The sequence below is a fragment of the Hydrogenophaga sp. GW101-3F08 genome (assembly GCF_059424585.1).
Window position 1 is genome coordinate 388,597 of the sequence record NZ_JBWKZP010000002.1, and the last position, 54,998, is coordinate 443,594.

Annotated in this window: 54 protein-coding genes and 1 tRNA gene (2 of these 55 only partly in view); 34 read left to right on the forward strand and 21 right to left on the reverse strand. The window is 67.4% G+C overall.

Going from position 1 to position 54,998, the window contains the following annotated elements:
- On the reverse strand, positions 1–554 hold the beginning of the coding sequence (pyrG, locus tag AC07YZ_RS07450) for a CTP synthase (protein ID WP_494794292.1). It extends 1,144 nt beyond the left edge of the window; 554 of the gene's 1,698 nt are visible here — the first part of the coding sequence; it begins with the start codon at positions 552–554; its stop codon lies beyond the left edge, outside the window.
- Positions 555–664: 110 nt separating this feature from the next.
- On the reverse strand, positions 665–1,225 hold the full coding sequence (locus tag AC07YZ_RS07455; protein ID WP_494794293.1) for a hypothetical protein: 561 nt from the start codon (positions 1,223–1,225) through the stop codon (positions 665–667).
- Positions 1,226–1,367: 142 nt separating this feature from the next.
- Here AC07YZ_RS07455 and coaBC point away from each other — a divergent pair, with 142 nt between their 5' ends.
- The 11 genes from coaBC to AC07YZ_RS07510 all read left to right on the forward strand — a co-directional run bounded on the left by coaBC (position 1,368) and on the right by AC07YZ_RS07510 (position 14,354).
- Positions 1,368–2,606 carry a bifunctional phosphopantothenoylcysteine decarboxylase/phosphopantothenate--cysteine ligase CoaBC gene (gene coaBC, locus AC07YZ_RS07460; protein WP_494794294.1) on the forward strand — a complete coding sequence of 413 codons (1,239 nt, stop codon included), beginning with the start codon at positions 1,368–1,370 and terminating at the stop codon, positions 2,604–2,606.
- Positions 2,607–2,710: 104 nt separating this feature from the next.
- Positions 2,711–3,748, forward strand: coding sequence for an MBL fold metallo-hydrolase (locus AC07YZ_RS07465; protein WP_494794295.1), 1,038 nt, complete (start codon positions 2,711–2,713; stop codon positions 3,746–3,748).
- A 413-nt stretch (positions 3,749–4,161) separates the two neighbouring features.
- A complete protein-coding gene (gene fdnG, locus AC07YZ_RS07470; RefSeq protein ID WP_226493794.1) occupies positions 4,162–7,257 on the forward strand; it encodes a formate dehydrogenase-N subunit alpha in 3,096 nt (1,031 codons plus the stop codon).
- 2 nt (positions 7,258–7,259) lie between these two features.
- Positions 7,260–8,132, forward strand: a complete 873-nt coding sequence (gene fdxH / locus AC07YZ_RS07475; RefSeq protein ID WP_494794296.1) for a formate dehydrogenase subunit beta — start codon at positions 7,260–7,262, stop codon at positions 8,130–8,132.
- Positions 8,132–8,755 carry a formate dehydrogenase subunit gamma gene (locus tag AC07YZ_RS07480; RefSeq protein WP_494794297.1) on the forward strand — a complete coding sequence of 208 codons (624 nt, stop codon included), beginning with the start codon at positions 8,132–8,134 and terminating at the stop codon, positions 8,753–8,755. Before fdxH ends, AC07YZ_RS07480 begins: the two co-directional genes overlap by 1 nt.
- Positions 8,756–8,815: 60 nt before the next feature.
- A complete protein-coding gene (gene fdhE / locus AC07YZ_RS07485) occupies positions 8,816–9,862 on the forward strand; it encodes a formate dehydrogenase accessory protein FdhE (protein ID WP_226493791.1) in 1,047 nt (348 codons plus the stop codon).
- Complete coding sequence (gene selA, locus AC07YZ_RS07490; RefSeq protein ID WP_494794298.1) at positions 9,862–11,316, forward strand: L-seryl-tRNA(Sec) selenium transferase; 1,455 nt, start codon at positions 9,862–9,864, stop codon at positions 11,314–11,316. The genes fdhE and selA overlap by 1 nt, the downstream gene beginning before the upstream one ends.
- Entirely contained in the window at positions 11,313–13,223 is a 1,911-nt protein-coding gene (gene selB / locus AC07YZ_RS07495; RefSeq protein WP_494794299.1) for a selenocysteine-specific translation elongation factor, read from the forward strand. The genes selA and selB overlap by 4 nt, the downstream gene beginning before the upstream one ends.
- A 46-nt stretch (positions 13,224–13,269) precedes the next feature.
- Positions 13,270–13,362: transfer RNA gene (locus AC07YZ_RS07500), tRNA-Sec, on the forward strand.
- A 165-nt stretch (positions 13,363–13,527) separates the two neighbouring features.
- The gene (locus tag AC07YZ_RS07505; RefSeq protein WP_494794300.1) at positions 13,528–13,956 is read left to right on the forward strand and encodes a glycine cleavage system protein H; all 429 of its coding nucleotides are present in this window, start codon (positions 13,528–13,530) and stop codon (positions 13,954–13,956) included.
- 2 nt (positions 13,957–13,958) lie between these two features.
- Positions 13,959–14,354, forward strand: coding sequence for a DsrE family protein (locus AC07YZ_RS07510; RefSeq protein ID WP_226493787.1), 396 nt, complete (start codon positions 13,959–13,961; stop codon positions 14,352–14,354).
- Between the two features lie 63 nt (positions 14,355–14,417).
- On the opposite strand, the gene AC07YZ_RS07515 is transcribed toward AC07YZ_RS07510, so the two are convergent.
- Positions 14,418–15,545, reverse strand: coding sequence for a substrate-binding domain-containing protein (locus tag AC07YZ_RS07515; RefSeq protein ID WP_226493786.1), 1,128 nt, complete (start codon positions 15,543–15,545; stop codon positions 14,418–14,420).
- A 120-nt stretch (positions 15,546–15,665) separates the two neighbouring features.
- On the opposite strand from AC07YZ_RS07515, the gene AC07YZ_RS07520 reads away from it, so the two are divergent.
- From AC07YZ_RS07520 to AC07YZ_RS07530, 3 genes are read left to right on the forward strand one after another with little or no spacing between them, the layout of a single operon-like run.
- Positions 15,666–16,394, forward strand: a complete 729-nt coding sequence (locus tag AC07YZ_RS07520; RefSeq protein ID WP_226493785.1) for an ABC transporter permease — start codon at positions 15,666–15,668, stop codon at positions 16,392–16,394.
- Positions 16,391–17,173: an ABC transporter ATP-binding protein gene (locus tag AC07YZ_RS07525; RefSeq protein WP_494794301.1), complete on the forward strand. Its 783-nt coding sequence runs from the start codon at positions 16,391–16,393 to the stop codon at positions 17,171–17,173. Before AC07YZ_RS07520 ends, AC07YZ_RS07525 begins: the two co-directional genes overlap by 4 nt.
- Before the next feature lie 32 nt (positions 17,174–17,205).
- Positions 17,206–18,021: an ABC transporter substrate-binding protein gene (locus AC07YZ_RS07530; RefSeq protein WP_494794563.1), complete on the forward strand. Its 816-nt coding sequence runs from the start codon at positions 17,206–17,208 to the stop codon at positions 18,019–18,021.
- Between the two features lie 2 nt (positions 18,022–18,023).
- Here AC07YZ_RS07530 and AC07YZ_RS07535 read toward each other — a convergent pair whose 3' ends face one another.
- Positions 18,024–18,767, reverse strand: coding sequence for an AraC family transcriptional regulator (locus AC07YZ_RS07535; protein ID WP_494794302.1), 744 nt, complete (start codon positions 18,765–18,767; stop codon positions 18,024–18,026).
- Between the two features lie 126 nt (positions 18,768–18,893).
- Between AC07YZ_RS07535 and AC07YZ_RS07540 the strand changes: the two genes are divergently transcribed.
- From AC07YZ_RS07540 to AC07YZ_RS07550, 3 genes are read left to right on the forward strand one after another with little or no spacing between them, the layout of a single operon-like run.
- On the forward strand, positions 18,894–19,832 hold the full coding sequence (locus AC07YZ_RS07540) for a dihydrodipicolinate synthase family protein (RefSeq protein ID WP_494794303.1): 939 nt from the start codon (positions 18,894–18,896) through the stop codon (positions 19,830–19,832).
- Positions 19,833–19,840: 8 nt separating this feature from the next.
- Positions 19,841–20,788 carry a 4-hydroxyproline epimerase gene (locus AC07YZ_RS07545; RefSeq protein WP_494794564.1) on the forward strand — a complete coding sequence of 316 codons (948 nt, stop codon included), beginning with the start codon at positions 19,841–19,843 and terminating at the stop codon, positions 20,786–20,788.
- 13 nt (positions 20,789–20,801) lie between these two features.
- Complete coding sequence (locus AC07YZ_RS07550; RefSeq protein ID WP_494794304.1) at positions 20,802–22,067, forward strand: NAD(P)/FAD-dependent oxidoreductase; 1,266 nt, start codon at positions 20,802–20,804, stop codon at positions 22,065–22,067.
- A gap of 3 nt (positions 22,068–22,070) precedes the next feature.
- On the opposite strand, the gene modC is transcribed toward AC07YZ_RS07550, so the two are convergent.
- The 3 genes from modC to modA are packed head-to-tail and all read right to left on the reverse strand — an operon-like array spanning position 22,071 to position 24,643.
- Positions 22,071–23,192 carry a molybdenum ABC transporter ATP-binding protein gene (modC, locus tag AC07YZ_RS07555; RefSeq protein ID WP_494794305.1) on the reverse strand — a complete coding sequence of 374 codons (1,122 nt, stop codon included), beginning with the start codon at positions 23,190–23,192 and terminating at the stop codon, positions 22,071–22,073.
- Positions 23,189–23,872 carry a molybdate ABC transporter permease subunit gene (gene modB / locus AC07YZ_RS07560; RefSeq protein WP_494794306.1) on the reverse strand — a complete coding sequence of 228 codons (684 nt, stop codon included), beginning with the start codon at positions 23,870–23,872 and terminating at the stop codon, positions 23,189–23,191. The genes modC and modB overlap by 4 nt, the downstream gene beginning before the upstream one ends.
- Positions 23,873–23,887: 15 nt before the next feature.
- Complete coding sequence (gene modA / locus AC07YZ_RS07565) at positions 23,888–24,643, reverse strand: molybdate ABC transporter substrate-binding protein (protein ID WP_494794307.1); 756 nt, start codon at positions 24,641–24,643, stop codon at positions 23,888–23,890.
- 307 nt (positions 24,644–24,950) lie between these two features.
- Here modA and AC07YZ_RS07570 point away from each other — a divergent pair, with 307 nt between their 5' ends.
- The 4 genes from AC07YZ_RS07570 to AC07YZ_RS07585 all read left to right on the forward strand — a co-directional run bounded on the left by AC07YZ_RS07570 (position 24,951) and on the right by AC07YZ_RS07585 (position 30,662).
- The gene (locus AC07YZ_RS07570; RefSeq protein WP_494794308.1) at positions 24,951–27,287 is read left to right on the forward strand and encodes a hypothetical protein; all 2,337 of its coding nucleotides are present in this window, start codon (positions 24,951–24,953) and stop codon (positions 27,285–27,287) included.
- Positions 27,288–27,511: 224 nt separating this feature from the next.
- Positions 27,512–28,291: a TOBE domain-containing protein gene (locus AC07YZ_RS07575; RefSeq protein WP_494794309.1), complete on the forward strand. Its 780-nt coding sequence runs from the start codon at positions 27,512–27,514 to the stop codon at positions 28,289–28,291.
- A gap of 281 nt (positions 28,292–28,572) precedes the next feature.
- A complete protein-coding gene (exaC, locus tag AC07YZ_RS07580) occupies positions 28,573–30,093 on the forward strand; it encodes an acetaldehyde dehydrogenase ExaC (RefSeq protein WP_068167173.1) in 1,521 nt (506 codons plus the stop codon).
- A 173-nt stretch (positions 30,094–30,266) separates the two neighbouring features.
- On the forward strand, positions 30,267–30,662 hold the full coding sequence (locus AC07YZ_RS07585) for a DUF779 domain-containing protein (RefSeq protein ID WP_494794310.1): 396 nt from the start codon (positions 30,267–30,269) through the stop codon (positions 30,660–30,662).
- Between the two features lie 113 nt (positions 30,663–30,775).
- Here AC07YZ_RS07585 and AC07YZ_RS07590 read toward each other — a convergent pair whose 3' ends face one another.
- Entirely contained in the window at positions 30,776–31,516 is a 741-nt protein-coding gene (locus AC07YZ_RS07590) for an ATP-binding cassette domain-containing protein (RefSeq protein ID WP_494794311.1), read from the reverse strand.
- Between the two features lie 25 nt (positions 31,517–31,541).
- A complete protein-coding gene (locus AC07YZ_RS07595) occupies positions 31,542–32,576 on the reverse strand; it encodes a Bug family tripartite tricarboxylate transporter substrate binding protein (protein ID WP_494794312.1) in 1,035 nt (344 codons plus the stop codon).
- A gap of 177 nt (positions 32,577–32,753) precedes the next feature.
- Here AC07YZ_RS07595 and AC07YZ_RS07600 point away from each other — a divergent pair, with 177 nt between their 5' ends.
- The 7 genes from AC07YZ_RS07600 (at position 32,754) to AC07YZ_RS07630 (ending at position 40,245) form a co-directional block, all read left to right on the forward strand.
- The gene (locus AC07YZ_RS07600) at positions 32,754–33,761 is read left to right on the forward strand and encodes a PQQ-dependent catabolism-associated beta-propeller protein (protein ID WP_494794313.1); all 1,008 of its coding nucleotides are present in this window, start codon (positions 32,754–32,756) and stop codon (positions 33,759–33,761) included.
- A gap of 197 nt (positions 33,762–33,958) precedes the next feature.
- Positions 33,959–35,101: an ABC transporter substrate-binding protein gene (locus AC07YZ_RS07605; protein ID WP_494794314.1), complete on the forward strand. Its 1,143-nt coding sequence runs from the start codon at positions 33,959–33,961 to the stop codon at positions 35,099–35,101.
- A gap of 2 nt (positions 35,102–35,103) precedes the next feature.
- The gene (locus AC07YZ_RS07610) at positions 35,104–35,928 is read left to right on the forward strand and encodes an ABC transporter permease (protein WP_494794565.1); all 825 of its coding nucleotides are present in this window, start codon (positions 35,104–35,106) and stop codon (positions 35,926–35,928) included.
- On the forward strand, positions 35,925–36,716 hold the full coding sequence (locus AC07YZ_RS07615; RefSeq protein ID WP_494794315.1) for a quinoprotein dehydrogenase-associated SoxYZ-like carrier: 792 nt from the start codon (positions 35,925–35,927) through the stop codon (positions 36,714–36,716). Before AC07YZ_RS07610 ends, AC07YZ_RS07615 begins: the two co-directional genes overlap by 4 nt.
- An 80-nt stretch (positions 36,717–36,796) precedes the next feature.
- Positions 36,797–37,702, forward strand: coding sequence for a quinoprotein relay system zinc metallohydrolase 1 (locus AC07YZ_RS07620; RefSeq protein ID WP_494794316.1), 906 nt, complete (start codon positions 36,797–36,799; stop codon positions 37,700–37,702).
- Positions 37,703–38,069: 367 nt separating this feature from the next.
- Positions 38,070–39,761, forward strand: coding sequence for a PQQ-dependent methanol/ethanol family dehydrogenase (locus tag AC07YZ_RS07625; protein ID WP_226494782.1), 1,692 nt, complete (start codon positions 38,070–38,072; stop codon positions 39,759–39,761).
- Between the two features lie 160 nt (positions 39,762–39,921).
- Positions 39,922–40,245, forward strand: coding sequence for a c-type cytochrome (locus tag AC07YZ_RS07630; protein ID WP_226493764.1), 324 nt, complete (start codon positions 39,922–39,924; stop codon positions 40,243–40,245).
- A 56-nt stretch (positions 40,246–40,301) separates the two neighbouring features.
- On the opposite strand, the gene AC07YZ_RS07635 is transcribed toward AC07YZ_RS07630, so the two are convergent.
- Positions 40,302–40,976 (reverse strand): DUF5666 domain-containing protein, encoded by a 675-nt coding sequence (locus AC07YZ_RS07635; protein WP_494794317.1) that lies wholly within the window; start codon positions 40,974–40,976, stop codon positions 40,302–40,304.
- A gap of 274 nt (positions 40,977–41,250) precedes the next feature.
- Here AC07YZ_RS07635 and AC07YZ_RS07640 point away from each other — a divergent pair, with 274 nt between their 5' ends.
- From AC07YZ_RS07640 to AC07YZ_RS07650, 3 genes are all read left to right on the forward strand, one after another.
- Positions 41,251–41,862: a hypothetical protein gene (locus tag AC07YZ_RS07640; protein WP_226493762.1), complete on the forward strand. Its 612-nt coding sequence runs from the start codon at positions 41,251–41,253 to the stop codon at positions 41,860–41,862.
- Positions 41,863–42,069: 207 nt separating this feature from the next.
- Positions 42,070–42,342, forward strand: coding sequence for a helix-turn-helix domain-containing protein (locus AC07YZ_RS07645; protein WP_494794318.1), 273 nt, complete (start codon positions 42,070–42,072; stop codon positions 42,340–42,342).
- Positions 42,342–43,154: a HipA domain-containing protein gene (locus tag AC07YZ_RS07650; RefSeq protein ID WP_494794319.1), complete on the forward strand. Its 813-nt coding sequence runs from the start codon at positions 42,342–42,344 to the stop codon at positions 43,152–43,154. The genes AC07YZ_RS07645 and AC07YZ_RS07650 overlap by 1 nt, the downstream gene beginning before the upstream one ends.
- 105 nt (positions 43,155–43,259) lie before the next feature.
- On the opposite strand, the gene AC07YZ_RS07655 is transcribed toward AC07YZ_RS07650, so the two are convergent.
- From AC07YZ_RS07655 to pqqA, 9 genes are all read right to left on the reverse strand, one after another.
- Positions 43,260–44,048, reverse strand: a complete 789-nt coding sequence (locus tag AC07YZ_RS07655) for a hypothetical protein (protein WP_494794320.1) — start codon at positions 44,046–44,048, stop codon at positions 43,260–43,262.
- The gene (locus AC07YZ_RS07660; protein ID WP_226465780.1) at positions 44,045–44,569 is read right to left on the reverse strand and encodes a hypothetical protein; all 525 of its coding nucleotides are present in this window, start codon (positions 44,567–44,569) and stop codon (positions 44,045–44,047) included. The genes AC07YZ_RS07655 and AC07YZ_RS07660 overlap by 4 nt, the downstream gene beginning before the upstream one ends.
- Positions 44,570–44,586: 17 nt before the next feature.
- Positions 44,587–45,198, reverse strand: coding sequence for a hypothetical protein (locus tag AC07YZ_RS07665; RefSeq protein ID WP_494794321.1), 612 nt, complete (start codon positions 45,196–45,198; stop codon positions 44,587–44,589).
- The gene (locus AC07YZ_RS07670; RefSeq protein WP_494794322.1) at positions 45,173–45,961 is read right to left on the reverse strand and encodes a hypothetical protein; all 789 of its coding nucleotides are present in this window, start codon (positions 45,959–45,961) and stop codon (positions 45,173–45,175) included. The genes AC07YZ_RS07665 and AC07YZ_RS07670 overlap by 26 nt, the downstream gene beginning before the upstream one ends.
- 40 nt (positions 45,962–46,001) lie before the next feature.
- Positions 46,002–47,141: a pyrroloquinoline quinone biosynthesis protein PqqE gene (gene pqqE, locus AC07YZ_RS07675; RefSeq protein ID WP_494794323.1), complete on the reverse strand. Its 1,140-nt coding sequence runs from the start codon at positions 47,139–47,141 to the stop codon at positions 46,002–46,004.
- Positions 47,125–47,388 (reverse strand): pyrroloquinoline quinone biosynthesis peptide chaperone PqqD, encoded by a 264-nt coding sequence (gene pqqD / locus AC07YZ_RS07680; protein WP_226493754.1) that lies wholly within the window; start codon positions 47,386–47,388, stop codon positions 47,125–47,127. Before pqqD ends, pqqE begins: the two co-directional genes overlap by 17 nt.
- A gap of 148 nt (positions 47,389–47,536) precedes the next feature.
- Complete coding sequence (pqqC, locus tag AC07YZ_RS07685) at positions 47,537–48,268, reverse strand: pyrroloquinoline-quinone synthase PqqC (RefSeq protein ID WP_494794324.1); 732 nt, start codon at positions 48,266–48,268, stop codon at positions 47,537–47,539.
- A gap of 10 nt (positions 48,269–48,278) precedes the next feature.
- Positions 48,279–49,196 (reverse strand): pyrroloquinoline quinone biosynthesis protein PqqB, encoded by a 918-nt coding sequence (gene pqqB / locus AC07YZ_RS07690; protein WP_494794325.1) that lies wholly within the window; start codon positions 49,194–49,196, stop codon positions 48,279–48,281.
- Between the two features lie 79 nt (positions 49,197–49,275).
- The gene (gene pqqA / locus AC07YZ_RS07695) at positions 49,276–49,350 is read right to left on the reverse strand and encodes a pyrroloquinoline quinone precursor peptide PqqA (protein ID WP_068167214.1); all 75 of its coding nucleotides are present in this window, start codon (positions 49,348–49,350) and stop codon (positions 49,276–49,278) included.
- A 78-nt stretch (positions 49,351–49,428) separates the two neighbouring features.
- Between pqqA and AC07YZ_RS07700 the strand changes: the two genes are divergently transcribed.
- Entirely contained in the window at positions 49,429–50,613 is a 1,185-nt protein-coding gene (locus tag AC07YZ_RS07700; RefSeq protein WP_494794326.1) for an alpha/beta fold hydrolase, read from the forward strand.
- A 61-nt stretch (positions 50,614–50,674) separates the two neighbouring features.
- On the forward strand, positions 50,675–51,742 hold the full coding sequence (locus tag AC07YZ_RS07705) for an MBL fold metallo-hydrolase (protein WP_494794327.1): 1,068 nt from the start codon (positions 50,675–50,677) through the stop codon (positions 51,740–51,742).
- Between the two features lie 9 nt (positions 51,743–51,751).
- On the opposite strand, the gene AC07YZ_RS07710 is transcribed toward AC07YZ_RS07705, so the two are convergent.
- Entirely contained in the window at positions 51,752–53,800 is a 2,049-nt protein-coding gene (locus tag AC07YZ_RS07710; protein ID WP_226493749.1) for a sigma-54-dependent Fis family transcriptional regulator, read from the reverse strand.
- Positions 53,801–54,239: 439 nt separating this feature from the next.
- Here AC07YZ_RS07710 and pedF point away from each other — a divergent pair, with 439 nt between their 5' ends.
- A complete protein-coding gene (gene pedF, locus AC07YZ_RS07715) occupies positions 54,240–54,737 on the forward strand; it encodes a cytochrome c-550 PedF (RefSeq protein ID WP_494794328.1) in 498 nt (165 codons plus the stop codon).
- Here the strand turns inward: pedF and AC07YZ_RS07720 are convergent.
- Positions 54,710–54,998, reverse strand: the 3' portion of a protein-coding gene (locus tag AC07YZ_RS07720; protein WP_494794329.1) for a DUF8200 family protein. 173 nt of this gene lie beyond the right edge of the window; the window shows 289 of its 462 coding nt (coding positions 174–462); its start codon lies beyond the right edge, outside the window; the stop codon is at positions 54,710–54,712. The two genes, pedF and AC07YZ_RS07720, sit on opposite strands and share 28 nt — an antisense overlap.

Below are 54,998 nucleotides of genomic sequence, written 5' to 3' on the forward strand. Positions count from 1 at the left end.
AAGGCCGAGTTGTTCGGGCCCATGCGCAGGCTCATCTGGCGCACCGCTTCGAGGAAGGGCAGGGACTCGATGTCGCCCACCGTGCCGCCGATTTCCACGATGGCCACGTCCACGGGGTCGGGCGTGAACGATTTCGGATCAACGCCCTGCGGGGCCACAAGGCCGGCGCCGCGCTTGATGAATTCCTGGATTTCGTTGGTGACGTGCGGGATCACCTGCACGGTCTTGCCGAGGTAGTCCCCGCGGCGTTCTTTTTCCAGCACCGACTGGTAGATCTTGCCGGTGGTGAAGTTGTTGGTCTTCTTCATGCGCGTTTCGATGAAACGCTCGTAGTGACCCAGGTCCAGATCGGTTTCGGCGCCGTCGTCGGTGACGAAGACCTCGCCGTGCTGGAAGGGCGACATGGTGCCCGGGTCCACGTTGATGTACGGGTCGAGCTTGATGAGGGTGACTTTGAGGCCGCGCGATTCAAGAATCGCAGCCAGTGACGCAGAAGCAATGCCCTTGCCTAAGGAGGACACCACACCGCCGGTGACGAACACAAATTTGGTCATGTCTCGGGCGAGCCGTTCGCTCGCAGGAGGTGGAAATGGGGATTATAAAGGCCACCCCCTGGCACCGGGTCGGTCCGGACCCGACGCCCTGGAACCGGTCGCGGGCGGGTTCAGTTGTTGCCGCGCACGCGCAGCAGGAAGTTGCGCTCGAGCTTGCCGCTGCCGCCCACCACCTGGGCCGTGACCGTGATCAGGAAGTCCTCGTCGGTCGCCCCGGTGTTGTCGTAACACTCGGGATAGCCCTTGCAGGTCTGGGTGATCAGGCCCGTGGTGGTGTCCAGTTGCAGGTTCTTGGCCATCTCGGCCACCGCTTCGGCCGAAGCACTGATGGCGTCGATCTTCATCGCATAGTTCAGGCTCGTGCCCGCGGGCACGCTGGCCGAGGTGTCGATGGCCCAGAGCGAATGGGTCTTGGTGCTGGGGTTGTAGGCCGGATTCTTCAGGCCGAAATCGGCCTCGGTGCCCTGGTAGAAGGTGCCGTTGGGTTTGAGCTTGTCGAGCGGGAAGAAGCCATCGCTGTCGGCGAACCAGAGGTTGTTCAAGGCGCCGCCGGTGGGCACGGTGTCGTTGTCGGGGGTGTCCGATCCGCCGCCACAGGCGACCAGCGCGCCCAGCAAGGCGCCCACGATGACGCCCTTGGCCAGGGTGCGTGATTTGAATGGGATGTTCATGGGTGTTTGAGGCTGCGGGAAGTGGGCTGTGGCGGCATTATGTCCGCTGGGAGCCCCCCGCGCGCGCCATTGACCATACGGGGGCCGCCCATGGGTCACGCCCCTCACGCCGTCGTCGCGGTTGAACTGCTACATTGCGCGCATGAACGACCTAGCCGGAAAACACATCGTCCTCGGCCTCTCGGGCGGCATTGCCTGCTACAAGGCGGCCGAGCTCTGTCGCTCGCTCATCAAGGAGGGGGCCACCGTGCAGGTCGTGATGACCGAAGCGGCCGCGCAGTTCATCACCCCGGTGACGATGCAGGCGCTGTCGGGCCGGCCGGTGTTCAGCTCGCAGTGGGATGCGCGCGCCTCGGGCGGTGTGGACAACAACATGCCGCACATCAACCTCAGCCGCGAGGCCGATGCGATCCTGGTGGCGCCGGCCAGTGCCGACTTCATGGCCAAACTGCTGCACGGCCGCGCCGACGAACTGCTCAGCCTGATGTGTCTGGCCCGTCCGCGCGACCAGGTGCCGCTGATCCTGGCGCCCGCCATGAACCGCGAAATGTGGTCCCACCCCGCCACGCAGCGCAACGTGACCCAGTTGCGCGCCGACGGCACGACCGTGCTCGACGTGGGCGTGGGCGACCAGGCCTGCGGCGAGACCGGAGACGGTCGCATGCTGGAGCCCGACGAGTTGTTGTACGAGCTGGTGCGGTTCTTCTCCCCCAAGCCCCTGGCGGGCCAGCAGGTGCTGGTGAGCGCCGGGCCCACGTTCGAGGCCATCGACCCGGTGCGCGGCCTGACCAACCTCTCCAGCGGCAAGATGGGTTTCGCCATCGCGCGCGCCGCCCACGAGGCGGGCGCCCAGGTGACGCTGGTGGCCGGGCCGGTGGGCCTGCCCACGCCGCGCGGCGTGGGGCGCATCAACGTGAAGTCGGCGCTGAACATGCAGAAGACGCTCAACGTGCTGAGCCAGAGCGCCAGCGTGTTCGTCTCGGCCGCCGCGGTGGCGGACTGGCGGCCGGTGCAGGCGGCCGAACAGAAGATCAAGAAAGACGGCTCGGGCGAGGTGCCCACGTTGTCGTTCGTGGAAAACCCCGACATCCTGGCCGGCATCGCGGCCAGTGCCCGCGCCCAGAACGGCGCGCTGTACTGCGTGGGCTTCGCGGCGGAAAGCCAGGACCTGCTGGCCCAGGCGCAGAGCAAACGCGTGCGCAAGGGCGTGCCCCTGCTGGTGGGCAACATCGGCCCCGACACCTTTGGCCAGGACGACAACGCCCTGCTGCTGGTCGACGAAAAGGGCGTGACCGAGCTGCCCCGAGCCGACAAACTGGTGCTGGCGCGCCAGCTGGTGGCGGAAATCGCCCGCCGCCTGCCCGAACACAAAGCTGCTTGACGGGCGCAGGGGCCACCCCCTCTTGCGGGTGGCTGCCGCGGGTTCTATGATTCAAAAATAAGCAATTGCTTATTTTGTGAACAACACCCCGCAGGAGACACCCCATGAACCCCGATTTTTCCGCGACACCGCGAAACCGCCGCCAGTGGCTGCGCATGGCCACCGGCCTGGGGCTGGGGGCGGCCGGGCTGGCGCTGGTGCCTGAAGCGCGGTTGTTCGCCCAGCAACTGCAAGAATTCATCGAAGGCCCGCCGGTGCCCGACGTGGCGCCCGAGCAGCTCTCGCCCCATGTGTGGATGGTGTACGCCAAGGACGGTTTTCCGAACCAGGCGAACCAGGGCCTGATGGCCAGCGTCATCTTCGTGGTCACGCGCAAAGGGGTGGTGGTGCTCGACACCGGCGCCTCGCTGCAGATCGGCCAGATGGCGATCCGCATGATCAAGACCGTGACGCCGCTGCCGGTGATCGCGGTCTTCAACAGCCACTACCATGGCGACCACTGGCTGGGCAACCACGCCTTTGCCGAGGCCTTTGGCCAAGACCTGCCGATCCATGCGCTGGCCCACACCCGCGACCAGATCGCCGGCCACGAGGGCAGCCTCTGGCGCAGCCTGATGGAGCGCTGGACCAACCAGGCCACCCTGGGCACGAAAGTGGTGGCACCCAACCGGGTGGTGGAAGGCGGCCAGGTGTTCGACTACGGCGACGTGCAGATCAAGCTGCACCATTACGGCCGCGCCCACACCCCGTCCGACCTGTGCTGCGAGATCGTGCAGGACCGGCTCACCTACGTGGGCGACATCGCGATGGCGAACCGCATCGCCAACATTGACGACGGCTCCTACCCCGGCACTTTCAAGTACTACGACGCGCTGAAGAAGGCCGCCGGCGAGCAGCTCTGGGTGCCCGGCCACGGGCGTGGCAGCAAGGACCTGCTCGACACCTACGGCAGCTTCATGAAAGGCATCTGGGAGCCCTGCGTGCAGGCGGTGAAAGAGGGCGTTGCGCTGGACGGCGCGAAAGACCGCGTGCTCAAAGACCCCCGCGTCGCCAGCCGCGCCAAAACCATGGACGGCTTCGACAGCAACATCGGCAAGTACACCAGCCTGGCCTACCTGGAAGCGGAGAAAGAGGCTTTTTGAGTTTTCGACCTGTCGCATGGGCGACAGTCCTTGTTCGCCCGGGTGGGCGAATGACCCCAATTCGGGCATGGAAACCCTGGTTTTCAGCGGGGACGACGGGTCCTGGCGGGTCTGGTGGTGCGGTGAATGCGGCGCTTGGCCAGCGCAAAAGCAAAGATCAGGCCATGAAAACAGGCGTTCGAAACCGGAGCCCACAGCAGGGCCCGGTGATCGCTGGCGGTTCAAACTGTCGGCGCCTGCGACAGTTTGTCGGTGGCCGTTCGAGGCGGTGGTGTTGCCGATCTTTTGCACCCCGGTTCATAGGTAATTGCGCTCACCGTGTTGTCACGTTCCTCGTGGAAACTCTCACCAGCTCTGCCGTGTAGCAGGCGCCCACGATGAAGGGGCTGGAAGGCCCTCAGGAGAGAAAAACCATGGACATGAGCCGGAGGCACTTCTTCCGGGTCAGTGGAGCGGGGTTGGTTGGTTCCAGCCTCGTCGCGTTGGGCTTTTCGCCCACGGCCGCGCTGGCCGAAACGCGCAGCTTCAAACTGGCCCGAACCACCGAGACCCGCAGCACCTGCCCGTACTGCTCGGTCAGTTGCGGCATCGTGATGTACACCCTGGGTGACAAGGCCAAGAACGTCAAGGCCACGATCATCCACGTCGAGGGCGACCCGGACAACCCGGTCAACCGCGGCACCTTGTGCCCCAAGGGCGCCGGCGTCATGGACATGATCCAGTCGCCCGACCGCGTCAAATACCCGCAGGTGCGCGAGGCCGGCAGCAGCGAGTGGAAGCGCCTGTCGTGGGAAGACGCACTGAACCGTGTGGCCACGCACATGAAGGCCGACCGCGACGCCAACCTGGTGAAGACGGTCGAGAAAGAAGGCAAGCAGATCACGGTCAACCGCTGGAACACCACCGGTTTCCTGATCTCGTCGGCTTCTTCCAATGAATCGGGTTACCTGAGCGTGAAGATCGCCCGGGGCTTGGGGATCGTCGCACTCGACACACAAGCACGTATCTGACATGCGCCGACGGTGTCCAGTCTGGGCCCGACTTTCGGTCGCGGATCGATGACGAATTCTTGGACCGATATCAAGAATGCCGATCTCGTTCTCGTCATGGGTGGCAATGCCGCCGAAGCACATCCGTGCGGATTCAAGTGGGTGGTCGAAGCCATGCAGCAACGCAAGGCCAAGCTCATCGTCGTGGACCCGCGTTTCACACGAACGGCTGCGGTGGCGGATTACTACGCCCCCATCCGCGTGGGCACCGACATCGCCTTCCTCGGCGGCGTCATCAACCACCTGTTGTCCAACAACAAGATCCACCTCGACTACGTCAAGCTCAACACGGATGCAACCTTCCTGACCAAGCCCGATTTCAAGTTTGACAACGGTTTCTTCAGCGGCTACGACGAGGCCAAGCGTTCGTACAACAAGGCCAGTTGGGGCTACCAGATGGGCGAGGACGGCTTCGTCAAGGTGGACGACACGTTGCAGGATCCGCTGTGCGTGTTCCAGCAGATGAAAGCCCACTACGCGCGCTACACCCCCGAGCTGGTCAGCCAGATCACCGGCACACCCAAGGACCAGTTCATCCGGGTGGCCGAGATGCTGGCGACGACGGCGGCGACCGACAAGGTGATGACGATCTGCTACGCCCTGGGCTGGACCCAGCACACGGTGGGTTCGCAGAACATCCGCACCATGGCCCTGATCCAGCTGCTGCTGGGCAACATGGGCCGGCCGGGTGGCGGCATCAACGCGCTGCGGGGCCATGCCAACGTGCAAGGCATCACCGACATGTGCGCCTACTCCGAGGTGTTGTCGGGCTACCAGAGCGCGCCGACCGAGGCCGACGTGGACCGCGCGACCTACCTGGCCGCGCGCACCGGCAAGCCGATGCGCCCGAACCAGATGGCGTTCACGCAGAACTTCGCCAAGTGGAACACCAGCCTGATGAAGGCCTACTACGGCAACGCGGCCACGGCAGAGAACGACTTCGCCTACGACTGGGTTCCGAAGCGCGACACGGGCTACGACATCCTCGCGATCTTCGAGCGCATGCACCAGGGCAAGATGAACGGCTTCATCTGTCAGGGCTTCAACCCCCTGGCGGCGGTGCCGAACAAGAAGAAGCTCTCGGCCGCGCTGTCCAAGCTGAAGTACCTGGTGGTGATGGACCCGCTGGAAACGGAAACCGGCGAGTTCTGGAAAAACTACGGGCCGCTCAACGACGTGAAGCCCGAAGAGATCCAGACCGAGGTGTTCCGCTTCCCCACCAGCTGTTTCGCCGAAGAGACCGGCAGCTTCACCAACTCCAGCCGGGTGATCGCCTGGAAGGAGAAGGCGGTGGACCCGCCGGGCGAGGCCAAGACCGACTCGGAGATCATGTCGCGCCTGTTCATGAAACTGCGCGCCATGTATGCCAAGGACGGTGGCACGCTGCCCGAGCCGGTGGCGGGGCTGGCCTGGCCCTACCTCAACGCCAACGCGCCGTCGCCCGCCGAGGTGCTGCGTGAAATCAGCGGCAAGGCGCTGGCCGACCTGATGTCGCCACCCGACCCGAAGAACCCGACGGCCCCGCCGACGGTGCTGGTCAAGGCCGGCGAGCAGGTGCCGGGCTTTGCGGTGCTGCGCGACGACGGGACCACCAGCTGTGGCAACTGGATCTACGCCGGCTGCTGGAGCCAGGCGGGCAACCTCACCGCGCGCCGCGACAACAGCGACCCGACCGGCCTGGGCGTGTTCGCCAACTGGGGTTATGCCTGGCCGGCCAACCGGCGCATCCTCTACAACCGCGCCAGTGCCGATGCGAGCGGCAAGCCCTGGGACCCGAGCCGCAAGTACCTGGCCTGGAACGGGACCTCGTGGGCCGGAGGGGCGGACGTGCCCGACATGCGGCCCGACGCCGCGCCGGAGCAGGGTGTGGGCGCTTTCATCATGAACCCCGAGGGTGTGGCGCGCCTGCACGCGGTGGGCATGAGCGAAGGCCCCTTCCCCGAGCACTACGAACCCTTCGAGACGCCGGTGGGCGTGAACCTGATGTGTCCCACCAACCCCAAGGCCGTGAGCAACCCGGCGGCGCGGGTCTACAAGGGCGACATGGAGGCTTTCGGCAAGAAGGAGGAGTTTCCGTACGCGGCCACCACCTACCGCCTGACCGAGCACTTCCACTACTGGACCAAGCACGCGCGCAGCAACGCCATCACCCAGCCCGCGCCCTTCGTCGAAATCGGCGAAGAGCTGGCCAAGGAGAAGGGCATTCAACAGGGCGACACGGTCAAGGTGCGCAGCAACCGGGGCGAGGTCGTGGCCAAGTGCGTGGTCACCAAGCGCATCAAGGGGCTCGATGTGAATGGCCAGAAGGTCCACCACGTGGGCATTCCCATCCACTGGGGCTTCAAGGGTGTGGCCCAGAACGGCTACCTCGCCAACGCACTGACACCGTTTGTGGGCGATGCGAATTCGCAGACACCGGAGTTCAAGGCGTTCCTGGTCAACATTGAGAAGGTGGGCTGATCATGGGCATGCAATCGCTCGACGTGGTGGCGCGCTCCGCCACCACAACCCCCACGCCGCAGGTGCGCACCGCGGCGCCGCAGGTCGCCAAGCTCATCGACGAGTCCAAGTGCATCGGCTGCAAGGCCTGCCAGGTGGCTTGCATGAACTGGAACGACCTGCGCGACGACATCGGTGACAACACCGGTGTGTACGACAACCCGAGGGACCTCACGGCGTCTTCCTGGACGGTGATGAAGTTCTTCGAGGTCGAGCCGGAAAACGGCAGCCTGGAGTGGCTGATCCGCAAGGACGGCTGCATGCACTGCGAGGACCCGGGCTGTCTCAAGGCCTGTCCTTCGCCGGGCGCCATCGTCAAGTACGCCAACGGCATCGTGGACTTCCATTCCGAGCACTGCATCGGCTGTGGCTACTGCGTCAAGGGTTGCCCGTTCGATGTGCCGCGCATCAGCCAGAAGGACAACAAGGCCTACAAGTGCACCTTGTGTTCGGACCGCGTGGGCGTGGGCCTGGAGCCGGCCTGTGTGAAGACCTGCCCGACGGGCGCCATCGGTTTCGGCACCAAGGACGACATGGTCGCCTACGGTGAGAAGCGCGCCGGTGAACTCAAGGAGCGGGGCTTCCAGAACGCCGGGCTCTACAACCCGCAGGGTGTGGGCGGCACGCACGTCATGTACGTGCTCAAGCACGCCGACCGGCCCGAGCTGGAAGACCTGCCGCGCGACCCGAGCATCAGCCCGATGGTGGCGCTCTGGAAGGGCGTGGCCAAGCCGCTGGCGGTGGCGGGAATGATCGGCGCCGTGGTCGCCGGCTTCTTCCACTACATGAAGGTCGGCCCCGTGGAAGAAAAGTCCGATGAGAAGGAGGATGCGTGATGGCCATAAAAATGCTTCAGCGCTACCAGGACCGTGAACGCATGAACCACTGGTTCATGGCGCTCATGTTCGTGCTCGCCGGGCTCTCGGGCCTGGCCTTCTTCCACCCGGCATTTTTCTTCTTCACCAACCTGTTTGGTGGCGGTCAGTGGACGCGCATCCTGCACCCTTTCATGGGGGTGCTCATGGTGCTGAGCTTCCTCGGGCTGTTCTTCAAACTCTGGCGCGACAACCTCGTCAACGACGCCGACCGCGAGTGGAAGAAACACGCCGGACGCATGCTCAAGGGCGACAAGGCGGGCATGCCGCCGGTGGGCAAGTACAACTACGGGCAAAAGATGGTCTTCTGGGCCATGGCGCTGAGCCTGGTGTTGCTGCTGGCGACCGGGCTGATGTTCTGGCGTCCGTGGTTTGCGCCGTTCTTCCCGATCCCGGTGCTGCGCATCGCGGTACTGGTGCACTCGGTCTCGGCCGTGGTGCTGATCGCCGCGACCATCGTGCACGTGTACGCGGCCATCTGGGTCAAGGGCACGGTGCGGGCCATGACGCGGGGCACGGTCAGCGAAAGCTGGGCCAAGCTCAACCACCCGTTGTGGCATGAAGAAATGACCAAAGGCCGCTGAGCCTGGGGACAACCCTCCTGGGCGGCCGGTGGCGCCCAGGTCTTTTTTTTGGAGTGTTGAATGGTATCCAGCGCCACGGTGCGCGTCATGTCACCCGAAGAGATCGCCAGCAAGGCGGCGGGTGAAACGCCTTTCCTGCACATGCCCGAGCGCACCACCGTGTTCGCCGAGCGAGCGATGCGCCTGCGCCAGCTCTCCCGGGGTCACGCCATGGGAGACTTCCTGGGCTTCATGGCCGAACTCGCCCAGGGCCAGCAGGCCCAGCTGGAGCGCATGAGCCCCGTGCCGTTGCCCGACGCATCCGCCATCGACCTCGCGGCGCGCCAGGGTGTGCCGCCGCTGCCGGCCGCCGACTGGCCGCGCGACCCGGCCTGGTACGGCGTGGCGCGGGCCCTGGCCACCGGCTTGCAAGCGACAGCACCCGCCGGCGCACAGGCCGTGCTGAACCATCTGGCCCGGGCCGACGAGGTGTTTCTGGAGCGCCAGGCCGACGCCTTGCTGACCGGCGTGTCGGACGGGCTGGACCTGGCCGCTGCCCCCATCGTGGCCGGTGCGCTGCAGGTCTACTGGACCCACATGCTGCTGGCCGTGCAACAGCACCACCACGGCCAGGGCCAGCCCTTCGGGCGCCTGGACGACGAGACCGTGTGCCCCTGCTGCGGCAGCCAGCCCACGGCCAGCATCACCCGCACCTCGGGCGAATCGCTGGGCCAGCGCTACCTGCACTGTTCGCTGTGCAACCTGCAGTGGCACATGGTGCGCATCAAGTGCACCCATTGCCTGAGCACCAAGGGCCTGGCCTACGAGGCGCTCGACGCGGCCGGTGGGGAGGCCACCACCGCCGACGAAGCCGCCTCGGGCAGCGGCGCGCGCGCCGCGCTGGCCACGGTGCAGGCCGAGACCTGCGACGCCTGCGGCCACTACCTCAAGATCATGCACACCGACCGCGACGCCTCGGTCGATCCGGTGGCCGACGACCTGGCGAGCCTCACGCTTGACCTGCTGGTGTCCGACACCGGCAAGACCCGCCACGGTGTGAACTTCATGCTGCTGTTCGGCGAACCCGGCCCACCGCCGGACACCGCCCCCGAACCAGGGGGCGGCTGATGGAGCGGCCCACCGAATCCGTCGTTGACTGTTCCCAGGCCAGCCCCCCGGTGCACCCCAAGGAACTGCCCGCCGTTGACCGCCTGTTGCGCTTGCCCGCCGTGGCCGTGCTGCTGGCCGAGCACGGCCATACCCGCGTGGCCACCGAGGCGCGTGCGCTGCTGGAAGGCCTGCGCACGCAGGCCCTGGCCGGCGCGCTGACGCCCGCCGACATCGAAGCCGATGCGCTCGCCGCCGCCGTGGCCCGGCGCGTGGGCCAGCGCCTCGCGCCGCGCATGCGCACGGTGATCAACCTCACCGGCACCGTCATCCACACCAACCTCGGCCGCTCCCTGCTGGCCGACAGCGCGCTGCAGCACCTGCTGGCCATGATGGCCAGCCCCAACAACCTGGAGTTCGATCTCGCCAGCGGCGGCCGTGGCGACCGCGACACCGTGGTCGAAGAGCTGCTGTGCACGCTGACCGGGGCCGAGGCCGCCACCGTGGTGAACAACAACGCCGCCGCGGTGCTGCTGAGCATTGCGGCGCTGGCGCGGGGCAAAGAGGTCATCGTCTCGCGCGGTGAGCTGGTGGAAATCGGCGGTGCCTTCCGCATGCCCGACGTGATGGCCTCGGCCGGCGCCACGCTGGTCGAGGTGGGCACCACCAACCGCACCCACCCGGCCGACTACGAACGCGCCATCACCGAGCGCACCGCGCTGCTGATGAAGGTGCACACCAGCAACTACGCGGTGCAGGGTTTCACGGCGGCGGTGGACGAAGTCGATCTCGCGCCCATCGCCCACGCCAAGGGCCTGCCGCTGGTGACCGACCTCGGTTCGGGGTCGCTGGTGGATCTCGCGGCCTGGGGCCTGCCGCGCGAACCGCTGCCGCAAGAAAAGCTCGCGGCCGGTTGCGATGTCGTCACCTTCAGCGGCGACAAGCTGCTCGGAGGCCCGCAGGCCGGCCTGCTGGTGGGCAGCCAGGCGGCCATCGGCCGCATCCGCAAGTTCCCGATGAAGCGCGCGCTGCGCATGAGCAAGCTGCCGCTGGCCGCGCTGGAGGCCACGCTGATGCTCTACCTGCGGCCCGAGCGGCTCACGCAGAACCTGCCCACGCTGCGCCTGCTCACGCGCCCGGTGGAGGCGATCCGCGCGCTGGCGCTGGCGCTGTTGCCGGCCGTGCGGTCGGCGGTGGCGCCGCGGTTCGAGGTGACGGCGCTCGACATGCTCGGCCAGATCGGCTCGGGCTCGCTGCCGGTGGAGCGCCTGCCCTCGGCGGGCCTGGCCATCGCGCCGGTGCAGAAGAAGGGCGCGGGCCGTTCGCTCGATGCGCTCGCGACGGCGCTGCGCTCGTTGCCGCAGCCGGTGATCGGCCGCATCGCCGACGACCGCCTGCTGCTCGACCTGCGCTGCCTGGAAGACGCTTCGCTGCTGCTGAACCAGTTGCCCGCGCTGCAGGAGCGGCTCGCGTGATCGTCGGCACCGCCGGGCACATCGACCACGGCAAGACCACGCTGGTGCGCGCGCTCACCGGCGTGGACACCGACCGCCTGCCCGAAGAGAAGCAGCGTGGTGTGTCCATTGAGCTGGGCTACGCGTTCCTGGACACGCCCGACGCCGGCCCGCGCATCGGCTTCATCGACGTGCCCGGCCACGAGCGCCTGGTGCACACCATGCTGGCCGGCGCCACCGGCATCGACTTCGCGCTGCTGCTCGTGGCCGCCGACGACGGCGTGATGCCACAGACGCTGGAGCACCTGGCGGTGCTGTCCCTGCTCGGGCTGAACCGGGGCCTGGTGGTGATCACCAAATGCGACCGCGCCGATCCGGCCCGCGTGCAGGCGGTCGGCGCCGACATCGCGGCGCTGCTGGCGGACACGCCGCTGGCCGGCGCGCCGGTGCTGGCCGTGTCGGCGCACACCGGCGAAGGGCTGGCCGACCTCAAACAACACCTCTTTGACGCCGCACGGCAGACCGGGGCGCACCCACACGCCGACGAGGCCTTTCGCCTGGCCATCGACCGCGCGTTCACGCTCGATGGCGTGGGCACCGTGGTAACGGGCACGGTGCACGCGGGCAGCGTGCGCGTGGGCGACGAGCTGCGGCTGGTGCCCGGCGCCGCCACGGCGCGCGTGCGCAGCCTGCACGCGCAGAACCGCGCGGTGCAGCAGGCCCACGCGGGCGAGCGCTGCGCGGTCGCGCTGGTGGGCATCGACAAGGCCGCCATCGAACGCGGTCAGTGGCTGGCGGCGCCGGCCGTGGCGCTGGCCACCGAGCGCCTGGATGTGGCGCTCACGCTGTGGCACAGCGAAACCAAGCCGCTGCGCTCGGGCACGCCGGTGCACGTGCACCTGGGGTCGGCCTCGGTGCTGGGTACGGTGGCGGTGCTCGACCCGCCGGTGCTGGAGCCCGGCCAGAGCGGGCGGGTGCAGCTCGTGTTGCGCAAGCCCGTGGGCGCCTGGCACGGCGACCGCGTGGTGCTGCGCGACGCCTCGGCCTCGCGCACGCTGGCCGGCGGGCGCGTGCTCGACCCTGGCGCACCCGTGCGCTACCGCCGCACGCCGCAGCGCCTGGCCGAGCTGGATGCGCTGGGCCTGGCCACCGCGCGGGCCCGGCTGCTCGCTCTGCTGGCCGTGGCGCCGCAAGGCCTGGACCTGCGCGGCTTCGCCGCCGCGCAGGGCGCGCCTTTGCCGGCGCTGCCCGACGGCATGTTGCGCCACACCGATGCCCATGGCGACTTCGCGCTCGGCGACGCGCAGACCGGGCAGGCTGGGCAGCGCGTGCGGGAGGTGCTGGCCGCGTACCACGCGTCGCACAGCGAAGAGCTGGGCCCCGACAGCGCGCGCCTGCGCCGCCTGGCGCTGCCGCGCCTGCCCGAGCCTTTGTGGCGCGCGTTGCTGGCGCGCCTGCAGGCCGCGCAGGGCGTGAGCGTGCGCGGGGCTTTTGTGCACCTGCCCGAACACGGCGTGCACCTCTCGGCCACCGAAGAGCGGCTGGCGCAGAAGGTGGCCGCGCCCCTGCAGGCGGCGGGCTTTGAAGGCGCCTGGGTGCGCGATCTCGCGCGCGATGCGGGCGAGCCCGAGGCGATGGTGCGCGTGACGCTGGCGCGCCTGGCGCAGCGCGGTGAACTGCACCAGGTCGTCAAAGACCTCTACTACCCACCCGCCACCATGGCGCGCCTGGCCGCGCTGGCGCGCGGTGTCGCGGGGCAGGGCGATGGCTCGGTGCTGGCCGCTGCGTTCCGCGACGCCACCGGCCTCGGCCGCAAGCGCGCGATCCAGATCCTGGAGCACTTCGACCGCGTCGGCCTGTTGCGCCGCGTGGGCGACGTGCACTGGCTGCGCGCGGACTGCCAGTTATTCATGCAAGCGCAGATATGATCGGCGCTCTTTTCGCGCGGGCTGATCAGGCCCGCCTGTTTTTTGCGGAGGGGAAACGATCCTGGTGGATCGGCCGGGCTTCAAACCCGGTGGGTGGCGCCATGCGTCGCCGGGTGGGTTCGACTCCCATTCCCCTCCGCCCCTTCGCTGGCCGGTCGCGGCCTAGGCTGCCAGTGAGCGCCGCGCAGGGCCGTTCCCAAGCAAGCTCGCACCGCAGCCCGCAGGGCGAAGGTACTCCAGTGAGCGCCGCCCGACCGCTCCGAAGGCGCTCAGCCCCACAGTGCGCAGCACGGAGGGTCGTCCAGTGAGCCTCACCGAACCCATCTACCCCGACGACCTGCTCTACCACGTGGAGCATCAGGTCTGGGCCCGCGTGGGCGACGACGGTTGCGCCACCGTGGGCATCACCTCGCTGGGCATCCGCCTCGCGGGCGAGATCTACATGTGCCGCCCCAAGGGGGTGGGCTCGGCCATCGAGCAGGGCCGTTCCATCGCCGTGGTGGAGTTGGCCAAATCCATCGTTTCGGTGAAGTCGCCGGTGAGCGGCGAGGTGGTGGCCGTCAACCCCGAACTGGCGCAGACCCCCGAGCGGGTGCACCTCGATCCCTATGGCGCGGGCTGGCTGGCGCGCGTGCGCCTGACCGATCTGGCCGCCGACCGGGCCGCGCTGGTGCAGGGCGATGCGGTGGCACCCGCCATGCAGGCGCACGCGCGCCTCTTCCGGCAGGACTGAGCATGGCCTTCGTCGAACACCCGGTGGACGGCGTGGCGATGCTGCTCTGGGCGGCCGAGCCCGAGTCGCCGCAGCGCCTGGCCACGCCGTTTTTCTTTGCCGCAGCGGCCGCGGCGATGGACACGCCGGTCGAGATCTATTTCACCGCGCGCAGCGTGCACCTGCTGGTGCCCGGTGTGGCCGAGACCCTGCGTGCGAGCGAGCGCTTTGACAAGACCATCCTCGATGCGATGCGCGAAGCCGTGTCGCACGGTGCGCGCCTGCTGGCCTGCACCGACGCCCTGCATGCCCAGGGCATCGACCCGGCGCGGCTCATTCCCGAGTGCAGCGGGCCGGGTGGTGCGGTGCAGTTCATGGCCCGCGCGGCCGACCAACGCTGGCGCACCCTGGTGTTCTGATCACTGTTCGCGCGCTGTGGGCACCGGGGCCAACGGGCGCTGGTCACCAAAGGCCGGCGACCCTCAATCCCACCAGGGCAGCAGCCGCTTCATCGCCGCCACCTCGCCACAGTGGTCGGTGGCGTAGCCCGAGAGCCGGTTGAGCCGGTCCTGCCAGGCGCGGCTGCGCAGGCGCTGCAGCAGCACCTGCATGGCCGGCTGTTCGAGCGCGCTTTTCAGGCACACCAGCAGGTAACGTTCTTCGGTCAGCGGCACGAAGCCCAGCCCCTGCGACCGGGCCGCGTACTCCGTGCCCAGGCCCACGTCGGCGTGCCCGCTGACGACCGCCTGTGCCACCGCCGAGTGGGAGCTTTCGACCCGGGAGAAGCCGTCGATGTCCTGCGGCAGCAAACCCGCCTGGTTCAACAGTTCTTCGAGCAGCAGCCGGGTCCCGGTGCCGAGCTCGCGGTTTACGAACCGGGCGTGCAGGCGCGACACGTCGGTCATGTCGTGCAGCCGCAGCGGGTTGCCGGGCGCGACCATCAGACCCTGCGAGCGGCGCGCGAAACCAATGATCTTGTGGGTGCCGGGTTTGAGCAGCGGGCGGTAGGTGCGCGCGCTCTGGCTGCCGCTGGCCGCAAACGGCTGGGTGTGGAAACCCGCCAGCTCGCAGCGGCCCTCGTTGAGCGCGCGGATCGCGTCCACGCTGCCGCAGAAGCGGATGTCCAGGTGCAGGCGCTGGTCCCGGCTTTTGGCGTCGGTCTCCTGCGCCATGACGGTCTGCAGCTCGGTCAGCGCGTGGTCGTGGCTGGCGTAGAGCGTGAGGACCCGGTGGGCATGCGCCTGGTCCTTTTCGTCAAAGGCCAGCGAGAAAGCGCGCGCCAGTTCGGCGCGCAGGCTCTCGATCTGGGGGCCGAGCCGGGCTTGTGCGAGCCGCTCGGCCATCAGCAGCCGTTCGCCAAACGGCGTGAGTCGCGCCGGTTGACCGCGTTCCCAGAAGATCAGCGGCTGGCCCAGGCCCGTTTCCCACTCTTTCAGCTGGCCCCAGACGTGGCGGTATGAGAGGTCGAGTTCGCGTGCGGCGCCCGAAATGGAACCGCTGCTGCGCACCGCATGCAGCACGTCCATCATGGGGTTGCGCAAGAGCGCGGATGGTGGCGTCTGCCCGTCTTGTGGCGCGGTCAGGGAATAGGACAGCTCGATCTTTCGCATGGCGGGTGAGTGTGCCTGAAACTCACCGCGCCACCGCCAGCGCAACGTATGAACAAGGCCTCATATCGCGTCATCCCGTACTCCCGATCTTGAAGCACACTTGTAAGCTGAGATCCACATATGAACGCGTTTTCCGATAGTTTGACCACCGCATTGCAGCTCGTTGTTTCGGGCGATGCCGGCCTCTGGGCCATCGTCACGCGCTCGCTCGCGGTGAGCGCCACGGCCTGTCTGCTGGCTTGTGGCGTCGGTCTCCTGCTGGGCGCCTGGCTGGCCGTGGCGCGCTTCCCCGGCCGCCCCATCGTGCTCACGCTGCTCAACACCTCGCTGGCCATCCCCTCCGTGGTGGTGGGTCTGGTGATCTACCTGCTGCTCTCGCGCACCGGTCCACTGGGTTTTCTGGGCTGGCTGTTCAGCTTTCAGGCCATGGTGCTGGCGCAGGCCATCCTGGTGCTGCCGCTGGTGACCGCGCTCACGCGCCAGGTGGTGGAAGACAGCGACCGCGACCACGGTGAACAGCTCAGCTCGCTGGGCGCGGGCCTGGGCCTGCGCAGCCTGCTCATGGCCTGGGACGAGCGCTACGCCTTGCTCACCGTGCTGATCACCGCCTTTGGCCGCGCGGTGTCGGAAGTGGGCGCGGTGATGATCGTGGGCGGCAACATCGAAGGCTTCACCCGCGTCATGACCACCGCCATCGCGCTCGAAACCAGCAAGGGCGACCTGCCGCTGGCCCTCGGGCTGGGCATCGTGCTGCTGGCCGTGGTGCTGCTGCTCAACAGCGGGGTGGCGCTGCTGCGCCGCTGGCGCGAGCACCTGGACGGTGGCGACCTGCGGATGGCCACCACATGAGGATCGAACGCCCCACCGAAGGCAGCGCCGCCGGCCTTGGCGTGCGCCACGGCACGGTGCTCGAACTGGCCGACGTGCATGTGAGCCTGGGCCCGGCGGCCCAGGTGGAAGCCCTGCGCCGCATCACGCTGTCCATCCAGGCCGGCGAGCGCGTGGCGCTGGTCGGGCCCAACGGCTGCGGCAAGAGCACGCTGCTGCGCACGTTGCACGGCCTGCTGCCCATTGCCTCCGGGCAGCGCGAGGTGCCTCACGGTTCGCGCATCGCCATGCTGTTCCAGCGGCCGCACATGATGCGCATGTCGGTGCGGCGCAACCTGCAGCTGGGCCTGTGGCTCAGCGGCGTGCCCTGGCGCCAGACCGACGAACGCGCCCGCCAAGCGCTGGCCCGGGTCGAGCTGGCCCACCTGGCCGAGCGCAACGGCCGCGCGCTCTCGGGCGGGCAGCAGCAGCGCGTGGCGCTGGCGCGCGCCTGGGCGCTGCAGCCCGACGTGTGGCTGCTCGACGAACCCACCGCCAGCCTCGACCCACACGCCAAGCGCGACGTGGAGGCGCTGATCGCCGACTTCGGCGACGAGCTGCCCGCGCCTGGCCGCCAGCCGCCCACGCTGGTGTTCGCCAGCCACAACCTTGGCCAGGTCAAGCGCCTGGCTGGCCGCGTGATCTACCTGGAGCAGGGCCGGTTGCTGGCCGACCTGCCGGTGAATGATTTTTTCAACCACGCCTTCCTGGAGGCCCAATGCCCCCAGGCCCACCTGTTCGTCAAAGGAGAAACTCCATGAAAACTGAAATGAAACACCCCCGCCGCGCCGTCATGCGCCTGCTTGCTGTGGCCGGTCTTGCGTCTGCAGGCCTGCTGGTCAGTACCGCCGCGCTGGCGCAAAGCAGCATCGTCGTGGCCTCCACCACGTCCACCGAGCAGTCGGGCCTGTTCAGTTATCTGCTGCCCGAGTTCAAGAAGGCCAGCGGTATCGACGTGAAGGTGGTGGCGCTGGGCACCGGCCAGGCGATCGACATGGCGCGCCGGGGCGATGCCGACGTGCTGTTCGTGCACGACAAGGTGGCCGAAGAGAAGTTCGTGGCCGAGGGCTTTGCCGCCAAGCGCATTGAGGTCATGTACAACGACTTCGTGCTGATCGGCCCCAAGGCCGACCCGGCGGGGGCCAAGGGCAGCGACATCGTGGCCGCGCTCAAGAAAGTGGCCGCGGCCAACGCGCCCTTCATCTCGCGTGGCGACAAGAGCGGCACGCACGCGGCCGAGCTGCGCTTCTGGAAGATGACCGACACCGATGCGAACAAGGGCTCGGGCTACAAGGAATGCGGCTGCGGCATGGGCCCGGCGCTCAACATCGGCTCCAGCAGCGGCGCCTACGTGCTCGCCGACCGCGGCACCTGGCTCAACTTCAAGAACCGCGCCGACCTGACGGTGCTGGTCGAAGGCGACAAGCGCCTGTTCAACCAGTACGGCGTGATGCTGGTGAGCGCCGCCAAGCATCCGCAGGTGAAAACCGCCGAAGGCCAGAAATTCGTGGACTGGGTGACCGGCGCCGCTGGCCAGAAGGTGATTGCCGACTACAAGATCGGTGGCGAGCAGCTGTTCTTCCCGAATGCAGCCGCAGCCGCTCGCTGACGTCACCTCATGGCTCTATAGGCTGACGGCGTGAGCCCCACCGATTTGCGGAACTGGCGGGTGAACGAGGCCTGGTCCGCGTAGCCACACGCCAGGGCGACCTCGCTGATCGGGTCACGGGCGTGGCGCAAGAGATTACACGCCCGCTCGATGCGCGCCCGAAGCACGTATTGACCCGCCGTCACGCCAAACAGGCCGCGAATGCGCTGGTCCAGCTGAAACACCGAAAGACCGGCCAGCGCGGCGAGTTCTTCCAGCGGCAGGGGTGAGTCCAGGTGCCGCGCGACATGCTCAATGACGCGCGACACCGCCGCGGCCTCGTTGGTGGAGCCCATGGGCTGCTGGATGTCGCGCGACAGACCGGCCAGCCCGACGATGCGGCCTTGCGGGTCGGTGATCGCCACTTTCCAGGTGAGGCACCAGCCGGGTTTCCGGTTGCCGTACAGGTGCAGCTCCAGTTGGCCGCTGATCACGGGGCCGCCCTGCAGGATGCGCTGGTCCTGTTGCGAAAACCCGGACCCGAGCGGGAGCGGGAACACCTGTTGCGCCGTCTTGCCGATCAGTTCGGACTTGTGCTCGAAGCCGCAGCGTTTCACCAGCGTGTGGTTGACCGCCGTGTAGCGGCCCTGCGTGTCTTTCAGGAAGAACACGGTGTCGGGCACGTGGTCGAACAGCAGGTCGCCCTGGAACAAGCCGTTGGCGATCAGGAGCCCTGGCGACCCGGGCGCTGGCAGAGAAACATCCATGGTGTTTGGCTCACGACCGTTTGTGCAATTTCCCCAGTCGGCACCCCACTTTCCGACAAGACGTGGAGCGCCCGAACTGCGAGACTGCCGGCAGCTTAACAGTCCCTTGAACGGAGCCTCCCACCCATGAAACGGAATATCTTCAGCGGCACGATCCCCGCCTTGATGACCCCTTGCACGCCCGACCGGCAACCCGATTTCGATGCACTGGTGAAGACCGGCCGCAACCTCATCGAAGCCGGCATGTCGGCCCTGGTGTACTGCGGGTCCATGGGCGACTGGCCCCTGCTGAGCGACGAGCAGCGCATGGAAGGCGTGGAGCGGCTGGTGCGCGCGGGCCTGCCCGTGATCGTGGGCACCGGCGCGCAGAACACGGCCCGCGCCTGCGCCCTGGCCGCGCACGCCAAGGCCTGCGGTGCCAAAGGCTTGATGATCATTCCCCGCGTGCTGTCGCGCACCGGGTCGGCCGCCGCGCAGCGCGCCCACTTTGCCGACGTCCTGACCGCCGCGGTGGACCTGCCCAGCGTGATCTACAACAGCCCCTACTACGGCTACGAAACCCGGGCCGAGTTGTTTTTTGACGTGCAATCGCGTTTCCCCCACCTGGTCGGTTTCAAGGAGTTCGGTGGCGCCGCTTCCTTGCGCTACGCGGCCGAGCACATCACCGCGCGCGACCCGTCGCTGACGCTGATGGTCGGCGTGGACACCCAGGTGTTCCATGGTTTCGTCAACTGCGGTGCCAGGGGCGCCATCACCGGGATCGGCAACGTGCTGCCGCACGAGGTGCTGCACCTGGTCGCCCTGTGCGAGCAGGCGGCCCGCGGTGACGTGCTCGCGCGCCAGCGCGCGCAGGAGCTGGAGGCGGCGTTGGCGGTGCTGTCGTCGTTTGACGAGGGCCACGACCTGGTGCTGTATTTCAAGTTCCTCATGGTGCTTCAAGGGCATCGCCAATACGCCTTGCACTTCAACCCCAGCGATGCGCTTTCGGAGAGCCAGAAGAACTACGCGACCCTCCAGTTGCACATCTTCAAACGCTGGTACGCCAGCTGGAAGGAGCAGGACTGACCATGGCCATCATCGACATGCAGGTCATCGACTCCCACACCGAAGGGGAACCCACGCGCCTGGTGGTGGCCGGTGGGCCGCCGCTGGGCAACGGCCCCTTGAGCGAGCGCAAAGCCCTCTTTGCCCGCGACTTTGACCACTACCGCGTGCTGGCGGCCAACGAACCGCGCGGGTACGACGCGGTGGTCGGCGCCTTGCTCTGCGAACCGGTGGACAGCGGTTGCGCCGCCGGGCTGATCTTCTTCAACAACACCGGCTACCTGGGCATGTGTGGCCACGGCACGATTGGCGCCGCCGTCACGCTCGCCCACATGGGGCGCATCGGCCCGGGCGTGCACCGTTTCGAGACGCCGGTGGGGGTGGTGAGCGTGGACCTCCGGTCCGCCAACGAGGTGACGATCCAGAACGTCGAAAGCCATGTGTTCCGGCGCGACGTGGCCATCGACGTGCCCGGCCTGGGGCGTGTCGTGGGCGACGTGGCCTGGGGCGGCAACTGGTTCTTCCTGTGCCACAGCACGCCGTGTGAGCTGACGGTGGCGCACATCGCCGAACTCAGCCGCCAGGCCGAGGCCGTGAAGGCGACGCTGGTGCGCCAAGGCATCACCGGTCGAGACGGCGCCGAGATCGATCACATCGAATTCTTCGGCCCGGCCCACGCCGCCGACGCCCACAGCCGCAACTTCGTGCTATGCCCCGGCGGTGCCTACGACCGCTCGCCTTGCGGCACCGGCACCAGCGCCAAGCTGGCCTGCCTGGCCGCGGCCAGCAAGCTGCAGCCGGGCGACACCTGGGTGCAGGAAAGCGTGATCGGCAGCCGCTTCGAGGCCAGCTACCAGGCCACGGAACACGGCGTCATCCCCAGCATCACGGGCCGCGCCTACGTCACGGCCGAAGCGCGGCTGATCGCCGACCCGGCCGATCCCTTGCTGCCCGCGGCGTTCCGCGCGGCGCGCTGACTTCGTCAGACGCATGACCTCAGCCAACAACCCGGCGCCCGCCAGCGCCGACGTGGCGGTGGTGGGCGCCGGCATCATCGGCCTGTCGGTGGCGATGCACCTGGTGGCCCAGGGCCGCTCGGTGCTGCTGATCGACCGCAAGGGCATTGCCCAGGAAACCAGCGCCCAGAACGCCGGCGCGCTGGCGTTTTCCGACATCCTGCCCCTGGCCTCGCCGCGCATCCTGCGGCAGGCGCCGCGCTGGCTGCTCGACCCGCTCGGCCCGCTCGCCATCCGCCCGGGCTACGCGCTGCAGATGCTGCCCTGGCTGTGGCGCTTTGGGCTGGCCAGCCGGCCGTCGGCCTACCGGGCGAGCCTGCAGGCCCAGACGCAGCTGATGCGCCTCGCCGCGCCCGCGTTTCACGCCATGCTGGCGCGCGCGCGGGCCTCGCACATGATCCGCCAGGACGGTTCTTTGCAGGTGTACGAAGGCGATGCGGAATTCCGCGCCAACCTCGCGGGTTGGCAGCTGCGCGCCGAAGCCGGCATCGCCTTCGAGCACGTGAAAGGCGAGCGGCTGCGGGAGCTGCAACCGGGCTTGGCCGGCTCCATCACCGCCGGCACCTTTGTGCCGCATTGGGAGACCGTGAGCGACCCGTTCGAGGTGGCCTCGGCCCTGGGGCGCCATGTGCTGCAGGCGGGCGCCGCGTGGCGCCAGGCGGAAGTCCGGTCCATCGCCGTGCACGACGATGGTGTGGACCTGCAATTCGCGCAGGGCAGCGCCGTCCGTGCGAAACAGGCCGTGATCGCCACCGGGGCCTGGTCGCGCCAGCTCGCGGCCCAGCTGGGCGACGCGGTTCCGCTGGAAACCGAGCGCGGCTACAACACCACGCTGCCGCCCGGCGCGTTCGACCTCCGACGCCAGATCATCTTCGGCTCGCACGGTTTTGTGGTCACCCCGCTGTCGACCGGCATCCGCGTCGGCGGCGCGGTGGAACTCGGTGGCCTGAAACTGCCGCCCAACTTCGCGCGATCGACCCACATGCTGGGCAAGGCTTCGCGCCTGCTGCCGGGGCTGCGCACCGAGGGCGGCACGCAGTGGATGGGCTACCGCCCCTCGTTGCCCGATTCTTTGCCCGTCATCGGCCACGCCAAGGCCAGCCGGCGGGTGGTGTACGCCTTCGGCCACGGGCACCTGGGCCTGACGCAAAGTGCTGCCACCGGGCATCTGGTGGCCCAACTGCTGGCGGGGCAGGCGCCGTCCATCCCGCTCGAAGCCTTCCGGCCCGACCGTTTTTAGCTTCTAACGCACCATCGCCACGCCCTTGATCTGGGCGTAGACCGGCAGGCCGGGCGCGATGCCCAGCCGCTCGCAAGACAGCCGGCTGATGCGGGACAGCAGGCGCGTGCCGCCGCCGGCCCCGGCCACGCGCAGCCCTACCAGCACCTGGCCCGGGCCGTCGTCGGCGAGGTCGGTCACGCTGGCGCTCAGGATGTTGAGCACGCTGGTCTGCTCGGGCATCACCAGCGACAGGCTCACGTCGCGCGCCTGGATGCGCACGCGCACGGGGGTGCGGTCCGGCAGCGGCGTGCTGCGGGTCTGCGGCAGCAGCAGCGTGCCGCCGTCGAAGCGCAGTTCGCACAGGCCGCTGTCGCTCTGCAGGCCGCAGGTGACGGCGTCGATCAGCGCGGCGGCGCTGTCGCCGTGGGCCAGCGGCAGGTCGGGCCGCGTCATGAGTTCGGCCACCGGGCCGTGCGCCAGCACCCGGCCTTGCTCCAGCAGCACCACGTGGTCGGCCAGGCGGGCCACTTCGTCGGCCGAGTGCGTCACGTACACCACCGGAATGTCCAGCCGCTCGTGCAGCTGTTCCAGCCAGGGCAGGATCTCGGCCTTGCGCGCCGCGTCCAGCGCGGCCAGGGGCTCGTCCATCAGCAGCACGCGCGGGCTGGTGGCCAGCGCGCGGGCCATGGCCACGCGCTGGCGCTCGCCGCCCGAGAGCTCGTGCGGCATGCGCTGCAGCAGGTGGCCAATGCCCAGCAGCGCCAGGCCGTGGTCCCAGCCATGCTGGCGCTCGCCCACCGGCGTGCGCTTGAAACCGAATTGCAGGTTGTCTTTGACGTTCAGGTGCTCAAACAGGCTGGCTTCCTGGAACACATAGCCAATGGCCCGCTGGTGCACCGGCCGGAAGATGCGCCGCGCGCTGTCTTGCCACACCTCGCCCAGCACGCTCACCGAGCCCTGCGCCTGCGGCTCCAGCCCGGCGAGCACGCGCAGGCAGGTGGTCTTGCCCGAGCCCGACGGGCCGAGCAGGGCGGTCAGGCCCTTGCCCGGCAAGCGCAGGTCCACGTCGAGCGCGAAGTCGGCCCGTTGCAGGCGGGCCGTCATGTGCAGCCCGGCGGCGGTGTCGGGTGTTGCAAGCGTCATGCGGCGCGCCGCTTGTGGCGGTTGTTGTACAGCTGCAGGGCCAGCAGGCACACGAAAGAAAAGCCCAGCATCACCGCGGCCAGGCGGTGCGCGTCGCCGTACTCCATAGCCTCCACGTGGTCGTAGATCTGCACCGACACCACGCGCGTCACGCCCGGGATGTTGCCGCCCACCATGAGCACCACGCCGAACTCGCCCACCGTGTGGGCAAAGCTCATGATCGCGCCCGTGACCAGCCCGGGCCGGCACAGCGGCAGCACCACGCTGAAAAACGTGTCAAGCCGCGAAGCCCGCAGGCTCGCCGCCACCTCCAGCGGGCGCGCGCCCATCGCCTCCATGGCGTTGTGCACCGGCTGCACCATGAAAGGCAGCGAATAAAACACCGAGGCCACCACCAGGCCCGGGAAGGTGAACGGCAGATAGCCGAGCCCCCACGACGCCGTCCAGTGCCCCACCGGCCCGTTCGGCCCCATGGCCACCAGCAGGTAAAACCCCAGCACCGACGGCGGCAACACGATGGGCAGCGCCACCAGCGTGCCCAGCGGCGTCTTCAGCCACGAGCGCGTGCGCGCCAGCCACCACGCCAGGGGCGTGCCGATGAGCGCGAGGATCACCGTGGTGAGCGTGGCCACCTGGAGCGTGAGCCAGATCGCCTGCAGGTCGGACGCGGTCAGCAACATGGTCGGGCGGGCCCTTCAAATGCCATAGCCGTAGGAGCGGATCAGGTCTTTGACGTTCGGGCTTTGCAGCAGCTTCACCAAGGCCTGCGCGGCCTCGTTGCCGGCCGCCTTGCGCAGCACCACCGCGTCTTGCCGGATGGGGCTGTACAGCATTTGTGGAACCACCCACATCGAACCGCTCTTGAGCTTGCCGCCTTCGAGCACCTGCGACAGCGCGACAAAGCCCACGTCGGCGTTGCCGGTGTAGACGAAGCTGAAGGTCTGGCCAATGCTCTCGCCCTGCACCAGCTTGGGCGCGAGCGCGGCGGCCAGGCCCAGCTTGTCCATGGCCTGCACCGCAGCGGCGCCGTAGGGCGCCACCTTGGGTGCCGCGTACGCCAGCTTGCGCAGGCCGGCGCTCTTGAGCACCTCGCCCTGGGCGTCCACCTTGCTCGCGTCGGCCGACCACAGCACCAGCTTGCCGGTGGCGTAGGTGAAACGGCTGCCGGGCTGGGCCAGGCCGTCCTTTTCCAGCGCCTCGGGCGTCTTGGTGTCGGCCGCCAGCAGCACGTCAAACGGCGCGCCGTTCCGGATCTGCGCGTAGAGCTTGCCGGTGGAGCCCAGCGTGATCTTCAGCGTGTGGCCGGTGGTTTTTTCCAGCACGGCGGCAATCGCCTTGATCGGCTCGGCAAAGTTGGCCGCCACAGCCACCTGGGCTTCGGCGGCCTGGGCGGCGCTGTGGGCTAGGGTGGCGAAGAGCAGGGCGGCGAGCGGGCGAACGGGCTTGGGCATGGGAACCTCGGATCGGTGCGGGGAAGACGGCGGGGACTCGTTATCCCTAAATGGAATAGCGAGTGTAGCCGGTGTTTTTGTGGGTCAGGTGGGAGTGACTGGATGGCGGTGGCTTTGTTGAAGGGCTCGCAGTCGGGTGTGAGATTGGTGGCTCCACGCCGCTGCTGCCCTGCGCACTGGTTCGTGTTGGTGGAGTAGCATTGTCGCTTCACCGTTCTGCCAAAAAGGACGTGAGCGCGTCCGAAAACGGTCGTATTCGTCCAGCACAAACCGCCACGGGTTGCAACGGACAAATAGAGGAGTAAGCATGCCTACAGAAGCCCCGTCCCCATACTTCAAAGTCGTGGTTGAGAAGGTTTTTAACGCTGAAACGAGCGATCCTCGATTTGAGGCGGCATGTAACTCTCTTGTGTCGGCTCTCGAAGGTGGGGCTACCGTAATTGGAACTTCAGCGAGTTGGGACTTGGGGCGAGACGGTGTCGGCTTCGGGTCTGCGCAGGGGCTTTACGTGCTGTCGTCGCTGCGCGATGACATCGACATCAAAGTCCTCGATGATCTCGCGCGGATTACATCAACCACGCGAGGTATCAAGCGCCTGTACTTCTGCTTGAGTAACCGCCTCAGCGAGCATAGTCGAGCAAAGTATGAGGCGCAGCTTCGAGCGGAATCTGAGGCTATCTTTGATATCACTTGCATGGGCTCGGGACAATTAGCCGAAATTGCGGCCGACCATCCTGAAATCGTTGAGAGGCACTACGGCGCTGAGATCGCCAATGTGCTTCGCGTTATATCCGAAGAGCCAAGCGAAAACACTGAGCTTCGCGGGCTCCGACTCGCACTCGTTTCAACCGCGGACGATACGTCGGACTCTATCCGAAAGGAGGTCTACAAGAACGGTCTTCTCGATATTTTTTCCGACGGATCGCCAAGGACGCTTGCAATGGCGTGCAAAACCCTTTCGGAGTCGTTGCGCCTCCATCGAAATATTTCCGAGGAGGCCGTCCGGCCACATATTGAGGTACTCCGTCAGCAGGGGCTTCTCTCAATATCTGGTGTCGTGTTGACGGTCACTGATCTAGGCAGAGCGGATGTTGCTCGGCGTAGAGAGGCTGGCGTGGATCGTCTTTTGGCTTTGCGACAAGCGGTACGGGATTCAATTGAATCTAGTCTCTCTGCCAATTTGGTCGAGGATGACTTTGCGCGAATATGGGGTGTCTTTGAAGAGAGGATGGCACATTACTTCACCTCTCGCGGCGAATCGGTTGTTGCAGAGGTCTGTGAGCTTTTAGGTGAAGAACGGCAAACCGCTAATGCGTTGGCTGCGCACGCACCCCGTCTTTCGTTCCTAAACGAGTTAGCCTCTGCGGTTGCAGAAACCTCCAGTCACGCAGGGAGACGAGCAGAGCTCGAACAGGCTGTTAAAGACCTATTCGCTGACAGAACTGGGCCGGCAGCAGACTGGCTGGTGAGAATCGCGGCGAACTTCATGACAGCATGTGCGCTTGGGCTAGAACATACAAGTGCAATCGCCATTGAGCGGCTGTTGGGTCGAACGCGCCTATTGCTCGACACCGATGTGGTCCTTTCACTGTTCGGCGAGGGCGAACCTGAGCATGAGGGCGTCGTTGCCCTGGTCAAGAAATGGAAACAGCTGGGCGGGACAGTTCTCGTTGCTGAACCTGTGCTCGAAGAAGTGGCGAGACATGCGTTCATCGCTAACCACGATTTTTATCAAGTTCGGCACTGGATTCCAGGGACGGTGGAGGAGCGGTTGCACTTGATTGGCAATGCATTTGTCCGTTCATTTGCTGAACTAATGGCGCAAGAAAAGGCGCGAATTAGCGCTTGGCGCGATTATATTCGCATGTTCATCGGCAACACGGAGTACGATTGGCGGCGCGTTGCAGAAACTTTGCTTGGGGATTACTCGATTAAAAAGCTCCCTCCGCACGGCTTAGCATACCTCGAATTGGAGAGGGAGGTGCAAGGCTTCCTGATGGAGCCACGTGATGCCGATCATGGTCATGACGATCCATATTGGGCGGACAAGTCGCGGCGCGATGCTCAGCTATATGTGACTCTGGTGAGCTATATCGAAAAGATTCGAGAGCAAGATCCTGCAGCGTCCTGCTTGTTGGTTAGCTCAGCCAAGCGCCTTATCGCTGTCGAGGAACGATTCAATGCGAGCGGGGAAAGCCAGATTGTCGCCACGGTCTCTGCTGTCGTGTATTTGCTTTCGATGATGCCGTCGGTCACGTTGGGTCTTTCGGCCATGAAGTCATTCCTTTTTGATGAACGACGAACCAATTTTTCCGGCGATTTCGAACGAACTGTGCTGCGGTTAGTGCGAGGTTCAGCCGAGCGCTCCTTGCCATTTGCCAAGCGTGGCAGTTTGATGCGGAAGCTGCGAGAAAAGATGCTGCGTAATGCTAGCCAGCAAGGGGAGCGAGGGCTTGAAAATGCGATCGTCCGGCGCTATGAGCGCGAAGCCTTTTCCAGTGGGAGGGAGCATAGAACCCTCCAGATGATTAGCGAATCGCTTGACGAAATTGGGGTGGATCGGAAAGCCGAGAAGGAAAATGCTGCACTCAAGCGGCAGATTGCGGAACTCCAAGCTCAGCTTCAGCGGCGGCGTGGTAGCTAGACTGAACCGCCCCGGGTTTTGAGGAAGCTCAACTCACAGAGAGGATGAGCTATGAGCAGCACAATTAAATTTTCACCTGCGGTGCGCATGAGCTCAACCGGCCTCCACGAATCCCGGGGAGATTCAGTTGGCATAGGCTCAACTGCAAATCTGACAGGCGGGTTTTTTGAAGGTAATAGGGCATACGCCGTAATTGTTCTGTGGTTCTGTGGAGCAATCCGCGCATGACCGATCAGCCCAACCCGACCCTCCCCGAAGCCCTAGGCCACGCCATCAGCGACAAGCGCCTGGAGGTGCTGCGCCGCGTCGGTGAGTCGGGCTCCATCTCGCAGGCCGCGCGCGATGCGGGCATCAGCTACAAGGCGGCGTGGCAGGCCATCGACACGCTCACCAACCTCGGCGGTGTGCCGCTGGTGGAGCGCACGGTGGGCGGGGCGGGTGGGGGCGGCGCGCGCATCACGGCGCAGGGCTTGCAGCTGCTGCAGCTGGCCGATGAGCTGGCCCGCGCGCGCGACGCTGTGCTGGCGCGTTTCGCCGGCGGCGCGCAACTGGCCAGCGGCCTGGGCCTGCGCACCAGCATGCGCAACCAGCTGCCGTGTCGCGTGGTGGCGGTGGAGCCCGCGGCGCCGGGCGATCCGGCCGTGTGGGTGCGCATGCAGACCGCGGGCGGCGAGCAGTTGACGTCGAGCATCACCCGCGAAAGCGCCGATCTGCTGGGCCTGGCGCCGGGGCTGGAGGTGCTGGTGCTGTGCAAGGCCACGGCGGTACGGGTGATGGCGCCGGTGGCCGGGCAGCGGGGCGACGGCGCGGTGGGGGAAGAGTGTGTGTTGCACGGCACGGTGGAACGTGTGGCCGCGGGCACGCAGCGCGATGAGGTGGTGTTGGCCCTGGCCGGCGGGGGCCATTGGGTGGGCTTTGCGCCGCACCCGTTCGCGGCCCGCGTGGGCGAGGCCGCCAGCGCGCACATGGCGGCCGCGGCGCTGGTGGTGGGGCTGTCGGGGTGATCCGGCCGCTGGTTTGAGCGTGGCCTGTGGGGGGGGGGCCAGGCGCCGGGGCGGGGCCTTTGCTTGCCGGCTTTCAACATATGTACTGGGCTTCCGTACCAGGGTGGTACAGGTTGGGGGCGGGTGTGCAGCAATGGCACAGCTGTGAGGTGCCCATGGGCAAAAAACGGGCGCAAATCTCAGTTTGAACCGCTTTGTGGGGGTGGCACGGAAGTTGTGGCAGTGAAGGCAGCCCCTTCGGCTGACAACACTTTCATCCACCTTCACAGAGGAAGACACACATGATTTACGCAGCTCCCGGCGCCGCCGGCGCCAAAATCGCCTACAAACCGCGCTACGACAACTTCATCGGCGGCAAATGGGTCGTGCCGTGCAAGGGCCAGTACTTTGACGTGATCACGCCCGTGAGCGGCCAGGTCTACACGCAGGCCGCGCGCTCCACCGCCGAAGACATCGAACTCGCGCTGGACGCCGCGCACGCCGCCGCCGACGCCTGGGGCAAGACGGACGCCGCCACGCGCAGCAACATCCTGCTGAAGATCGCCGACCGCATCGAGCAGAACCTGGAGCTGCTGGCCTACGCCGAGACGGTGGACAACGGCAAGGCGATCCGCGAGACGCTGAACGCCGACATCCCGCTCACCGTGGACCATTTCCGCTACTTCGCTGGCTGCGTGCGCGCCCAGGAAGGCGCCCTGTCCAACATCGACGAGAACACGGTGGCGTACCACATCCAGGAACCGCTGGGCGTGGTGGGTCAGATCATTCCCTGGAACTTCCCGATCCTGATGGCGGCCTGGAAACTGGCGCCTGCTCTGGGCGCCGGCAACTGCGTGGTGCTCAAGCCTGCAGAGTCCACCCCGATCTCCATCCTGATCCTGGCCGAGTTGATCGCCGACCTGCTGCCCCCGGGCGTGCTGAACATCGTGAACGGTTTCGGCCGCGAAGCCGGCATGCCGCTGGCGCAGAGCAAGCGCATCGCCAAGATTGCGTTCACCGGCTCCACCACCACGGGCCGCGTGATCGCGCAGGCTGCGGCCAACAACCTGATCCCGGCCACGCTGGAACTGGGCGGCAAATCGCCCAACGTGTTCTTCGCCGACATCATGGACAAGGACGATGCCTTCCTCGACAAGTGCGTTGAAGGCCTGGTGCTGTTCGCGTTCAACCAGGGCGAGGTCTGCACCTGCCCGAGCCGCGCGCTGATCCAGGAAAGCATCTACGACAGGTTCATGGAGCGCGTGCTCAAGCGCGTGGCCGCCATCCAGCAGGCCAACCCGCTCGACTCGGAAAGCATGATGGGCGCACAGGCTTCCAAGGAACAGCTGACCAAGATCCTGTCGTACCTGGAGCTGGGCAAGGCCGAAGGCGCCGAGGTGCTGATCGGTGGCGGCCAGGCCCACCTGGGCGGCGATCTGGAAGGCGGCTACTACGTGCAGCCCACGCTGTTCAAGGGCCACAACAAGATGCGCATCTTCCAGGAAGAGATCTTCGGCCCGGTGCTGGCCGTGACCACGTTCAAGGACGAAGCCGAAGCCCTGGCCATTGCGAACGACACGCTGTACGGCCTGGGCGCCGGTGTGTGGAGCCGCAACGGCAACGTGGCCTACCGCATGGGCCGCGCCATCAAGGCGGGCCGTGTGTGGACCAACTGCTACCACGCCTACCCGGCACACGCTGCGTTCGGTGGCTACAAGGAGTCGGGCATTGGCCGCGAGACGCACAAGATGATGCTGGACCACTACCAGCAGACGAAGAACCTGCTGGTGAGCTACAGCGAGAACAAGCTCGGGTTCTTTTGACCTACCCCCGCGCCGCGCCTGCGGCGCGTCACCCCCTCAAGGGGGCAACGCGAGCGGCCTGGCAAAGCCAGTTCCGCCGCGTTCTGGGTTCTGACATTTCGCGCCGGAGCTGGCATGCCGCTCCGGCGCTTTTCCGTTTCTGATTCGCTGGGCATCACCACAAGGAGACAGACATGGTTGAAAAAGTCATCGCCACACCGGCCGCGGTCGAGCTGATTGAATTCCTCAAGACCAAACACGGCCCCGAGCTCATGTTTCACCAGTCGGGTGGCTGCTGCGACAACAGCGCGGCCAACTGCTACCTGCCGGGCGAGATCACCATGGGCGCGGGCGACGTGTACCTGGGCGATGTCGGCGGTTGCCCGTTCTACATCGGCAAGGCGCAGTACGCGTACTGGCGCCACACCCAGCTCATCATCGACGTGATCGAGGGCCACGGCGGCACCTTCTCGCTCGAAGGGCCGGAGGGCAAGGCGTTTCACACGCGATCGCGGGTGTTCAGCGAGGCCGAGATGGCGGAGCTGGACGCCGAAGATCGGGCCGCGCAGGGGGCGGTGTCTCCCGGCTGAAGCCCGCAAAGGTCAGCGCCTGGTTGGGTGGCGCAGGGGCGTGACGGCGAGTTACGCCTTTGGTGGATTGGCCGCCCGAACGGTGAGGGATTCTCTGCGCTGAATCCGTGGGTTCAAAGCCCCGGCTTCTCCAGCGCGCGCAGCACTTCGGTCTGGAAGTCCGCGCCCTGCGAGGCCTGCATGAAGGCGTCGATGGCGCCGTCGAAGCGCACCGTGCCCTGGTGCAGCAGCACCAGGCGGTCGGCCACCTTGGCTTCTTCGATCAGGTGGGTGGCCCAGAGCACGGCCATGCCGCGGGTGTGGCACAGGCCGCGCACGGTGTCGAGCAGGTGCTGGCGCGAGCCCGGGTCCAGGCCCACGGTGGCTTCGTCCATCAGCAACACAGCCGGTTCGTGCAGCAGGGCGCGCACCAGCTCCACCTTGCGCCGCGTGCCGCCCGAGAGGCTGCGCACCGCGGCCTTGGCCTGGTCGGCCAGGCCCATGGCGGTCAGCCCGGCGGCGATGCGCTGGCGCGCGGTGGCGCGGGGCAGGCCATGCAGGTCGGTGTGGAACAGCAGGTTGGCCTGCACCGAGAGGTCCATGTCGAGCGCGGTCTGCTGGAACACCACGCCCAGCGCCGCGAGCGCGCGGCTGGGGTGGCGTTGCATGTCGTGGCCCAGCACCACGATGCGGCCCTGGTCGGGGCTGAAGAGGCCGGTGAGCAGTTGCAGCAGGGTGGACTTGCCCGCGCCGTTGGGGCCGAGCAGGGCGACCATCTCGCCCGCCTTCAGGCTCACGCTCACGCCCTTGAGCGCGGGCTTGCTGCCGTAGCTCTTGTGCAGGTTGTCGGCGAGCAGCGGTGTGGGGTCGGTCATGCGCGGGGCCGGGTTGGGGCGCCGGTCAGGCTGGCTTGGCGAGCAGGTTCATGCGTGCGAGCAGTTTCTTCTCGTGCTCCACCGTGGCCAGCACGGCCTGGCGGTAGTCGCGGGTGTTGAGGTAGTCCAGCGCCTGATCGTACTTGGCGAGCGCGCTGGTGTGGCGTTCGCTGAACATGGCGGTGCGGAAGGCGTCGTGCAGCTTCTGGACCACCGCTGGCGGCGTGCCCGCGGGTGCGGCCAGGCCCCAGGGCGAGGTGTAGACCGCCTGCGGGTAGCCCAGCTCGCGCATGGTGGGCGCGTCGGGCCAGCGGGGGTTGCGCGCGGCGTTGAAGGTGGCGAGCAGGCGCATCTGGCCGCGATCCACCCAGGGCGCGAAGCCGGTGGAGTTGACGCCGGCCATGATCTGCGCCCCGGCGATCGCGAGCATCTGGTCGGCCGTGCCTTTGTAGGGCACGTGCACGTAGCGCACGTTGTGCTGCAGCAGGATGTCTTCCATCGCCAGGTGGGCGGTGGTGCCGACGCCGGTGGAGCCCAGGATCAGCTCGCCCGGGTGCTGGATGGCCCAGTCGATCATCTCGGTGGCGCTTTTCCAGGGGCTGTTCGCGGGCACCAGCAGACCGAAGCTCACGCTCGACACCTGCACGATGGGCGCGAGGTCGGCCACCGGGTCCCAGGGCACGGTGTTCATGAGCGCGTGGCGGTAGACCGTGATCGGCACCTGGCCGATGGTGTGGCCGTCGGGCTCGGCGGCCTTGAGCAGCGGCGCCACGTGGGTGCCGGCGGCGCCGGGCTTGTTGATCACCACGATGGGCTGGCCCAGCAGCGGCGCGGCTTCTTCGCACAGCACGCGCAGGGTGAGGTCGGTCTGGCCGCCCGCGGGCCAGGGCACGATGAGCTGCAGGGGCCGGCTGGGCCAGGGTTGGGCGCCGGGCTGGGCCCGCAGGGGCAGGGCGGGCGATGCCGCCAGCGCCAGGCTCCAGCCGAGCCAGCGCCGGCGTGTCACGGGGGGGTGTTCCAGACTGGAACAGTCGGGCGCAGCGTGGGGCAGTGGGGTCATGGCAATGGGCCGGTTGTCTCAGGGTTTGTCCGTAGCCGCGTGGGGTTTGCGCGGGTGTTTGGGCACCGAGCAGGCAATTTCCATTCCCATGCGGCGCTGGCACCGAATTTGCACACCGGTGCCCCAGGTGCCGCGCGAGCACCGGGCATCGCCACACAACAATTCCGGAGACACCCCGTGCCAAGACCCTTGCGTCCTTCGTCCGCCTCGTCCGTTCACCGCGCGCTGCGCCTGCTGGCCCTGGGGGCCGTGTGCGGTGCCGCATCGGTGGCCGCCCTGGCCCAGGGCCGGGTGTACGTGTCCAGCGAGAAGGACAACAAGCTGTATGTGTTCGACGCCCAGGGCGAGCGCACCGGCGCCGTCGAGGTGTGCAAGCGCCCGCGCGACATGGCGTTCGGCGCCGGCGGCCAGCAGATCCTGGTGATCTGTGGCGACAGCAACGCCATGGGCGTGGTGGACGTGGCCAGCGGCAAGCTGAGCGGCACGGTGCCGCTGGGCGACAGCCCCGAGATGTTCGCCCTCAGCCCCGACGGCAAGACCGTCTACGTGTCGATCGAAGACGAGAACGTGGTGGCGGCCTACGACATCGCCGGCAGGAAGCCGTTGTTCGAGGTGAAGACCGGCGGTGAGCCCGAGGGTGTGCTGGTCACGCCCGACGGCAAGACCGCCTACGTGACCTCCGAGGTGGCCAACCTGGTCCACGTGATCGACCTGGGCACGAAGAAGGTCACGAAGAACATCCAGGTGGGCAAACGCCCGCGCCGTTTCATGCTCGCCGCCGGTGGCGCCGAGCTGTGGGTGAGCAACGAACTCGACGCCACGGTGAGCGTGGTCGACACCAAGACCCACACCGAAAAGCAGAAGATCAAGTTCGTGGTGAAGGGCATGCGCGAGACCGACATCACCCCCGTGGGCATGGCGCTCAGCCCGGACGGCAAAAGCATGTGGGTCGGCCTGGGCCGGGCCAACCACGTGGCCGAGGTGGACGTGGCGAGCAAGGCGGTGAAGCACCAGGTGCTGGTGGGGAAACGCGCCTGGGGCCTGACCATGCACCCGAACGGCAAGACCCTGTACGTGGCCAACGGCCTGTCGGACGACATGACGCTGATCGACGCGGCTTCGGGCAAGGCGCTGAAGACGGTGCCGGCTGGCCGCGTACCCCACACCATCCTTGTCAGCAAATGAACCACCCCCATCGCTGGGTTTTGGTCCGGCCCGACAAAGTGCAAATGTCCGTTCGGGCTGAGCCGGTCGTTGCCCTTCGACGGGCTCAGGGCGAACGGATAGAACCTCGCAGGGTCGAATCCACAAGTCGGTTCCGCGGCATTCTCGGTTCTGGTCTGTGGCGCGCCGCCGGGTTGGCGTTGTTGGGCGTTTCGGGCTTGCTTGCCTTGCCTTCCTTCGCCGCGACCAAAGTCACCATCGCCGTGGTGTCGCTGGACGGCGACCCGCGCCACGCGCCGCGCCGCATGGAGCGGGCCTATCCGGGGCATCCCACGGGGCGGGCGATGGATGGGGTGAAGCTCGCGGCCGAGGACTCGGCGTTTGAGCTGGACGCGGCCGGGCTGGAGCTGGTGGTGAAGGACGTGGTGCTGCCCAACGCCGCCGCGCTGCCCCAGGCGCTGGCCGAGTTGAAAGCAGCGAAGGTGCAGCACCTGGTGGCCGACCTGCCGCTGGCCGAGCTGCGGCAACTGGTGCAGGCCGCGCCCGCCGCGTTGGGCGGCGCCATCGTGTTCAACACCGGGCTGGACGACGACGGCCTGCGCGCGCAGCAGTGCGCCGCCCACCTGCTGCACACGCTGCCCAGCCGCGCCATGCTGTCGGACGCGCTGGCGCAGTACCTGGCCGCGCGCAACTGGCGCAAGGCGCTGGTGTTGCAGGGCCCGCTGCCGGGCGACGCGCTGCAGGCCGATGCCTTCAACCGCTCGGCCAAGCGCTACGGGATCAAGATCACGCAGCACAAGCCTTTCAAGCTCACCGGTGACCCGCGCGAACGCGACCTGGGCAACACGCGCCTGCTCACCGGCGAGCGCGAGCACGAATTCGTGGCGGTGATGGACAGCGACGGCGAGTTCGCGCGCCTGCTGCCCTACGCCACCCAGTGGCCGCGCCCGGTGGTGGGCGCCAGTGGCTTGGTGGCCGCGGCCTGGCACCCGCAGTGGGAGCGGTATGGCGGGCCGCAGCTCAGCCGCCGCTTCCACAAGCTCGCGCAGCGCCCCATGCAGGGCCACGACTGGGCCGCCTGGATGGCCGGCCGCGCGGTGGCGACCGTGCTGGTGGACGCGCCCAAGGCCCCGCTGGCGCAGCAGCTCAAGGCGCTGCGTGGGGGCTCGGTCATGCTCGACGGCTTCAAGGGCCGCAAGCTCTCGTTTCGCGCCTGGGACGGCCAGCTGCGCCAGCCGGTGTTCGTGAGCCACGTGGACGGCGTGGCCGGCCTGGCGCCGCTCGACGGCGTGTTGCACCGCACGGACGTGTTGGACACACTCGGCGTGGACGAACAGGAGAGCGCGTGCAAGAACCGCTGACCATGCCCCCGCCGGGCCTGCCCGTGGCGCCGCCGCTGGCGCTGCACCTGCTGCGCGCGCTGCGCGCGGTGGTGGGCCGCGAGCTCAACCGCTTTCTGCGCCAGCCCACGCGCCTGGGCTCGGCGCTGGTGCGCCCGCTGCTGTGGTTCGTGGTGTTCTCCGCCGGTTTCAACAACGTGTTTGGCGTGGCGATTCAGCCGCCCTACGAGACCTACATCGAATACAAGGCCTACATGGTGCCCGGCCTCTTGGGCATGGTGGCGCTGTTCAACGGCATGCAGAGTTCGCTTTCGATGGTGTACGACCGCGAGATGGGCGTGATGCGCCTGCTGCTCACCGCGCCGCTGGCGCGCGGCTGGCTGCTGGCCTTCAAGCTGCTGGCGGGCACCTGCCTGTCGGTGCTGCAGATGGGGGTGTTCCTGGCCATCGCCTGGGCCTTTGGCGTGGAGGTGCCGCTGTTGAATCTGCCGGGCCTGCTGCTGGCCATGGCCAGCGGCGCCACGTTGCTGGCCGCGCTGGGGCTGATGCTCTCGGTGTACGTGAAGCAGCTGGAGAACTTCGCCGGCACCATGAACTTCGTGATCTTCCCGATGTTCTTCATCAGCCCGGCGCTGTACCCGCTGTGGAAGCTGGAAGAGTCGGGCGCGTGGTGGCTGCTCAAGCTCGCGGAGTGGAACCCCTTCACCCACGCGGTGGAGGTCATGCGCTACGCCATGGTGGGGCAGTTCTCGGGGCTGTCGTGGGCGGTGGTGCTGGGCTGCAGTGCCGTGTTTTTTGTAGCGGCCTTGTGGGGCTACGACCCGCAACGCGGCTGGACGAGGAGATGACCACCCGGCGTGATCTTCTCGTGGGCGGCGCGGGCCTGGCCTGCTGGCCTGGGCTGCGCGCGCAGGACGACCCCACCGGTGGCGACCCGCTGGGTTCCATGCAGTACCCCAGCCTGCGCGAGCAGACCATCGGCAAAGCCACCGCTAAATTCTCTGACGCGGTGATCGTCAAGGGCCCGGCCTTTGCCGACGATGCGATGAACGTGCCGCTGCTGGTGGACGCGCGCGGGCTCAGCGCGGTGGGCGGCGGTGTCGCGCGCATCCGCGTGGCGGTGGACCGCAACCCGGTGCGCCAGGTGCTGGACTTCGAACCGCTGCGCGCGCTGCCCATGCTGGCCTTTCGCATCCGCATGGAGCAGGCCTCGCCGGTGCGCGCCTTCGTGCAGACCCAGGACGGCCAGTGGCACGTGGGCAGCACCTGGGTGCAGGCGGCGGGCGGGGGCTGCACGGTGCCCGGCGCCACGCGGGCCGATGGCTCCTGGAGCCAGACCCTGGGTCAGGTGCAGGCGCGCTTTTTCAACAACGTGCTCGAAGGCAGCCGCCGCCTGCGCGTGCGCGTGATGCACCCGATGGATACGGGCCTGGTGGCCGGCATCCCGGCCTTCTACATCGAAGAGCTGCAACTGGTGGACGGCGCGGGCCAGGTCTGGTGGAAGCTGGAGCTGCACGAGCCGGTGTCGGAAAACCCGCTCATCACGTTTGAGCTGCCGCCACAGGCGGTGAGCGGCTTGCGGCTGGTGGGGCGCGACAACAACGGCAACCGGATTGATGCCGAGGTGGGGGCGTGAAGCGACTGCTGTGTGTCGCCGCCTGCGTGCTTTCAGTCGCTGTGCAGGCCCAAGCCATCCCGGTGCCTCCGCCGGTATCGATGCCTGACGCCGCCACCTTCAACTACGACCTGCGGCCCCGCCAGATCGCCGAAGGCACCTGGGTGATCGAAGGGGCCGTGCAGGACTTCAGCCGCGCCAACGGCTGCAACATCATCAACACCGCCTTCATCACCACCAGCGCGGGCGTGGTGGTGATCAACACCGGCCCGTCGCGCCTGTACGGCGAGCAGCAGCGCCGCGCCATTGAGCGCCTCACGCGCGAGCCGGTGCAGCGCGTGCTGAGCCTGAACCTGCACCCCGACTACTTCTTTGGCAACCAGGCCTGGGCCGACCGGCCCACGCAGGCGCTGCCCGGCAGCATCGCCGGCATGCAGGCCGAAGGCGGCGCCTACGCCGACAACCTTTACCGCCTCTGTGGCGACTGGATGCGCGGCACCGAGTCCAGCCCAGCGCGCGAGTCGGTGCCACCGCAGACCCTGCCGCTCGGCCAGCACCGGCTGGAGCTGATGCGCCTGCAGGGACATACCGCCGACGACCTCGTGCTGCTCGACCACCACACCGGTGTGCTGTTCGCCGGCGGCCTGGTGTTCGCTGAACGCGTGCCCACCACGCCGCACGCCGACTTTGAACGCTGGCTCGCCAGCCTGGATGTGCTGGAACAGCTCATCACCAGCGGTCGGGTGAAAACCGTGGTGCCCAGCCACGGCCCGGTGCACAGCGGGCTGGCCGGTGTGCGGCAGACGCGCGACTGGCTGCGGTGGCTCACCGTGCTGATGCAGACCAGCGCCGAGCGCGGGCTCGACCTGGGCGAGGTGCTGCGCACGCCGGTGCCCGAGCGCTTCGCGCGCTGGGCCGCGCAACCGGCCGAGCTGCACCGCAGCCTGAGCCAGTGGTACCCGCGCTACGAGCAGCGCGCCCTGGCCGGCCCGGCGCCTGGCCGCTGAGGCCTGGCGCGGGTGCCCGGGGCGCCCGCGGGCTGTTGCAGCCTGACCATGCGGCTGCCACATTTCTGAACAGTGTCACGGCCCCGATGCAGGCGGGGGAACAGTGGCTGGCGCAGTTCTGCGCGCCAACCCCCACTCAGGCCTAGGGAATACCCTTGAAACCGTCGCAAAAAGACGCGGAAAAGGCGCTCAAAAAACGCGAGAAAGGCTTGGGCGCGGCGTGGCACAGAAGTTGCCCCCTTGATGCCCGTGCAACCCACAGACCGGAGGGTCGGGAGTTCACGAACGGCCGGGCACGCCAGCCCATCAACCTCACGAACGAGCAGGAGACAAACCAGTGAAACGCACTCTATTGAGCCTTTTGGTCATGGCCGCCACGGCCCATGTCGGCGCCCAGGGCGTGACCGACGCGATGATCGCGGACGACGCCAAGACCCCCGAGAACGTGCTCAGCTGGGGCCTGGGCACCCAGGGCCAGCGCTATTCGTCGCTGACCGGCATCAACGAAAAAACCATCGCCAAGCTGGTGCCCGCGTGGTCCATGTCTTTCGGTGGTGAAAAGCAGCGCGGCCAGGAAGCGCAGCCGCTGGTGAACAAGGGCAAGATGTTCGTCACCGCGTCCTACTCGCGCATCTTCGCGCTCGACACCAAGACCGGCAAGAAGCTCTGGAAGTACGAGCACCGCCTGCCCGAGGGCATCATGCCCTGCTGCGACGTGATCAACCGCGGCGCCGCGCTGTACGACAACCTCGTCATCTTCGGCACGCTGGACGCCCAGCTGGTGGCGCTCGACCAGGACACCGGCAAGGTGGTGTGGCGCGAGAAGATCGACGACTACTCCGCCGGCTACAGCTACACCGCTGCGCCGCTGATCGCCGAAGGCCTGCTCATGACCGGTGTCTCCGGTGGTGAGTTCGGCGTGGTCGGCCGCGTGGAAGCGCGCGACCCCAAGACCGGCAAGATGGTCTGGGTGCGCCCCATGGTCGAAGGCCACATGGGCTACAAGGACGGCAAGGAAAACGGCATCACCGGCACCACCAACGCATCGTGGCCCGGCGAGACCTGGAAGACCGGTGGCGCGGCCACCTGGCTCGGCGGCAGCTACGACCCCAAGACCGGCCTGGCCTATTTCGGCACCGGCAACCCCGGCCCCTGGAACAGCCACGTGCGCAAGGGCGACAACCTGTATTCGGCCTCCACCGTCGCCATCGACGTGAAGACCGGCCAGATCAAGTGGCACTACCAGACCACGCCCAACGACGGCTGGGACTACGACGGTGTGAACGAGTTCATCACCTTCGACATGGACGGCAAACGCGTTGGCGCCAAGGCCGACCGCAACGGCTTCTTCTACGTGCTGGATGCGGCCGACGGCAAGCTGCTCAACGCCTTCCCCTTCGTGAAGAAGGTGACCTGGGCCACCGGCATAGATCTCAAGACCGGCCGCCCCAACTTCGACCCCGCCAACCGCCCGGGCGACCCGACCGCGGCCGGTGGCGATGGTGCCAAGGGCAAGCCGGTGTTCTCGGCGCCCGGCTTCCTGGGCGGCAAGAACCAGATGCCCATGGCCTACAGCCCCAAGACCGGCCTGTTCTACGTGCCCACCAACGAATGGGGCATGGAGATCTGGAACGAACCCATCACCTACAAGAAGGGCGCCGCCTACCTGGGCGCGGGTTTCACCATCAAGCCGCTGTTTGACGACCACATCGGTTCGCTGCGCGCCATCAACCCCAAGACCGGCAAGGTCGAGTGGGAAGTGAAGAACGAAGCGCCGCTCTGGGGTGGTGTGCTGACCGTGGGCGACCTGGTGTTCTGGGGCACGCCTGAGGGCTACCTGAAGGCGGCCGATGCCAAGACCGGCAAGGTGGTCTGGCAGTTCCAGACCGGCTCCGGCGTGGTGGCCCCTCCCATCACCTGGACCGAAGGCGGCGATCAGTACGTGAGCGTGGTCTCCGGCTGGGGTGGCGCGGTGCCGCTGTGGGGTGGTGAAGTGGCCAAGAAGGTCAACTTCCTCGAACAGGGCGGTTCCGTCTGGACCTTCAAGTTGATGAAGTAGGTTCCCCCCTGCGCCGCTTTGCGGCGTCCCCCCTGAGGGGGGACCACACCTTGGACCGGCGGAGCCGGATCCTTGGTGTGTGCTGGGTGGGGGCTCTTGGCGGTTTCTGCCGAGTTTGAGCCCTCACCCTTTTTTGTTTCTGTTGTTTTTCGAGATCGACATGCGCACTCTCATCCTCCTCACCTCCGGCCTCCTGTTCGCCTCTGGCGCCGCACACGCGGTGGACGAGGCCGCCGCCATCGAACTGGCCAAGAACAACGGTTGCCTGTCCTGCCACTCGGCCAAGGAAAAGATCGTCGGGCCGGCCTACAGCGCCGTGCACGAAAAATACAAGGACGACAAAGACGCCGTGGCCTCACTGGTGCAGTCCATCCAGAACGGCTCCAAGGGCAAATGGGGCCGCATTCCCATGCCCGCACACCCCAGCATGAGCCCGGCCGACATCAAGACCCTGGCCGAGTGGGTCATGACCATCAAACCCTGAACCGGCGGCGCAGGCATTCGGCGGTTGTGCGCCGAACCCCTGCGCCCGGGCCTCCATCAGTCCTTGCCGTCGTCTTCACAGTCCGATTTGCCCACGGCATCGCAACTGTCGTCGTCGCCACCGGCCGAGTCATCGTCGCTGGAGTCGTCGTCGGTGTCGTCGTCCGGACTGTCATCGTCGCTGTCGTCCGGGGTGTCATCGGCAGAGTCCTGATCTTCGAGCTTGACACGGCTGGCCACCATGGTGCCGTTGGTCATCGTTCCATACACCTCGACGCGCACCCCGACGGCCAGCGTGGTAGGGGCAGCGCTCGCATCGACAGGGATGCCGTCCACGCTGAAATGGGTGGGGCCTGAATAGGCTGTCACACGGCCATCGAGCTCGTTGGGATCGACATTGGCGTCATCGCCCGCGTCGTCATCGTCGAGTTCGACGCGCCGTGCCTGCAGTCGGCCATTGACCATCTCGCCCTGAATCTCGACCCGGGTTCCCTTGGCCATGTTCTGGGGCACGGCGTTGGAGCCGCTGGCATCGACCGGGATGCCGTCCACGCTGAAGCTCTGCGGGCTGTCGAAGGTGGTCACCGTGCCCTTGTACGACTTGGCTGTGGCGGTGGTGCTGCCGTCACTGCCGCCACCGCAGGCGACCAGGCCTGCCATGAGCAATGAGGCCGATAGCAACCGCAGTCCGGCCAGTGGCGAGCGGGTGGGGGAGGTGTTTGGGTGGTTCATGTCTATGTGTCCTCATTGGTGTTTGTGATGACGCCATCGACCCGAAGCCGAGCCGGCCGTCGGAGGTGCCCCTCGCACCGCCGACGCAACGATGCGATCCGTCCCTTAAATCCGCCTGAAATGCGTTCTTTCTTTCCGCGCTTACGTTTTGTTGCCTGGCCTGTGTCGCGGGTCGCGCGGTGTTGTGCTGATACGTGTTGTCACATCTGGAGACCGGGCCGCTCGCCTACCCTGGGTAGCATCCACTTCGGCTTTTTTTCACATGGAGTACCTCATGAACAACCCACACCGAATCAACACTCTGAACACCCTGCGCCCGCTCGTGCTGGCCATCGCCGGCCTGGCCGCTGGCGCCGCCTGGGCCCAGGTCACCGTGGTGGTCGAACCGGTGCCGACCGTCGTCGATCCCGTCGTGTCTGCGCGACAGCAAGAGATGGCCCTGCAACTGGCCCGGGCCAACCTCAGCCAGCAGGGCATCACCGAACCCACCACCGCACAGCTCGCCCTGGCCACCAGCGATGTGCAGGCGCTGCGCGACAGCGGCATGGGCTGGGGCCAGATCGCCAACAGCCTGGGCCTGCGCCTGGGCGCCGTGGTCAGCGCGGCCAACCGGGCCGACAAAGCCGACGGACTGACCGTCGCGACCACCACCGGTCGCCCCGCAACGGCGGGCAGCAAAGCAAAGGGCGGTAACAGCGGCAACAGCAATGCCGGTGGCGGCCAAGGCGCCGGCAACAGCGGCAACAAGGGCGGAGGTTCCAATGCGGGCGGCGGTGGCAACGCCGGCGGCAACTCCGGTAACGGCGGCAAAGGCGGCAACTCCGGCAATGGCGGGGGCGGCAACGGTGGTGGAAAGGGCGGCGGCAACGGCGGCGGCAAGCGCTGATCCGGCCCGGTAACGCACCACGCGGGTTGCATGCCCGCGACGTGGTGCGTTGCTGCTTGGAAGGAGCGAGGCGGCTGGGGTCTGCCGGGGGCAGCCCCGCCGTCCATCATGGCTCTGTTCATCAATGACCGCTCGGTCATTTTTTCCTTGGCCGCAGGGGGTTGTGCACACAAAATTACCGATAGGTAATCAAGCAGGTGCACAACCATGCCCCATCCAAAAAAAGTCCCGATCGGTAATTCATCTGATCTGGCAGCGGTCGTCAAGACCTCGGCCGAGTTGGGCGCCCTCGTGCGAAACCAACGCGCCCGGCGCGCCCTGCGTCAGCTTGACGTAGCGGGCCTGGGCAACACCGGCAACCGCTTCATCGTCGAGCTGGAAAACGGCAAGCCCACCGTACAACTGCAGAAGGTGCTCGACCTGCTGGATCTGCTGGGCCTGGAGGTGGTGGTCCGGCCCAAATCGCAGCAGGCCATCTGATGGCCCGGCCCGACACGCTGGACGTGTTCTTCGGCACCGAGCGCGTGGGCGCGGTGCGCGACGCATCGCCCCTCGTCTTTGAATACGCAGCCAGCTGGCTGCAGCGCGCCCAGCCCCGGCCCGTGGCCGCCATTCCCTTGCTGCCCGGCCCACAGCGGTCCGATGCCGTGCAGGTCTTCTTTGAAAATCTGCTGCCCGAAGGCGAGCTGCGCGTCTACCTCTCCGGGCAGCGCAAAGCCTCCACCCTGTTTGCGATGTTGCTGGAGGTGGCGGGTGACACGGCCGGTGGCTTCGTGCTGCTGCCCGCCGGTCAGGTGCCGCAGCCGGCCAGCTACGAGGCCACCACATGGGCCGCGCTGGACCTGCGCCACCTGGTGCAGTGGGTGTTCTTCAACCTCTACACCGGCAACAACGACGGCCACGCCAAGAACCTGTCCATCTACGAGCTGCCCGGTGCTGGTGTGCGGCTCACCCCGTTTTACGACCTCATGTGCACCCGCATCTACCCCGGCCTCTCGCGCGAATTCGCGTTCGGTCTGGGCGGTGAAGTGTTGCCCGGCCAGGTGGGCCGCGAGCAGGTGACCGCGCTGGCGCGCGAGCTGGGCATGGGCGCACCCTTCCTGCAAAAGACCGCCGCCGAACTTGCGCGCCAGCTACCGGCTGCGCTGCAGGGGGCGTGCGATGAGCTGGCGCCGCTGCTCGCGCCCAGTGGGCGGGTGTTTCTGGAGAAACTGCGCTTGTGGGTGGTGTCGAACACGGCGAAGACAGCGGAGCGGCTGGCGGGAGCTGATGAGCAGCGTGGCACCAAGTGAAACTATGGTGTCGGCACAACGTTCACCCACTTGCTGCGCAGCTTCAAGGGCATGGCCACCAAGCGGCCAGAGTGCCAAGCCTTGTTGCAGACCGATGTTGCTGCCTCATCGCTCCCACTCCGCCGTGAGAACGCCTCCCGTCAGGAAGCCATTGGGCACTTTTTCCTCCCGCTCAAACTTCACCAGTCCCTCGCCCTGGCAGTACCACTCGCGGCTGATCAGGGGTACGTCGGTGAAACCGTTCACCGGGTCGGTGTAGAGGTTCAGGCGGGCCAGGCCGACCACGCGCAGGCAGGGTTGGTGGGTGCTGCCATCGGCGAGCTTCACGCTGTCGTCCACGGCTTCGATGCGCCAGGTCATCTGCGCCTTGTGGGTGTATTTCAGGTCGCGCGGGTGTTCGTTCCGGCGCTGGATCAGGTAGGGCACGGTAGGCGTGGTCCATTCGGTGCCGACCTGGTACGGAGCTTTCAGCACCCAGATCGGGTCGGCGTCGGCCGTGGGCTGGTTGTCGATGTCGGTGCGGGTGGCGATGCGGCGGATGCCTTGCTCGTCCGCCTTGAGGTAGTAGCTCACGCCGGCGGAGTGGTGGCGCACGGCGACGGTCTGGTCTTGAAACGTCTCGGGCTGGGCCACGCGCAGGGTCCATTGTTCGGGTTCGCGGGGCTCTTCGCTGGTGTAGCGCACGGCCAGGGTTTGTTCGTCGCCTTCGCGCAGGGGGAACCAGTCATTGCCTTGGTTGCTGGGGTTGCAGGCGGTGAGGAGGAGGGTGGCTGCTGTGGTCGCGATGGTGGTGGTGATGGGTGAGGTGTGGGCGCGCGGGCCCTCACCCCGACCCTCTCCCGCGGGCGGGAGAGGGGGCAAGACACTGCGGCTGGTTGGGGTGCGAGCGCTCATTTTTCGGGTAACTGGGCGCGTGGCAGGTCCGTCAACTTGATCTCCACCTTGTCGTTGCTCGCGGGCAGCAGCCAGGCCAGGCCGCCCTGGCCGCGTTTGGGCTCGGTGCTGCCCATCTGGGTGTTGCCTTCGCGCGCCTTCTTGATGCCGTCACCGAGGATGCGGTGCAGGTCTTTTTCATACGGCAGGCGAAACACGCGCGGCATTTCCAGCGGCGCGTTGTCTTTCATGGGGTTGACCCAGATGTAGATGGCACCCTTGTGGCCGCGGCCGGGGCTGGGTTCGTCGAACACGGCCGAGAGCAGCATGAAGCGTTTGGGCAGCGCGTCGTCGCTCGGCCAGCCGGCGATGCCTTGCAGTGTGTGGTGGCCAAACACATAGAAGCCGCTGACCAGCAGCACCATCGCGCCCTTCACGGCCCAGGGCCAGCGCGTGGCCAGGCACAGGCAGAGCAGCAGGAACGCGAGCAGCGCGTACACCAGCACGAGCAGCAGCAACTGGGAGGAGACGGCAGGGATCATGGTGTTTCTTGTGGGGATCAGAGTCCGGCGCGCTGCACGATCGTCAAGGGCCGGGTGTTGAGGTCGGTGACGCTGCCTCCCTCGTCGATGCTGAAGCGCACCAGGGTGCGTTCGTCGCCCTTGGCGGGGATCTGCTGCGTGCCGGTGTAGACGATCTCGGCCTGCGGGTTGACCTTCACCACGGCCACCGACACGTCCACCGGCAGCTTGTCCTTGCTTTCGTAGTAGTGCGCGTTCACCACGTATTCGCCCGGCACCAGGCCGCGCAGGGTGACGATCTCCTGGCGGACCGGGCTGCTGATCTCGCGGCCGTTGACGAGCACGCTGTTGTTCTTGGCGCCGCGGTCGTCGCGGTCCAGGTGCAGCATGCCGGCGTCGCGCTGGCGGAACCACAGCGTCTTGCCGCCGGGCTCCAGCACCCAGGCGTCCACGTCGTTGGGGTTGTTGTCGGGCCAGGACACGGTGACGATGAACTCGGCCTTGGCCGGGATGTCGCCGGCCTTGCGGGCCTTGGGGTTGAACGAGAGCAGGGCGATGACGAAGCAGAAGACGAAGGCGATCAACATGTTGAACAACATGTCGTAGAACGGATCGGTCTCGGTGTCACGGACCGCGCGGCCGATCGCCATGGGGCGGCTCCTGCGGTGGGGTGGCGGGCGGCGTGAGGCCGGCGGCCAGGGTGTCGGCCACCAGGGCGTCGGCAAAGCGGTCGAGCCGCATGAGCTGCAGGCCGAGCAGGATGTTGCCGGTGAGGCCGGTCACGGTGGTGAGCAGCGCGATGCCCAGGCCGCCGGTGAGGTTCTTGAGCAGCAGCGACGACTGGCTGGCGTCGAAGCTGTCCATCTGGCCGAGCTGCAGCGCGAGGATGGAAAAGCCGATCACCTTGCCGAGCAGGCCGAGCTTGAGCTGGATGCCGTTGAGCCACCAGGCCATTTCGTGCGGGCCGTGGGCGCGCTCGCCCAGCACCTGCAGCCAGATGGAATGATCGGCACCGGGCAGTGCGCAGCCCTGGTGGTATTCGGCGCTCCAGCCGGTGGGTGACGTGGGGTGGTGCGCTGCGGCGAGCTGCGCGTCGAGCCGCTGGCGTTGCCAGCCCAGCATCCAGGCGCGGCGCCCGGCCCAGACCGAGCAACCGATGAACAGCAGCACGATGGTGACGGTCAGGCCCGTCGGGTCGGCGTCCACCAGCCGATGCCAGGCACCGGCCTGCCACAACAGCAGGGCGCCAAACACCAGCAGGCCCATGTAGGCCAGCCAGAGCAGGAACAGGCCGTGCTCCATGCGCTCCAGCGCGAGCGTGCCGTGGCTGGCGCCGGGTATGCGGCTCACCAGCGAGGCACCGAGCATGCGGTGGTGTGGGGCGCTGGCGGTCGGCGCTGCGGGCGGGCTCATGTGTGAGCGGGCTGTGGGGCGTTCGGGCCCGGCGCTGCGCTCATGGCGCGGGGTGCAGCGCGCGCGACTCGGCGTCGCTGCGGAACACGATGGGGATGTTGCGCCGCGCGGGTGCGTTCTTCACCACCTGCACCACCTTGTGGTGGTGGGCCGACTTGCTGCACACCGGGTCGGTCTCGGTGGCGTCGCCGGTGATCAGGAAGGCCTGGCAGCGGCAACCGCCAAAGTCTTTATGGCGTTCGTCACAGGTTCGGCAGGTGGGCTTCATCCAGCTGTCGCCCCGGTAGGCGTTGAAGGCGGTGCTGCGCTCCCAGATGTCGGCGATGGGCGTGTCTTTCACGTTGGGCAGCTGCAGGCCGGGCAGGTCGCGCGCGTTGTGGCAGGGCATGGCCAGGCCGTCGGGGGCAATGGAGAGGAACACCGCGCCCCAGCCGTTCATGCAGGCCTTGGGCCGCTCTTCAAAGTAGTCGGGCACCACGAACAGCACGCGGCATTTCGGGCCGATCTTTCCTTCCTGCTCAGCGCGGAAGCGGTTCACCACGGCCTCGGCTTCCACGAGTTCTTCGCGCGTGGGCATCAAATGGTCCCGGTTGACCCAGGCCCAGCCGTAGTACTGCGTGTTGGCGAGCTCCAGGTACTCGGCTTCGAGTGCCACCGCCATCTCGATGATCTTGCCCACGTGCGGCAGGTTGTGCCGGTGCAGCACGCAGTTCATCACCATCGGCCAGTCGTGCGCCTTGATCAGCTTGGCCACGCGCTGCTTGAGCTCGAAGGTCTTGGTGTGGCTCAGAAAATCGTTCAGCTCCCGGGTGGAGTCCTGGAACGAGAGCTGCACGTGGTCGAGCCCGGCGTCTTTGAGCTTCTGCGCACGCGCGGGTGTGAGGCCCACGCCGGAGGTGATGAGGTTGGTGTAGTAGCCCATGGCATGGGCTTCCTGCACCAGTTCTTCCAGGTCGTCGCGCAGCAGCGGCTCGCCGCCCGAAAAGCCCAATTGCGCCGCGCCCAGCTTGCGCGCCTGCCGCATCACGTCCACCCACTGCGCGGTGCTCATCTCGTCGTGGATGTGCGCGTGCTGCGTGGGGTTGTAGCAAAACACGCAGTGCAGCGGGCACTTGTAGGTCAGCTCGACCAGCAGCCAGAGCGGCTGGCCGACGGTGGGGGGGTCAGTCGATCCAGCCACGGCGTTGTCCTTCCTCAAGAAGTGCGCGCACTTCGGGCGCAATGCCTTGCGCGTTGAACGCGGCTTCCAGCTCGGCGACGATGCCTTCAAACGTCCGCTCGCCGTCGCAACGCTGCAGGATTTCAGCGGCCGATGGGTTGAGCTGCACCATGCCCTCGGGGTACAGCAACACCCAGCGGCTTTGCGCTTCCTCGTACTGCAGGCGGAAGCGCCGCGAGAGCTTGGGTTGATTCGGCAACGTACTCATCGCAGTGCCCATATGGGTTGTTCGATGCGGCGCAGAAACCTGTCCGGCGTGCGTGTCAATCCCAGCACACGCCGAAGATCCGGCTTTGCCGGTCCAAAGGCGTGGTCCCCCTGGGGGGAAGCCGCGAAGCGGCGCAGGGGGGAGTTCATCACTGACAGGCTTTCTCGATCGCGTCGAGCATGGTCCACAAAATGTCCAGCTTGAACTGCAGGATGTCCAGCGCGTGGTGCTGGGCCTGCCGGGTCTGGAAGTGCGCCAGCGTGACCTGCAGACCGTGTTTGACGTCGCGCGTGGCCAGCGGAATGCGGTTGCGGAAATAGGCCAGGCCGTCGGACTCGATCCAGGGGTAGTGCGTGGGCCAGGTGGCCAGGCGGTCTTTGTGGATCTGCGGCGCGAACATCTCGGTGAGCGAGGAGCACACGGCTTCCTGCCACGGCGCCTTGGCCGCGAAGTTCACGTAGGCGTCGCAGGCGAAACGCACCGCGGGCACCACGCCCAGCAGCGACCACAGGTCTTCGCGCGAGATGCCGACCGCCTCGCCCAGTCGCGTCCAGGCTTCGATGCCGCCCGCGGCCGATCCTTCAAAGTCACCATGGCCGTCGTGGTCCAGGATGCGCTCCAGCCACAGCCGGCGGTGCGCGCGGTCGGGCATGTTGGCGAGGATGGCGGCGTCCTTGCGCGGGATGCAGATCTGGTAATAGAAGCGGTTGGCCACCCAGCAGCGGATCTCGTCGGGCGTGCAGCCACCGGCGTTCATGCGCACGTTGAACGGGTGGTGGATGTGGTACGAGCGGCCCTTGTCGCGCAGCTGGGCCTCGAAGGCTTCGGGGCTCCAGGCGGGCAGGTGGTTGTCGTTGCGGATGGCTTGGGCGATTTCCATGGTGCGGGCTCTAAAAAACTATGTCCATGCCGTCGTGGGCAACCTCGATGCCATGAGCCGTGAGTTCGGCCCGTTCGTCGGAGTCTTCCACCAGCATGGGGTTGGTGTTGTTGATGTGGATGAGGATCTTGCGGATGTGGGCGGGCAGGCGGTCGAGCTGTTCGACCATGCCGCCAGGCCCGCTCTGCGGCAGGTGGCCCAGGTCGGTGGCGGTCTTGCTGTGCAGGCCCATGCGCTGCATTTCGTCGTTGGTCCAGAAGGTGCCGTCGACCAGCACCACCGAACAAGTGGCCATGAGCTCCAGCAGCGCTGGCGTGACCTCGCCCAGGCCGGGCGCGTAGAACACGCGCTGGCCGTTCAGCGGGTTGGTGATCACCAGGCCGATGTTGTCGCCTGGGCGCGGGTTGCCGCGAAACGGGGAATACGGGGGCGGCTTGGACGAGAGCGACACGCACTGCAGCTGCACATCGGGCAGGCCGGGCACGGGCAGCGTGCGGCCGTCGATGGCCAGCGCATGCGTGCTCACGCCGCAGAAGTGGGAGAGGATTCGGGTGATGGGAAAACCGTCGGACAGGTCCGAGAGCACCTCGGGCGTGGCCAGCAGGGGCAGCGGCGTCTGGCGCTCGCGCAACATCAGGAGGCCGGTGACGTGGTCGATCTGCGCGTCGATCAGCAGCGCGGCGGCGATGCCGCTGTCGCGGATGGCGCGGGCCGGCTGCAGCTCGGGGTTGTCGCGGATCTGGGTCAGGATGTCGGGCGAGGCGTTGACCAGCAGCCAGTCGGTTCCGTTGGCACTGACCGCGATGGACGACTGCGTGCGTGCACGCGCCTTGAGCGTGCCGCGGCGAAAGCCGTCACAGTTGGGGCAGTTGCAGTTCCATTGCGGGAAGCCCCCACCGGCGGACGATCCGAGAACCCGTATGCGCATGTCAGTTCACCGTGGAAAGGAACAAAAAAGGCGCACGTGTGGTCGACCCGTGCGCCCCGATCACATCTGCCAGCGCCGCTCAGCGGTTGGCGATGTACATCGTGATTTCGAAGCCGAAACGCAGGTCGGTGAAAGCGGGGGTGGTCCATTGCATGGTTTGTCTCCAGTAAAGTGGGTTGGCATGAAACATGTCTGCGAACTTGTCAGCACCACTGCACCTCAAGCCGCCACCATGTTCAGCAATATCGATGCCACAAACCACCAGGCTAGGGACAACCCTGAGCCGGTGCGTGGCGCCAGCCTGCGCAGCGCCTGGCCGCGGCCTGCGGTGTTGCCGCTCGGGCGCGGTCACCGCATGGCGTTTCGCACCGTGGGCGACCCGCGGGGTGAGCCCTGGTTGCTGCTGCACGGCGGGCCGGGCAGCGGCTGCCAGCCCGGCATGTTGGCGCCGCTGGATCTGTCGCGCCAGTGGGCGGTTGCGCCCGACCAGCGCGGCTGCGGCGCCAGCCGCCCCAGAGGGAAAACCACCGCCAACACCACCCACGCGCTGGTGGCCGATCTGGAGACGCTGCGGCGGCATCTGGGCGTCGAGCGCTGGTCGCTGCTGGCGGGGTCGTGGGGCACGGTGGTGGCGCTGGCTTATGCCAAGGCGCACCCGCAGCGGGTGCAGCGCCTGGTGTTGCGCGGCGCTTTCGCGCTGAGCCGGCGCGAGGTGGGCGGGCTGCTGCAGCCCCCGGTGCGCACGCTGGGCGCGCTCGGCCCGGAGCCCGCCTGGCCCGCCAGGCCCGGTCGGTCTGTGCCAGCGGTGCTGGCCCGGCTGAGACAACTGCTTCAAAGTGGAACACCCGGTGTTGCAACACTGCGCGTGGTTCGGCGCTGGAGCCTGCTGGAGTCGGCGGCGGCGGGCCGGGGCATGCGGCGCAGCCTGCGGCACGCCTCGCAAGGTGTTGGCGATCTCCCAGGGGGCGGGCCAGGGCCCGGGGAGACGGCCAACCCGTTCTCAGGGCCGGGGCGCGCCGCGCTGGCCGCCGCGATCCGGCGCGATTGGGCGCAGCTGCGGCGCCGGCAACGGCGCGCCCAGGCGCGGGCACACCAGCGGGGGCCGGGCCGCAGCGAGCGCGCCGCGCTGGACAAATACCGCGTCCAGGCGCACTACCTGCGGCGCCAGGGTTTTGTGCGGCCCGGTGAACTCGACCGCGCGGTGTTGCTGCTGGCGCAGCGGGGTGTGCCCGTGGACTGGGTGCACGGCCGCTTCGACGCCATCTGCCCGCCGCAGAACAGCCGCGCCTGGGCCGCCCTGGGCGCGCGCACCGCGCCGCCATGCGCCACGCTGCACCAGCCACCGAGCGGACACCTGGGGAGCGAGCCCGCCATGCTCGCGGCGCTGCGCGCCTGCGTGCGGGGGAGGCCGGCATGAGCGCCGCACGGCCGTTCCGAAGGCGCTCAGCCCCGCAGTGCGCAGCACGGAGGGTTGTCCAGTGAGCGCCGCGCTGCGTGCCCTGGTGCGGTGGCTTGGGCGCGGCGGCGGGCCGCTGCTGCTGTGGCTGGCCGGCGTGGGTGGTCTGTGGGGTGCTGCGGCCCCGGCGCAGGCCGGCCCTGCAGAAGCGCCCGACTGCGGCCAGGCCGAGGCCGTGCCCTGGCAGCGGCTGGCGCCGGGCGCGTGGGTCTGGCCGTCCGCCTTGCCGAGTGACATCTCAGCGCTTAACGCCGGCCATGTGGCGCCCACCAGTGTGGTGATCGACGGCGGCGAGGCGCTCGTGATCGACCCCGGCCCCAGCCACCAGCACGGTCTGCGCGTGCGCGCATCGCTGGCTTGCCGCTTCCAGGCCCGGGTGCGCTGGATCGTCAACACCCATGCGCACGCGGAGAACGTGCTCGCCAACTCGGCCTTTGCCGACCTGCTGGCCGCGGGCCGGCTGGAGATCCTGGCCAGCGCGCCCACGCGCGAGGCCATGCGGCGGCGCTGCCCGGACTGCCTGGCCAGCCTGAGCGCGAAGCTCGGGGCCGACGCGATGGCGGGCACGCAGATCGTGCTGCCCAGCCGCACGCTCACCGAAGGCGAGGTCTTGCGTGTGGGGCGGCACCGCCTGCGGGTGATGCGCGTTGAGCAGGGCCACACCGAAGGCGATCTGGTGCTGTGGAGCGCGCGCGAGCGCCTGCTGTGGGCCGGCGGGCTGGTGTACGGAGAACGGGTGCCCGAGCTGGCCCAGGGCAGCGTGGACGGCTGGCTCGCGGCGCTGGAGCGGCTGGCCGCGCTGCGCCCGCGTGTGCTGGTGTCCAGCACGGTGTCGCGCGCCGTGGCGCCGGGCGCTCTGCCGCCAGCGCTGACGGACACCCGCCACTACCTCGCCGACCTGCGTGCCGGTGTGCTGCAGGCCATGGACCGGGGCCTGCAGGCCAGCGAATCGGGCACCGTGGCGCTGCCAGCCTACCGGACCTGGGCCGGACACACCGAGCGCCACGACTTCAACGTGCAGCGCGCCTGGCGCGAGCTGGAGCCGGTGTGGATGGAGAGGAGTGACCCCTCCGCGCCGGAAACGCACTAGCGCCGGGAGTCACAAGACATCCGGTGGGAGCTGGTCCTTCTTGCGGTAGATGGTGTTGCGCGACACGCCCAGCGCCTTGGCCGCGGCCGACACGTTGCCCTTGTGCAGCCGCAGCATCTGCGCCATGGCGCTCAGGGCCACGTCCTGCAGCCGGCCGCCCTCGGCGATGGGGTCGGGCATCGGGGCGGTACTGGGCATGTCGGGCAGGGGCGGCGCTGGTGTGGCGTGGCCGAGAAAGCGCGCCGCGATCGGGTTGGGCAGGCCGTGCTCCAGCTCTTCCAGGAAATCGTCGGGCAGGTGCTCCATCTCGATCGAGCCCTGGCAGCCCACCATGACCACCGCCGTGCGCAGCAGGTTGTGCAACTGGCGGAAATTGCCCGGCCAGTGGTAGCGCTTGAACAGGTCCATCACCTGGGTCGAGATGCCGATCTGGGCGGCGTTTTCGCACAGCGTGTGCAGGATCTTCTTCACCACGAGTTCGAAGTCCGTGCGTTCGCGCAGCGCCGGCAGCCGCACCACCAGACCGTTGAGGCGGTAGTAGAGGTCTTCGCGGAAGTCGCCGCGCGCGATCATGTCCTTGATGTTCTTGTGGGTGGCGCAGACCACGGCCACGTCCACGTCCACTTCCTTGCCCGCGCCCAGCGGGCTGACCCGGCGCTCCTGCAGCACGCGCAGCAACCGCGCCTGCAGGTGTTTGGGCATGTCGCCGATCTCGTCGAGGAACAGCGTGCCGCCATGCGCCTGCAGGATCTTGCCGATGGAGCCCTTCTTGCGCGCACCGGTGAACGCGCCTTCTTCGTAGCCGAAGAGCTCGGACTCGATCAGCGTTTCGGGGATGGAGGCGCAGTTCACCGACACGAAGGGCTGCGCCGAACGCGGTGAGTCGCCGTGGATGGCCTGGGCCAGCAGGTCCTTGCCGGTACCGGTCTCGCCCAGGATCATGACCGGGATGTCCTTGCCCGAGACCATGCGCAGCTTGTGGATCACGTTGGACACCTGGGGGTCTCCCGTGTCCAGGTAGTGCAGGGTGGAGAACTGCATTTTCTTCACGCTGGTTTTGAACGGTGCGGCGGGCGCGCCGGCCTGGGCCTCGGCAGCGGGCTCCTGGTCCTGCCCCATGGGCTTGGCCGAGGACCAGGGGTTGGCCTGCTTGATCTTGGCGCGGCACCACACCGACACCCCGTTGTGCAGACACAGCTGTTTCGGGTTGGGCATGGCGCCGCTGAACAGCTCGAACAGCGCCGAGATCGGCAGGCCGAACAGCGAGGAAAAGGTGTGGGCCTTGAGCGCGGCGAAGGGCAGCCCGATCTGGAACTGCGCGCTGCGGTTGGCCGAGATGAAGCGCCCCTCGGGCGAAAACACCGCGATGCCCTCGACCAGGGTGCCGAGAAATTCGGAGCGCGTGTGGAAGTGGATGCGGATCGCCTTGGGGAAGATGTCGGCGAACATGTGGTTCTCGATCATCTGCGCCGACATGCGCACCAGCGCCAGCGTGTGCTGGTGAAAGCTGCGGTGGTCGCCCGTGACGTCCAGCGCGCCGATGACCTGACCGTAAGGGTCGAAGATGGGCGCGGCCGAGCAGGTGAGGAACTTGTTGGCGTTCAGGTAGTGCTGGTTGCCGTGCACCGTGAGCGCTTCTTCCTCGGTGAGCGCGGTGCCGATGGCGTTGGTGCCCTTGGTCTGCTCCGACCAGTCCATGCCCGGCGTGAGCGCCACGCGCGAGGCTTTTTCCAGGAAGTCGGTGTCGCCCAGCGAGTGCAGCACCATGCCCTTGGCCGAGGTCAGCAGCACCATGCTGTGGGTGTTGACGATCTGGTCGTACAGCGTCTCCATGACGGGCGCGGCGTGCTGGAACAGAAAACGGTTTTCGTCCAGGGCCTCGGTCAGCGCCACGCGGCCCGGGCTTGAGAAGTCGGGCTCGGTGTTGGCGGTGATGCCATACGCCTGGGACCGCTGGTGCGACTGCACGATCGGGTCCGGCCCCGCCTCGGCTGAGGCGGCGGGCGGCGCAGGCTCGGCGCCTCTCCCGATGGGGCGCGTGTACATGGCGGCACTCATGTCGTCTCCTGGGTCCGAGGGAAGTCCCCCCCAGTAGTCCATCGGCCATCGCGGATCTTGCGATGCCTCCCGGGGTGCGTTCTCTTCGGTCTTCTGTGGGTCTTGGCTCATGTGATTCTCATCAGTTATGTCCCGCGAAGCAACACTGGTATTCCCGGTGTGATACTGCGCGTGCCTGTTGTCTCCAACAGGGACATAGCAAGTAACCCGCCACCGCCCCCGGGGGGCGCCTTCGCCCGGAAAGCCGGGAAACGGCCCCGCCGTTGTGTCACGCGGCCTGTCCCTCACGGCGCAACTGATTCAATTTGGAACACTTTGCGAGGCAGGGCCTTGCAGGGCGAACACAAGCCCCGGCGGGGCATTCGGGGGCGATGGCGTTGGTGGCCTGCTATTTGCTACCCACAAGCTTGAATCACCCTGACAACCGGAGACAAGCCCCATGAAATTCCTTTCCTTCCCCCCTGCCGCGCGTGGCGCACTGCGCGTCGTCGCCCTGGGCGCCAGCGCCCTCGTGACCGCCGCCGTGATGGCCCACGGCGATGTGACGCCCCAGGCCGTGGACACCAGCACACTGCCCCAGCTCGGCGCCAAGTGGCTCGACGCCAACCCCTACAACGCGCAAAGCCCGGCCCGTGGCGAAGCGCTGCGCATCGGCACCTCGGCCTACAACCAGAACTGCGCCCGCTGCCACGGGCTCGAAGCCATCTCGGGCGGCATCTCGCCCGACCTGCGCAAGCTCGACAGCGACTGCACCGGCTTCGCCGACGCCGAGAAGAAAGCCACCTGCTTCAAGGAGATGGACGACTACTTCCTCTCCACCGTGCGGCGCGGGCGTGTGCGCGACGGCCGCGTCTACATGCCCCCGTTCGAAGGTACGCTGTCACAGGAAGCCATCTGGTCGATCCGCACCTACATCGAAACCCGTCGCGAGCCCTGAGCGCCTGTCGGTTGAGTCCGCCCGTCTCGCCTGGTTCGACCGACCGGACCCGCACCTTTCCATGTCGAACGCCGAGCCGGCACAGACCGAGCCTTCCACCCACCGGAGACAGACACCATGCGAAACACCTCAACCCCTGCCGCCTCGGCGCTCAACCGCCGGCAGGTGCTGGGCGGCGCGCTGCTGCCCCTGCTGGCCGCGGTGTCGCCCGCGCAGGCCCAGACCGAGCTCAGTGACCTGGCCCGCATCCGCGCCAGCGGC

Bases quoted from the DNA above. Each gene is read 5' to 3' on its own strand.
- AC07YZ_RS07590 (WP_494794311.1), bottom strand. From the start codon at position 31,516: ATGACCGACCCCACACCGCTGCTCGCCGACAACCTGCACAAGAGCTAC.
- exaC (WP_068167173.1), top strand. From the start codon at position 28,573: ATGATTTACGCAGCTCCCGGCGCCGCCGGCGCCAAAATCGCCTACAAA.
- AC07YZ_RS07570 (WP_494794308.1), top strand. From the start codon at position 24,951: ATGCCTACAGAAGCCCCGTCCCCATACTTCAAAGTCGTGGTTGAGAAG.
- AC07YZ_RS07550 (WP_494794304.1), top strand. From the start codon at position 20,802: ATGACCTCAGCCAACAACCCGGCGCCCGCCAGCGCCGACGTGGCGGTG.
- AC07YZ_RS07510 (WP_226493787.1), top strand. From the start codon at position 13,959: ATGGCCTTCGTCGAACACCCGGTGGACGGCGTGGCGATGCTGCTCTGG.
- modB (WP_494794306.1), bottom strand. From the start codon at position 23,872: ATGTTGCTGACCGCGTCCGACCTGCAGGCGATCTGGCTCACGCTCCAG.
- pqqB (WP_494794325.1), bottom strand. From the start codon at position 49,196: ATGCGCATACGGGTTCTCGGATCGTCCGCCGGTGGGGGCTTCCCGCAA.
- AC07YZ_RS07615 (WP_494794315.1), top strand. From the start codon at position 35,925: ATGACCACCCGGCGTGATCTTCTCGTGGGCGGCGCGGGCCTGGCCTGC.
- AC07YZ_RS07520 (WP_226493785.1), top strand. From the start codon at position 15,666: ATGAACGCGTTTTCCGATAGTTTGACCACCGCATTGCAGCTCGTTGTT.
- selA (WP_494794298.1), top strand. From the start codon at position 9,862: ATGGAGCGGCCCACCGAATCCGTCGTTGACTGTTCCCAGGCCAGCCCC.
- AC07YZ_RS07660 (WP_226465780.1), bottom strand. From the start codon at position 44,569: ATGATCCCTGCCGTCTCCTCCCAGTTGCTGCTGCTCGTGCTGGTGTAC.
- AC07YZ_RS07535 (WP_494794302.1), bottom strand. From the start codon at position 18,767: ATGGATGTTTCTCTGCCAGCGCCCGGGTCGCCAGGGCTCCTGATCGCC.
- modC (WP_494794305.1), bottom strand. From the start codon at position 23,192: ATGACGCTTGCAACACCCGACACCGCCGCCGGGCTGCACATGACGGCC.
- AC07YZ_RS07585 (WP_494794310.1), top strand. From the start codon at position 30,267: ATGGTTGAAAAAGTCATCGCCACACCGGCCGCGGTCGAGCTGATTGAA.
- AC07YZ_RS07655 (WP_494794320.1), bottom strand. From the start codon at position 44,048: ATGAGCGCTCGCACCCCAACCAGCCGCAGTGTCTTGCCCCCTCTCCCG.
- AC07YZ_RS07610 (WP_494794565.1), top strand. From the start codon at position 35,104: ATGCCCCCGCCGGGCCTGCCCGTGGCGCCGCCGCTGGCGCTGCACCTG.
- AC07YZ_RS07665 (WP_494794321.1), bottom strand. From the start codon at position 45,198: ATGGCGATCGGCCGCGCGGTCCGTGACACCGAGACCGATCCGTTCTAC.
- AC07YZ_RS07710 (WP_226493749.1), bottom strand. From the start codon at position 53,800: ATGAGTGCCGCCATGTACACGCGCCCCATCGGGAGAGGCGCCGAGCCT.
- pqqD (WP_226493754.1), bottom strand. From the start codon at position 47,388: ATGAGTACGTTGCCGAATCAACCCAAGCTCTCGCGGCGCTTCCGCCTG.
- pqqC (WP_494794324.1), bottom strand. From the start codon at position 48,268: ATGGAAATCGCCCAAGCCATCCGCAACGACAACCACCTGCCCGCCTGG.
- AC07YZ_RS07635 (WP_494794317.1), bottom strand. From the start codon at position 40,976: ATGAACCACCCAAACACCTCCCCCACCCGCTCGCCACTGGCCGGACTG.
- fdhE (WP_226493791.1), top strand. From the start codon at position 8,816: ATGGTATCCAGCGCCACGGTGCGCGTCATGTCACCCGAAGAGATCGCC.
- AC07YZ_RS07650 (WP_494794319.1), top strand. From the start codon at position 42,342: ATGGCCCGGCCCGACACGCTGGACGTGTTCTTCGGCACCGAGCGCGTG.
- AC07YZ_RS07630 (WP_226493764.1), top strand. From the start codon at position 39,922: ATGCGCACTCTCATCCTCCTCACCTCCGGCCTCCTGTTCGCCTCTGGC.
- AC07YZ_RS07530 (WP_494794563.1), top strand. From the start codon at position 17,206: ATGCGCCTGCTTGCTGTGGCCGGTCTTGCGTCTGCAGGCCTGCTGGTC.
- AC07YZ_RS07620 (WP_494794316.1), top strand. From the start codon at position 36,797: ATGCCTGACGCCGCCACCTTCAACTACGACCTGCGGCCCCGCCAGATC.
- AC07YZ_RS07700 (WP_494794326.1), top strand. From the start codon at position 49,429: ATGTTCAGCAATATCGATGCCACAAACCACCAGGCTAGGGACAACCCT.
- modA (WP_494794307.1), bottom strand. From the start codon at position 24,643: ATGCCCAAGCCCGTTCGCCCGCTCGCCGCCCTGCTCTTCGCCACCCTA.
- AC07YZ_RS07455 (WP_494794293.1), bottom strand. From the start codon at position 1,225: ATGAACATCCCATTCAAATCACGCACCCTGGCCAAGGGCGTCATCGTG.
- AC07YZ_RS07575 (WP_494794309.1), top strand. From the start codon at position 27,512: ATGACCGATCAGCCCAACCCGACCCTCCCCGAAGCCCTAGGCCACGCC.
- coaBC (WP_494794294.1), top strand. From the start codon at position 1,368: ATGAACGACCTAGCCGGAAAACACATCGTCCTCGGCCTCTCGGGCGGC.
- AC07YZ_RS07465 (WP_494794295.1), top strand. From the start codon at position 2,711: ATGAACCCCGATTTTTCCGCGACACCGCGAAACCGCCGCCAGTGGCTG.
- AC07YZ_RS07525 (WP_494794301.1), top strand. From the start codon at position 16,391: ATGAGGATCGAACGCCCCACCGAAGGCAGCGCCGCCGGCCTTGGCGTG.
- AC07YZ_RS07640 (WP_226493762.1), top strand. From the start codon at position 41,251: ATGAACAACCCACACCGAATCAACACTCTGAACACCCTGCGCCCGCTC.
- AC07YZ_RS07625 (WP_226494782.1), top strand. From the start codon at position 38,070: ATGGCCGCCACGGCCCATGTCGGCGCCCAGGGCGTGACCGACGCGATG.
- AC07YZ_RS07480 (WP_494794297.1), top strand. From the start codon at position 8,132: ATGGCCATAAAAATGCTTCAGCGCTACCAGGACCGTGAACGCATGAAC.
- fdxH (WP_494794296.1), top strand. From the start codon at position 7,260: ATGGGCATGCAATCGCTCGACGTGGTGGCGCGCTCCGCCACCACAACC.
- AC07YZ_RS07515 (WP_226493786.1), bottom strand. From the start codon at position 15,545: ATGCGAAAGATCGAGCTGTCCTATTCCCTGACCGCGCCACAAGACGGG.
- pedF (WP_494794328.1), top strand. From the start codon at position 54,240: ATGAAATTCCTTTCCTTCCCCCCTGCCGCGCGTGGCGCACTGCGCGTC.
- AC07YZ_RS07540 (WP_494794303.1), top strand. From the start codon at position 18,894: ATGAAACGGAATATCTTCAGCGGCACGATCCCCGCCTTGATGACCCCT.
- AC07YZ_RS07670 (WP_494794322.1), bottom strand. From the start codon at position 45,961: ATGAGCCCGCCCGCAGCGCCGACCGCCAGCGCCCCACACCACCGCATG.
- AC07YZ_RS07645 (WP_494794318.1), top strand. From the start codon at position 42,070: ATGCCCCATCCAAAAAAAGTCCCGATCGGTAATTCATCTGATCTGGCA.
- AC07YZ_RS07595 (WP_494794312.1), bottom strand. From the start codon at position 32,576: ATGACCCCACTGCCCCACGCTGCGCCCGACTGTTCCAGTCTGGAACAC.